Genomic DNA, 57671 nt, shown 5'->3' with positions numbered 1-57671 from the left:
GCTCGCGGCGGACATGCTGGCCGAGCTCGAACGTCTCGGCAGCCTGCCGGAGAGTTATTCCATCCTCGAGGTGAGTGCAGACTTGCGCGAGCGCCAGCAGGCCTTGCTGCGCGAACGCTTGCCGCACTTGTCCGGACGCGTGCGCTGGCTGGATGAACTGCCCGCGACCTTCAGCGGCGCGGTGGTCGCCAACGAAGTGCTGGACGCGCTGCCGGTGCATCTGGTGCACTGGCAGGACAGCGCCATCGCCGAACGCGGCGTCTCAGTGAGTGGAGAACAATTCGTCTGGCAGGAACGCCCCATCGGCGATGCCGCATTGCTGCAGGCGGCGCAGCAGATCGGGGTGCCGGACGATTATGTCAGCGAGGTCTGCCTCGCCGAGCGAGGCCTGATCAACAGCCTCGCGCAGCGCCTGCAGCGCGGCGCGCTGCTGTTCGTCGACTACGGTTTCGGCGCGCGCGAGTTCTACCACCCGCAACGCAGCAGCGGCACGCTGATGTGCCATTACCGCCACCATGCGCACGACGATCCGCTCTATCTGCCCGGCCTGCAGGACATCACCGCGCACGTGAATTTCACCGACGTCGCAGAATGCGGCATCGACGCGGGGCTGGAACTGCTGGGCTACACCTCGCAAGCCTTCTTCCTGATCAATTGCGGCATCGCCGAGCTGATGCAGGATGTCCCGCCGGAGAACCTGCGCGACTACCTGCCGCTGTCGGCGCAACTGCAGAAACTCACCAGCCCGGCGGAGATGGGCGAGCTGTTCAAGGTAATCGCGCTGGGCAAGGGCATCGATGCGCCGCTTTGCGGTTTCCTGCGCGGCGACCTGACGCGCTCGCTATAACAACTCGGAGACCTTCGCGCGCAATAGCGGCAGCACCTCTTCCGCGAACCACTGATTGCGCTTCAGCCATGCCTGATTGTGCCAGCTGGGGTGCGGCAGCGGCAGGAATTCCGGCAAGTAATCGCGGTAATGGCGCACGGTCTCGGTCAGCGTCTTCTGCGCGCGGTCGCCGAGGTAATACGCCTGCGCATAGTTGCCGACCAGCAGGGTCAGGCGGATGTTGGGCAGCGCCGCGCGCAGGCGCGGATGCCACAGCGGCGCGCATTCCGCGCATGGCGGCAGGTCGCCGCTCTTGCCGGTACCGGGATAGCACAGCCCAGTGGGAATGATGGCGATGCGCTTCTCGTCATAAAAGGTGTCGCGCGACACCTGCATCCAGTCGCGCAGGCGGTCGCCGGACGGGTCGTTCCACGGAATGCCGGTCTCGTGCACTCGCCGGCCCGGGGCCTGGCCGACGATCAGTATCTTCGCCGTGACGCTCGCGCGCAGGATGGGTTTGGGCGGGAACGGCAGGTGGTCGGCGCACACGTCGCAGGCCCGCACCTCGCGCAGCAGCGCCTCCAGCTTTTCAGCCTTGGATGGCATGCTCCACCGCCGCCACGCGCGCCAGCCGCACACGCTCGGGAATCTGGCTCTTGTCCGCGCACTGTTGCGCGATCCGGCCTGCATCCACCGACTGCGCCGCCTGCAAAGCACTTAACAGATACTCCGCCTGCGGGTAGGCGTCGTCCTCGTGGCCGACGCGCCCGCGCGCATCAGAGGCACAGGCCTGCAACAGCTGCGCGAAGCGTTCCGGCCTGCGCCAGGCATCCGCCGACTGGAACAGTTTGACAATGGTGTCGGCGCGCAGCTCTTTCGCGCGGTGCACATCGCCATGATAGCGCGCCGCCAGCAGCGCGAGGTCGCGGCAATCGGCGGGCACTCGCAAGCGTTCGCACATCGGTTGCAACAGCTCTACGCTGCGCGCCTCGTGGCCGATGTGGCGGGGAAGGATGTCTTTCGGCGTCGTTGCCTTGCCGAGGTCATGCATCAGCGCGGCGAAGCGCACTTCCAATGCATAACCGCTACGGGCCGCATCATCCACCACCATCAGCGTGTGGATGCCGCAATCGATTTCGGGATGATGTTTTTCCGGCTGCGGCACGCCAAACAGCGCATCCACCTCGGGCAATATCTTCGCCAGCGCCCCGCAGTCGCGCAGTGTCTCGAAGAAGCGAGACGGTGTTTTCTCCATCAGGCCGCGCGCCAGCTCCTGCCAGACGCGTTCGGGCACCAGCGCATCGACTTCGCCGTTGGCCACCATAGCTCGCATCAACGCCAGCGTCTCGGGCGCAATGGAGAAACCGAAGCGCGCCGCGAAGCGCGCGCCGCGCAGGATGCGCACCGGGTCCTCGCCGAATGCCGCGCTGACGTGGCGCAGCACGCCCGCCTTCAGGTCGGCCTGCCCTCCGTAGGGATCGACGAGGTTGCCGTCCGCATCCTGTGCGATGGCGTTGATGGTGAAATCGCGGCGCAGCAGGTCCTGCTCCAGCGTGACGTCCGGCGCGGCGTGGACGACAAAGCCCTTGTAGCCCGGCGCGGTCTTGCGCTCGGTGCGCGCCAGCGCGTATTCCTCATGGGTCCTGGGATGCAGAAACACGGGGAAGTCCTTGCCCACCGGCTGGAAGCCGCGCGCCATCATTGCTTCCGGCGTGCAGCCGACCACCACCCAGTCGTGGTCTTGTACCGGCAAACCGAGCAGGCGGTCGCGCACCGCGCCGCCTACGCAATAGATTTCTGGCTCATTTCTCATCGGGTATGGCTTGCTGGTTCTCCGTCGTCTTGCCCGCGACGATCCCCATGCGCTGCTTGAGCGAGCGTGGCGGCGCGCCGAACTGCCGGGCGTAATAAACGGTGTTGCTCATCACTTTTTTCACGTAATCGCGCGTCTCGTCGAAGGGAATGGTCTCGGCGTAGATCGCGCCTTCCAGCGGCACCTCGGCGCGCCACTGTCGCGCCCGCCCAGGTCCGGCATTGTAGGCCGCCGAGGCCAGCACCGGGCTGTCGTCGAACCAGGACAGCACGGTCTTCATGTAATAGGTGCCAAGCTTGAGATTGGTGTCGAGCTGGTGGATCAGCGACTGGCGGTAGTCCTTCAGCCCCAGCTTGTGCGCCACCCAGCGCGCCGTGCTGGGCATGATCTGCATCAGCCCGGCCGCGCCGACGTTCGATTTCGCTGCCGTGACGAAGCGGCTCTCCTGCCGCATCAGGCCGTACACCCAGGCCTCTTCCAGCCCGAATTCGCGGATGTGCGACTGCAAGGCATCGCGGTAAGGCGCGAGGTAGCGCAGGCTGAAGTCGTGCACGGCCACCGTCTTTTCCGCCGCGCCGATGGCGCGGTCGTACATCTCGTTGCGACGTGCGATCTCGGCCGCAGTGAGCAACTCCTGGTCATTGAAATTGCGCAGTGCCCAGCTCCACTCCTTCATCGCCTCGCCGCGCAACTCCATGCGGTACAGCGCCAGCGTACGCTGGATGCCGGGCAGCGCCAGCATCGCGTTGATGTCCTGATCGCTTGGCTTGTAGGCCGGCTTGTTCTCGCTGAGCAGCGGCGTTGCGGCCATCTCCTCTCCAGCCAGCTGTCCGTAAAAATGATATTCGCGGCTCAGCGGCGCGAGCAGATTCCTCCCGTCGGCAGGCTTGCCCAAAGCCATCAGCGCCCGCGCCTTCCAGTATTGCCAGGCTGCATCGCGCTGTTGCTGTTGGCTCATCGCGTTCACACCCGCCAGCACCTCGGCCCAGTCCTGTGCGCGCAACGCGGCGCGCACCCGCCATGCCGCCTGCTGCTCGCTGAGCGATATATTCGCCGCCAGCCTGAACCACTGCAGCGCGCGCGCGTCCTGCTTGCGCGCAGCCTCATACCCCAGCCAGCCGTAGAAATACTGCTGTTCCGCCAGAGGGAACGAGGCCGCAAGCTTTTCCCAGCGGGTGGCGGCGAGATCGGGCGATTGTTTCGCCAGGCGCTGCAGGGCGAACAGCGCGACGGCGCGCTGCCCTTCGCCCGCATTCGCCAGATTCACGTTCTCGAGATAGCGGTCCGCATCCCCCGCCGCACTGTCCAGCGCCGCAGGGGATATCGCATAGCTGCCGACCAGACGTGCGGCCAACAGCTTTGCAAGCGACACGTTGCCCGCCTCCAGCGTCAGGCGCAACCGCTGCCAGATGTCCTGCTCGCCGATGATGCCCGCAGCGATAGCCGCATCGAACAACGGTCCGCAGCTATCCGGCTGTCCCTTGCCGCTGAACCACAGACCGCGCGCCTCGCGCAGCGCGCCCTGCTCGTCGCTGCGGCGGCGCGATTGCAGGGCATAACAGGTCAGCTCGGCATCCTCGTTGAGCAGGCGCGGATATTCCGCATCGAACAGCGCCCATTGCTGCTTGTTACCCAGCGACTTGAGCCATTCGCCTCGCATGCGGTCGATCACCGGACTGTCTTCCGGGCGCGAGAGAAAGTCCTTTACCCGCTTCGGATCGGCATGTTCCAGATCGAGGCGCAACTGGTAATAGCCGGCATACACCTCCAGCGGCGTTTTATTCAGACGCTGCGCGAACCGCTCCAGCTTGGCCGCATCGCCCGCGCGGAATGCGTCGCGCGCGGCAAGAAAATCCGCGTCCTGATCGGCCCATGCGGGCAGGGCCACCAGCAGCAAAAGGGAAACAATGTACTTCATGGAATCATCAACGTAACAACTGCGCTGGAGCATAGCACACCGCCCCCACTCGCCTTCCGCCATAGCGGAAAATCATTGCAAAACGATGACAAAACCTTGCTTGTTGCGCAAACAACACGGTTTATGAATCTTTCGTTAAATCTGCAGCCCTCGCCTTGTTTCGCACTTTTCGTTCCGGATAATCCGCCTCCGAAGTTCTCCTCGTGAACTTTCCGCAGTCTGCAGCATGTGCTGAAGACGTACATAAACCCAAGGAGTTTTACATGCAAAAGAAAATCATCGCACTGGCAATCGCTGCTGCGGTTTCCGCACCGGCTTTCGCTGACAACAGCAATGTCACCATTTACGGCCAAGCTCGTGTCTCGTTCGACTTGGTCAATACCGGGGCAAATGCTGCCGGCACAGCTGGCGTCAGCGCGAACAAGGTGTCGAGCAATACCTCTCGCCTCGGCCTGAAGGGTTCCGAAGACCTGGGCGACGGCCTGGCCGCCATCTGGCAGATCGAACAACAGATCGATATCGACACCGGTGCGAACACCCTGGCTACTCGCAACACCTTCGCCGGCCTGAAGAATGAAAGCGCGGGCACCGTACTGATGGGCCGTCACGACACCCCCTACAAGCTGGCTACCCGCAAGTTGGATATGTTCGCAGACACGATCGCCGATAACCGTTCATTGATGGGGGGCGTTAGCGCGACCAATATTGCAGCCGCCACTCTTGCCGCCAATGGCAAGTCCGTCGGCTCATCCTTCGACGGGCGCCCGACCAACGTATTGGCCTACATCAGCCCGGCGATGAGCGGCTTTACCGCCGCCGCCGCTTATGTTGCCGGCGCGGAAACCGCCACTGCGGGTCAAATCAAGGGCAACGCATGGTCGGTAGCGGGCATGTATGACGCCGCCCCGTTCTACGGCTCCCTGGCCTACGAAAATCACAAGCTTGGCTCTGTGGGATCGGGCACTGTCGCCGCCCCCGGTGCTGCTCTGAATGTGGCCGGCTTGACGGAATCCGCATGGAAGATTGGCGCCGGCTATACGATCGATGCCTTTACCCTCGGCTTTGCTTATGAGCGCACAAACGACAACTTCGGTGCCGCAGGCGCCAACTTCCTCGGCCACAACGCATACTACCTGTCCGGGAAGTACAGCTTCGGCACCGACGCGGTGAAGCTGGCTTACACCAAGGTTGGCAAACTGGGCGCAGCGGTAAACACCGATGCCAAGCAATTCTCCTTGGGGTATGACCACAACCTGAGCAAGCGCACCACCCTGTTTGCCTTGTATACCAAGCTGTCCAACGGCACTGCCGTGAACTACGGCCTGTCCACCAACGGCACGGGGGGCAACAACACCCAGAATGGTGCGGGTGCATCCCCTTCTGCCTGGTCGTTCGGCATGAACCACACTTTCTAATCTGAGTAGGTCAGTTTGAAAGTAGCGGGCACCTTCGGGTGCCCTTTTTTATCTTAAATTCCCATAGACCAGCCAAACCTCACTCCTTAGCTACATTTATGGTGTGACCGCTCCCAATGCGGTCTTTTCGAATACAATCCGCGCCGACTTGTAAGCTCCCTGCAAGGAAACTGGTTGTTTGTTGCAAAAATACAACACTTTTGTAACGAAATTGTAACTGCCCTTGTATCCACATTATCGCGATGGATAATGCCCTCAGGTTCCTCAAGCTACCGAGAACCTCCAAGGGATCGGCAACATTCGCTGCCGATGTAACCGGAAAATCTAACGAGGAGTTTCAAATGCAAAAGAAAATTATCGCGTTGGCAATCGCTGCTGCGGTTTCCGCTCCGGCTTTCGCCGATACCAGCAACGTGACCGTGTACGGCGTGGCTAACGTGTCCTACGACATGACCCGCACCGGCAACAACACTGCTGGCGTTGCAGGCTTCAGCAACAACAAGGTTTCCAGCAACACCTCCCGTCTGGGCCTGAAGGGTTCCGAGGACCTGGGCGACGGTCTGTCCGCCATCTGGCAAATCGAGACCCTGATTCAAATTGACGGCGGCGCATGTACAGCCCCCGGCGTTTGCCCGGCTCAAACCCTGGCTAACCGCAACACCTTCGCCGGTCTGAGCAGCACCACTGCTGGTACCGTCCTGCTGGGCCGTCATGACACTCCGTACAAGATCGCGACTCGCGCCATGGACGTGTTCGGCGACCAAATCGCCGACAACCGCTCCATCATGGGTAGCGGCGGCGCTTCGTTTGACGGTCGTCAACCCGACGTCGTGGCCTACATCAGCCCGGCAATGAGCGGCTTCACCGGTGCGATCGCCTACGTGGCCGGCGCTGAAAGCCAAACTGCTACAACTCAAACCAAGGGCAGCGCATGGTCGCTGGCCGGCTTGTACGGCAATGGCCCGCTGAACATCAACGCTGGCTATGAAGTGCACAACATCGGCTCGGCTGCTGGCAGCATTGGCATTGTGGGCCTCACCAAGACCGTCAAGGAAACTGCTTGGAAGATTGGTGCAAGCTACACGATCGATGCCTTCACGATCAACGGCGTTTACGAAAAGACCAGCGATGACTTCGGCGGTCAAGTTGCTCTGGGTACCGCTCTGTTGCCAGCAGGCGTGGACGTACTGGGCCACAACGCTTACTACCTGTCCGGCAAGTACGCCTTCGGCAGCAATGCCGTCAAGCTGGCATACACCCATGCGGGCAACCTGAACATGGGCGGCACAGTTGCTAGCGCCAACACCGGAGCTAATCAGATTTCCGTGGGCTTCGACCACAATCTGAGCAAGCGCACCACCGTGTACGCCCTGTACACCCAGCTGAACAACAAGTCTGCTGGTGCATACACCTTGGGCAACGCCTCCATCGGCAATGGTGCTGTGTTCAACAACGGCGCAGGCTCCAAGCCTTCCGCTGTTTCCCTGGGCATGAAGCACACCTTCTAATCGATTGCATCCGCAAGGGTGCGATTGTTTAGAAAACGACGGGCACCTTCGGGTGCCCGTTTTTATTTCCGCCCATTCAGGATATTCTTCCCGCCTTATTCATCCGCCGCTCATTCCGATTGTAGAACATGAACGACCAACAACTGCTGCGCTATGGCCGCCACATCCTGCTGCCGGAGATCGGCATCGAGGGACAACAGAAACTGCTGGACGCGAAGGTGCTCATCATCGGGCTGGGAGGGCTGGGCTCGCCCGCCGCGCTATATCTCGCCGCCAGCGGAGTCGGCAAGCTGACCCTGTGCGACCACGACACAGTGGACTTCAGCAACCTGCAGCGCCAGATCATCCACCGCACCTCCACCGTCGGCGAGCCAAAGGTCGCGTCGGCGCAGGCCGTGCTGCGCGACATCAACCCCGAGGTCGAGTGCGTCGCCCTGCAACTTCGCGCCGACGAGGAACAATTGAATGAGCTGGCCGCGCAGGCCGACATAGTGCTGGATTGCAGCGACAACTTCGCCACGCGTTATGCGGTCAACCGAGCCTGCCTCGCACAGCGCAAGCCGCTGGTGTCGGGGGCGGCGATCCAGTTCGACGGGCAGGTCGCTGTATTCGATTACCGGAATGCGGAAGCACCCTGCTACAACTGCCTGTTCCCGGAGGACAGCCAGGCCACCGAGTTGCGCTGCGCGACCACGGGCGTGTTCGCGCCGCTGGTCGGCATCGTCGGTTCGATGCAGGCGGCGGAGGCGCTCAAACTGCTGGCGGGGATCGAGCGCGGGCTAAGCGGAAGGCTGCTGACCATCAACGCGCTGGACATGAACATCATGCGCAGCGCATTGAGCAAGGACCCCGCCTGCCGCGCCTGCGAGGGCTGACGGAAGGTTATTCCTCGACCAGCAGGTCGAGTTTCTTCGCCAGCCACTTGGTGGTGGTGGCCTGGATCAGGATGGTCATCAGGATGGCGATGAAGGTGACCGAGGCGATGATCTGCGCGCCCGGCGCTTTCATGCCGACCAGCATGCCGGCCAGTGCGCCGGGAATCACGCCGGTCTCGCGCGTCCAGCACATGAACAGCATCTCCTTGAAGCTCCACTTCGCGCGGCGATCCGGCAGCGCGCACAGGAACACGGTGACCGGGCGCGCCACCAGCATGAAGACAACCACGATACCCACGCCCGCCCACAGGTATTGGTTCATCAGGCCGAAGTCCACCTGGGTGCCGAGCAGGATGAAAATGAACATTCGCATGATGAATGCCGTGGTCATGACGTAGTCTTCCAGCTGATGGCTTTCATCTTCCGAGCGTTTGAAGCCGAGCGAGTCCACATTGCCCAGCATGATGCCGAATACGAACACCGCCATGAAGCCGCTGGCCTGCAGTCCATCCGCAGCCATATATGCCGCGATCACCGCCATCAGCGTGACCACGGGGGAGAATTCGGCGAGGAAGTTGTAGCGCTCGTGGGCGATCAGCAAGGCGGCCAGGTAGCCGAGCACGCCGCCGATCACGATACCGAACGATGCCTGCTTGAGCAGATCGATCAGCGCGTCGCCGGCGGAAAACTCGCCCGCCCCCATCGCCACGCCCAGCACGGCGAAAGTGACGATGGCACCCATCGCGTCGTTGAAGGCAGACTCGCTCATCACGGTCTGGGCGACGCGTTCCTTGATCTTGACCTGCTTGAATACCGGCACCAGCGTGGCCGGATCGGTGGAGGCCAGCGTCGCGCCCAGCAGCAGTGCGACGATGACGGGAACGCCGAGGAAGTAATAGGCCGCCGCGCCGGTGATGGCTGCGGTGATCAATACGCCGATGGTGGCGATCACCACGATGGTGATCCATACCTCCTTCAGCACCTTGAGCCGGATCGATGCGCCCCCGTCGAACAGGATGTAGCTCGATCCGAAGATCAGGATCAGCTGGTTGACGGTCGAATCCGCCTTGATGTCGACGAAGCCCAGCATGCCCGGACCGATCAACATGCCCACCAGCAGGAACACCACCACATCGGGCACGCGCGCCAGGCGCGCCAGCAAGCCGGAGAAGGTACCTATGCCGAGGATGATGCCGAAGATCAGTAGCGTGTGTTTGGCGAGTTCCAGCGAGGCGGAAGATTCCATGTTGTTCCTGGTTCTAGAGTTGAATGTTCGAAGTATTCCGAGCACGAGAATGTGCATGCATACAACCTTCGCACATCATGCGGTCGCGCATGCTAGCAAAGATCGCCGCCTGCCACATCCCAATCTGTCCGAGCCGTATTTTTTTAATAATGCCTATTAATCCTCGTTATCCTCGCCGGCCTGGACTCGACCGGGTGGCGTGAAGACTATGCCATCTGCGAGGCAGGCAGGCCGAGGTAGTAGCCCTGCGCGTAGTCCACCCCCATCGCCTGGATCGCTTCCATGATCTCCTTGGACTCGATGAATTCGGCGACCATCAGGATGCCCAGGTCCTGGCACAGCCGGCTCAGGTTACTGACCAGCGCGTAGTCGACCTTGGAGTTGAGCACGTTCCGGACGAATGCGCCGTCGAGCTTGACGAAATCGAAATGCAGTTCGCGCAGATAATGGAAAGAGTTGTAGCCGCTGCCGAAATCGTCCAGCGCGAAGGAGAAGCCCTTCTTGCGCAACTCGGTAAGGAATTTGCGCATATGCGTCATGTCGCCGATGGCGTCGCGTTCGAGGATCTCGAACACGATGTTCTTCGGCGGGATGCCGATCTCCTGGCAGAGCTGCTCCGCATAGCCGAGTACGCCGCGGCCCTGGATCTCCTGCGCCGACAGGTTGATGAACAGCTTGATGTCGGGATCGTCCCGCTCGATCTTCTCCTTCATCGCCCGCAGCGCCTTGCTGATGATGATGCGATCGAGCTCCCTGCCCAAACCGTATTTCTCGATGGTCTCGATGAACATGCCGGCGGAAACGGTGCGCCCGTCCGGCTCGCACAGCCGCGCCAGGCTTTCGTAGGCGAACACCTTGCCCGTCCTGCAATCGATAATGGGCTGGAAGAACGGCATGATGCGGTCTTCGCGCAGCGAGTCGCGCAACTTCTCCGCGTGGTCGCGGATCACGCGGCTCTCCTGGATCTGGGTCTCCATGTGGTCCACGGTACAGACGGTATCCTTCCCGAGTTTCTTGGCTCGGTACAGGCCGATGTCGACGCCGGCCATCAGGTCGGAGATGGTCTGCGCGTCCTGCGGATAGGAGACGATGCCGATCGAGGTGGTGATGTGGAAGCTCTTGCCGTCCGGCGCCTCGAACACCACGTCGCGCAATTCCGAACGCAGCTTCTCGGCGACCACCATGCCGCCCTCCTTGCCGGTCTCGGTCAGGATGATGGCGAACTCGTCGCCGCCGATGCGTGTGGCCAAGTCGCCCTTGCGCATCACCGAACGCAGCGAATCCGCCACCCCGATCAGGGTGGTGTCGCCGCAGGGATGGCCGTAGGTGTCGTTGATGTCCTTGAAGTCGTCGAGATCCAGCATCAGGATGGAAAACTCGTGGCCGTGCCGCTCCGAGCGCCCGGCCTCGTAGTCGAGCATCTCGTTGAAATAGCGGCGGTTGTGCAACCCGGTCAGCGGATCGTGGGTCGAGTAGTATTCCAGCTCAGTCATGGTGCGGCTCAGCGCCTTGCTCGAACCGACCACCATCACCATCACGGCGAGAATGGAACGGATCACGCTGGCTTCCTGCGCGCTCAGCTTGTGCAACGAGCCGTAGGCGACGCCGAGCAGGCCGGCGAGGTTGAGCATCTCGAGTTCCGGCACCGAGACCGCGATCATCTTAATGTCATCGATGGAATCGTACTTGCCTTCGGCGGGTATCTGGAACTCCTCGATATCCAGCGGCGCATCGTCAGGCAGCCTGAGCTTGGCCAGCATCTCGCGCGCCAGTTGCTCGCGCACCAGAGACTTGACCTCCTCGCTGTAGTCGCCAAGGAAGTACACGAACAGCGACAGGCCATGCTCCTCGGCGAAGGCGATGAAGAAGAAATTGAACGGGAAGATCGCGTGGAAGCCGGACAGGATCTCCTGCACGAACACCTTCCATTGCGCGACCTTCTCGTGGGACAGGATGATGTTCTGCAGCACGTTGCTCTGGCGCTCGAACAGGTCTTTCTCGATCAGGGTATTTGCAAGGCTGTCGACCGTGCCGCGGAAGTCGAGCATGATCTGTTGCAGGTTGCTTTCGCTCTCGCGCCATTGGCGGTCCCGCTCTTTCAGCAACAGCTCCATGGTCTGTCCAAGCCGGGACGAACGGGTGGAACCGCGCCGCAGCAGGTCGATCAGCCGCGCTTTCTCATCAGGACTGATACTGGTCTTTTCCAGATGGAGGATGCTGTCGCTGAGGTTGGACTCGATCTCGGAATTGACGCTCTGCACCAGGGCGCCGATGTTCTTCGCGAACAGCCGCGAACGGGTCTGGCTTTCCAGCAGTGCTGCAAAGCGCACCAGTCCCTGGTAGCGCAGGTCTTCCAAGCCCGACGGGATCACGGACAGCGGCAACGTCATTTACACCCCCGCCTGAAAACGCCCGCTTCCAATCATGAGATCGACCCCGCACTGCAGTTCCTTGAACCATGCCAGGAAATCTTTCACCGCCTGGCCTCGATACACTGGCCCGTGCTGCGGCGCAAGCATGGCGATGTCAAGTTTGGAAACCGCCTCGACCCATATGCGCGCGGCCTTGTTGGAACACATGTAGCGGCGGTGGAATTCCTCGATATAAGGCAGGTGTTCGCTGAAGTTGTCGACGTAGGCGAAGTCCTTGTCCATCGGCAGCATGGCTGCACCTATGTCGCCGGTGAAGAGAATTTTGGATATCGGATCGTAGACGTTGATCTGCCCTTCGGAATGCAGGAAATGTGCGGGCAGCAATTGCAGGTCGAACTCCGGGCAGACCGGGTAGGACATGCCCTCGTCCGGCACGCCGATGAAGCGGTGCATGCCGGTAATGCCGTAATGCGGGAGGAAGCGAGTCCAGATGCGCGACACGTAAACGCTTGCATCGGAGATCTCCAGCCAGGTCGAGATACCGCCGACGATATCCGGATCCTGGTGGGACAGAACGATACCCTTCAGCTTGTCCGGGGAGATATAGCGCAACATCTCGGCCAGCACGCGCGGCATCACGCCGAAGCCGCCGGGATCGAGCATCACACCGCAGTCGCGATGCACCACCAGATACTGGTTGGATCTGATCCCATCTTCTTCGCCCGGCTCACTCTCGTTCAATAGAACGAATTTGTGATCCTCGGCCCCATACAAGACGATGTTGCGCATGCCGCCTCCCACAAACTTATAATAATCGTGAATGGGTGGGATACTAGCATGGGCATATTTTTTTTTGCTTGGGATTTTGCGGCCGGAAATCGGTTAGACAAACCGGCCGCCGTTAGCACTGATTATTAGTAGTATCGCTGGTCATATTCCATCAGGGATGATCCCCGATGGCCGAACCCCCGGGACTGAACGGCGAAGGTGGAGCTGTCACATTCTTCCCTGCCCGAAACATCCATACCGGATCGAAAGCCGCCTTTGCCCCGGATGGCCGCGGTCAGGCTCAGGTATGCATCATCGGCCAGTTGCGATTGTTGTGGCAAAGAAGTAGCTGCGCTCATTTCCGTCTCCTATGATTTGGGATCCCAATCGAATGCCCTCTCCCCATCCGCGAAGAATGGTCGGGGCATGACTGGAATCGATTCACTTGTGGCCGGGCAGAACTGCCCGGGGAACGCCGCATCCCGGGATACGGCAACTGCTTGAGGCGCCACCTTAACGCCCGGATACCGCCTGAACAATACGACAAAATACCTAATCGAACGTACACAGTGGCAGCTTGGCAATAGTGCAACTACTCATTTCGGGTGATTGATTTCGGCGCCCTGGCCGTGCAGCATGAAGGCGTGAACACTGACACTCGTTGACACCCGTTTTACGCAGCAGCATCCTCGACTCCGGGAGGTTCCATGCGTATCACCACCCTCGGTTGCAATGCCAGCATCACCGGCGAGTTGCGCACCACCTGCTACCTGGTGGACGACGATATCCTGATCGACGCCGGCACCGGCGCGGGCGAGCTGAGCCTCGCGCAATCCATCGCCATCGACACGGTATTCCTCACCCACTCGCATCTCGACCACTGCGGCCTCCTGCCGATGCTCGCCGATGCCGCCGGCAGTTTCCGCGATGCGCCGCTGACCGTGTACGCCCTCCCGGAGACCATCGCCACACTCGAGGAGCACATGCTCAACAACAAACTGTGGCCGGATTACACCGTGCAGCCCATGCCGGAGCGGCCCTATATCCGCTTCCGCCCCATCCTGGCAGGAGAGACCGTGGAACTGGGCGGCAGGCGCATCACCGCGCTGCCTGCGCGGCACGCCGTGCCCTGTGTCGGCTATCGCATCGACAGCGGCAAGGCCAGTCTGGTGTACAGCGCGGACACCACGTTATGTGAAGATTTCTGGCTGGCGCTGAACCGCATCGACAACCTGAAACACCTGCTGATCGAGACCACCTTCCGCAACGACAACGCCGCAGGCGCGGCGCGTTCCGGACACACCACGGCGAACCTGCTGGCGCAGGGGCTGCGCCTGCTGGAACGCCCGGTCGAGTTGTTCATCGTGCACATGGAGGCGGGCTATGAGGAGGTCACCATGCGCGAAGTGTTACAAGCCGCAAGTGAATACCACCCGCAGGTGCTGCGCCGCGGCCACGTGTTCGAGCTCTAGCCCAAGAACCTAGGCTTCCTCGTCGATATGTTCGGTGATGTCTGTGCCGCGCAGATTGTGGCGGCGTCGGTCAGGTCCGGTGCGAAGATCGAGCAGCACCGGCTGATGGCTGACGCGACGGCAGAGCACGCGCCGCTCCTCCGGATGGATGGTCCTGTGCTCGACTGTGGACACCGGTGCCGCTGCGGGAAGCGGCTCATGCCTCTCGCCGAGGTCGACGACCACCTCCGGATGATCACGGATACGCACCGGGCGCACGGGGCGGGTGCGCATCGCCCCCCGCACCTCGCGGGTGCCGATGCCGGTGAGCGTCGGCGGCGGCTGACTGGGAACATAACGCATGGATCACCTCCAACAGCGTTCAGAACAGATAACTCTGTGCGCAGGAAAACGACGTTCGCATCCGGACCATCTGTTTACCTTGCGGCAACACGTACGCCCTCCCGCACCCGATCATCCGGATGGACGATCACTTGTTCACCCGCATTGACGCCGGAGATGACCTGCGCGTTAAGGCCGTTGCGTTGGCCGATCTCCATGCGGCGTTTGACGGCTTTGCCCTTTTCGAACACGAAGGCTGCCCAGCCGTTGCCGTCGCGGAACAAAGCGCTGGCGGGGATTTGCAGAACGTCGTTGGCCTCCCACAGGATGAAGCTGGCTTCGACGCGGTAGCCGTCGCCGAGGTGTTGCCATAGTGCGGGGGGCGAGGTGAAGGAAACGATAGCCCAGACGCGCTGTTCTTCCACGCCGAGGGCGGAAACTTTGGTAAAGCCGGCGGGCTCGACCACGCGCACCGCGCCCTCGAGTACGCCCGCACCGCCCCAGCGCTCGAATACGACACGGGTGCCGGGATGGATGCGCACGGCGTCGGCCGACAACACGTCCACCTCGACTTCCAGCGCACGTGGATCACCGATCTCGATCAGCGGCTGGCCGGCCGCGACCGCGCCTTCGCTCTTGTGCGGGATCCTGAGCACCCGCCCGGCCACGGGGGCGTGGATGGCTACCATTTCTGCGTTGCTGCCGCTTGCGGCATATCCCAGCGCTGCGCGGGCGGCCACGAGTTCGTGGCGTGCCGTGGAAACGGCGAATTGCGCCGAGCGCAGTTCCGCCGCACTGCGCTCGGCCTCGCTGACAGCCCGGTCCTCGGCCGATGCGGAAACGTACCCTGTCGCCCGCAGTGTGCTCACGCGCTGGAGCTCTTTTTGCGCCAGGCTGGAGCTGCTCGCGGCGGCGTTGGCTCGCTGCTCCGCGGCATTGACGACAGACTCGGCAGCAGCGATGCGGGCAGTGGCCTCGGCACGGCTGCGCATGTCCAGTACCTCGGCGCGAACGGGCTCGAGCTCGACAAGTGTGGTGTCACGTTCGACCGCATCGCCTACATCCAGCCGGACTCGCCGTGCATAGCCGCTCACCGGTGCGGTGACCACGTAGCGATCGACCACTCGCGTGCGGCCTTCCTGCTCGATGGTGACCCGCAACGGCGCGCGGTTAGCGACACCGAGGTCCACCTCGACGGGCTGCGGGCGGAATCCCCAGAACAGCCCCCCGGCGACGAGGACGACAATCAGGGCAAGGAAGATGCGGCGCCGCCATTGCACAATGTTCTTCATATCGTCACTCCGCCGTCTTCAGGACGGCTATCAGGTCAAGTTGATCCAGCCGGCGGCGCACCGCCAGACCCGACAGTATCGCGGAAACCAGCACCGCCACTGCGGCAAAGGCATAGGTTCGCGGCACCAGTATCACGGGAACACGGAACAGATCAGTCTGCATTCTATGCGCGATGTAATAACACATCCAATCGCCCATCCACAGGCCCAAAGGAATGGCCAACAGCGTCAGGATACCCAGTTCACCGAGCAGGATGTAGGCAATCTCCGCGCGGGTGAAGCCCAGCACCCGCAGGCTGGCGAGTTCACGGCCGCGTTCGGTGAGCGCGATGCGCGCGCTGTTGTATATCACGCCGAAGGCGATGATCACGGAGAACACGGTGGCCACGTAGGTGAAGAACAACATGGTGTCCCGCATCACGCGGTTAAAATTGCGTATCTCCTGCACACGCTCGGCGACGCCGGCGATGCGGGGCATACCTTTCAGTTGCGCATAAATCGACTGCAGTTGGCCGCTGTCCACGCTGAGATAGGCGCCGGAGATGGTAGGGCCTTCGAGCATGAAGCGATTCAGTGCGGCGAGATCCATATAGCCCGACACCCCCAGGTACTCTCGCACCACCCCGGCAATGGTGGCCTCGCGCACCGGCCGGTTGCCTTCCAGCACCTCCACCGTCACGCGGTCTCCGACGCGCACGTCCAGCAGCCTGGCGAGAAAGTCGGTAAGCAGGATGCCGTCGGCTGGCAACGCGACCAGCCTGAGGTCGGTGTCGAGCAGGCGCTGGATATCGCCACCCGGCTCGACACCCCGAATACCGGTGCGATAGCTGAGATGGCCGTGGCGCAGCCGCACCGGCACGTTCCGGAACACCTCCACGTGTTGCACGCCCGGCAATCCGAGAAGATCGAAGCGGGCGCGGTAGGCAGTGGGGTCGGTGAAGGTCACCGAGATATCCTCGCGCTGGGCCATGCCGAACTGGAGGTTCACCATGTAACTGACCGTGTCGCGCTGGAACAGGCCGGTGATGATGATGCCGCACGCCATCGCGATGCCCAGCAGGGTGAGCATGGATTTCAGCGCCCGGCGCTGGATGTGGCGGATGATCATGCGCGCGGGTTGCGACAGCCAGCGCTTGAGGCCCAGTTTCTCCACCCAGGTCTCGCGATAGCTGCCCGGCGGCTCGGGACGCATCGCCTGCGCCGGGCGCAAGGCCACAGCCCGCCATACCGCGAATACCGTCCCAGCCCCCGCCGCCAGCAGGCTGGCCACCGCGGCTTCCAGCACCGTGTCCGGCTGCAGGCTGAATTTCAGATAGGGGAAGTGATAGAACTCCATGTAGATGCCGGAGAGCACCTTGCCCAGCCACGCCCCCAGCGCGGTGCCGCTGACGATGCCCAGCCCGACGATCACCGAGACCATCTTGAGGTAATGCCACAGTACCGCAATATTGCTGTAGCCAAAGGCCTTGAGTGTGGCGATCTGCTCGCGCTGCATCGCCACCAGTCGCCCGATCACCACGTTGAGCAGGAAAGCGGCGATGCCCATGAACATGATGGGGAACAGGCTCGCAAGAACGCCGAGCTGATCGAGCTCCTGGCTCAGGAACCGGTGCGAGCGCTGATCCTTGCGCTCATAGGTGCCCAGCCCGCCGTACGGATTGACCAGCTCGTCGACGCGGTCGATGACGTGCTGGATATCGGCACCCGGGCGCAGGCTCAGGGCCAGATCGTTGAACGCACCGTCCATGTCGTAGGCCTGACCGAGGGCACGGCGTTCCATCCACATCACGCCATAGCGCTTGTAATCCGGGAATACTCCGCCGGGACGCAACTGCTGGACGAATTCAGGCGACAGTGCGGTGCCCACCATGGTCAGTGCCTGACGCCTCCCATTGAGGATGGCGTAAAAGCGGTCTCCCAGCTGCAGCGCATGCGCCTGGGCAAAGGGCGTGCTCACCACTACCTCGTCAGGCCGCCCCGGTGCCGGCAGGCGCCCCTCGCTCAGGTGCAGCGCATTCAGGCCCTGACGACCGCCAGAGGAGACCGACACCATCAACGCGGTCACCGGCTCGGCAAACGCCGGCATGTCGAGGCGCACCTGGGCCACCACCCTCGTCTCCACACGATCCACGCCGTCGATGTCCTGTACGCGCTGGCGCAGCGATTCGGGTGCGCGCTTCAGCGTGACGAATATCCCTGCGAAGCGGTATTCGCGGTAGTAGCTTTCCTGCGTCGCACGCAACGCCCCCAGCGTGGTGAGGAACATGATGTAGGTGCCGACGCCGCACATCACCACCAGGGCGATGGCCAGCGCCTGGCTCTTCATCTGCCACAGGTCACGCCAGAGTTTGCGGTCGAGCGCCTTCACCAGCGGAGTTCCGTGGCGAGTTTCTTGTATTCGTTGCGCTCGATGCGCGCCACCAGGCCGTCGCCGAGATACACCACGCGATCGGCCATCGCCGCGATCACCGCATTGTGCGTGATCACCACCGTGGTCGTTCCCAGATCCCGATTCACCCGCGCGATCACATCCAGCACCATCACCCCGGTCTGGGCATCGAGAGCGCCGGTCGGCTCGTCGCACAGCAGCACCTGGGGACGCTTGGCCACGGCGCGCGCGATCGCTACGCGCTGCTGCTCGCCGCCGGACATCTGGGTCGGGAAATGATCGACGCGCTGAGCCAGCCCCACCAACCCCAACGCCTCCTCAGGCGTCATCGGGTTTTCGGCGATCTCGGTGACGAGGGCGACGTTCTCTCGCGCGGTCAGGCTGGGAATGAGGTTGTAGAACTGAAACACGAAGCCGATATGCGAGCGGCGATAATGCGTCATCGCAGCATCGTCGTTCAGGGTGAGGTCGTGGTCGGCATACCTCACCGATCCTGTGGTCGGCGTATCGAGTCCGCCCAGGATATTGAGCAGGGTCGACTTGCCGCTCCCCGATGGCCCCAGCAACACGACGAACTCACCGGCGTACAGGTCAAGATCGATCCCGCGCAAGGCCTGCACCTGCACCTCGCCCATCTGGTAGACCTTGGTGAGGCCGCGCGCCTCGAAGATCGGGCGCGAGGCCGTTGCAGCGTTTTTGTCCGAATCAGTCATATGCGATCTACCTAACTCACAGGAATACTCTGACTATTTAAAAACCACTATATCGGACATGACATCTTCAGGGTGACCGGAACAAGGAGAACGAGCGCGACTTGCCACGAATACCATAGTGCAAACGGCGCCCTATAACGGTCTCATCGTTGTTGATGATTGAACTGCCAAGTCATAACCGCAATACCAAGATACCAGTATTTTCAGCGGGATTAACCGAATTTCGGCATCACCCGACTGAGGGCTGCGACATCTAGTTGCCGGTCAATCTGCGTCGCAGCCAGAAGCTGATTCCATCCACCGCGGCGATCATCAACAGCATCGCGAAGATCACACTGGCGGCCTGCTGCATCTGGAACAAGGAAAGGTGGTATTTCAGCATCTGCCCCAGCCCGCCGGCACCGACCACCCCCAGGATGGCCGCGGCGCGGATATTGTTCTCCCAGCGATACAGCGTGTAGGACATCAGTTGCGGCGAGACCTGCGGCAATGCCGCGTAAAAGAATGCGGCCATCGGTCTTGCGCCGTTGATGCGCAGGGTAGCTTCCGGCGCGGACGGCAGGTTCTCGAACGCGTCGGCGAACAGGCGGCCAAGCACGCCGGTGGTGTGCACGGCCAGTGCCAATGTGCCGGCGAATGGCCCTAGCCCGGCGGCAACCAGCAATATGACGGCCCAGACCAGCTCGGGAATCGATCGCAATATATTGAGTGCCAGGCGAATGAGCGGGCGGGCGACGGCGCCGAACCTTCCGCTGGCCGGCAATGCCAGTGCGATACCGAACACGAATGCGATGGCCGTTCCCAGTGCAGACATGGACAGGGTTTCCAGCATGCCCTCTGCGATCTTCACCAGGAAAGGCCCAGCCAATTCCGGCGGCGTGAAACCGCGCAGAAACTCCAGGCTTGAACGCACTGCATCGGCGGTGAAAAGCTCGCCCCATTTGATGCTCAGCGAGTAAAAGCTGGCGCAGACCAGCGCCAATATCCCGACCAGCAACACGACGGTGGCGGGCTCGACGACAGGCGGCGGAGACGGGCGGCGTTTATTCATATCAGCCCAGACGCTTGCGCAGGAAAGTGCTGACCAGATCGGCACAAGCCACCAGCAGCACGAAGACGATCAACATCGTGGAGACCTCATCGCCTGCCAGCATCTTCATCGACTCATCCATGCGCTGGCCGATCCCGCCGGCCCCGACGAATCCCATGACCACCGAACCGCGGATCGCGCACTCCCAGCGGAAAGTGGTGTAGGACACCAACTCGGAAGCAGATGCCGGCAAGGCACCATAAAACAATGCGGCCAGCCGGCCGCTGCCGTTCTTCAGCAGCGACTGTGTGGCATGGGATTCGGATGACTCAAGGATCTCCGCATAGACCTTGCCGAGCATGCCGCTGTAGGTCAGCGCGATGGCCAAGACGCCGGCCGTCGGTCCCAGGCCGACGATACGCACCAGAAGCAATGCCCAGACCAGTTCCGGCACACTGCGCAGCAGCACCAACAGCCAGCGGGCCGCCTGCCTGACTGCGGCGCTGGCGAGGCGCATGCGGCCGGATTCCAGGCGCGAGACCGACAACGATTCCGTCGCCAGCAACGTCAGCGGAACCGCGCCCAGCAGCGCCAGCGTCAAACCCGCCGTTGCGATGGCAACGGTTTGCCAGGTGGCCTCCAGGATCAGCGACAGAAATTCGCTCGAATGCGCGGGCGGGAAGAAGCCGGAAAGGAAGTTCCAGGTCGCCCCAAGGCTTTGCTCATCCAGCAATATCCACGGCTTGAACTCGCTGGCGACCAGCATGGGCCACAGCAATATCAGCGCGACAAGCGTAGCCGTGACACGACCTCGCCATGCAGGATCGGGATAGTGATGAGAGGCGTTGACGGACATGCCCATCTAGGATCAGCAGTGCGTGCAGACGCCTTCCGGCGATTGTTGGACAGCATGATCGCCATCTTCGTCGTGCCTCGCGTTGCGGTACAGCGCCGCGATCATCGCATCGGTCACCTCTGCACGAGGGGCATCGAAGACGATGCGGCCATCACGCAGGCCAACGATGCGCGGGAAATTTCCAAGCGCGAGCTCGACCTGATGAAGGCTGCAGACCAGTGTGGCGTTGCGAGCCGCAGCTTCCTGCTGCAAGGTGGTTAGCGTCTGCAGTGACAGCGCGGGGTCGAGCGCGGAAAGCGGCTCATCCACCAGAAATGCATCCGCCTTGGACACCAGCAGGCGCGCCAGCCCGCAACGTTGCCGCTCGCCGCCCGACAAGCGGTCCACCCGCGCATACAGTTTGTCCTGAAGGTTGAAGCGCGCCAGCGCATCGTATGCGGCCCCGGCATCGCTCGGCCTGATCAGGGATGCGATGGATCGCCAGAAACTCCACTGCGGCAAGCATCCGGCCAGCACGGCAGTCACCACGCGTTGCCGTGGCGGCAACGGGGGAGTCTGCGGAGCGAGAAACAGACGCGCACGCAGTGCATGACGCTCGGTATGCTTCATGGCCCACGGCTCCACACCGAAAGCGGAAAACTCACCGGATACAGGCGGATGCGCGCAGGCCAGGGTGTGCAGCAAGGTCGTCTTGCCCGCGCCCGATGGGCCGATCAGGGCGACCTGCTCGCCCTGATCGATCGACAGGCTGACATCGCTCAGGGCGTGAGAAGTATCCCTGCGCTCGGCCGACGCATGGCGCACGCTGACGCCACGTAAAACGAACGACATGCTTACTTCAGCAGGCCTGCGTTGCGCGCCGCGCTTTCGATCGCACCGTAATTCTCCGCCTTGGTCGGAATGAATCGCGATGCGCGTTGCAGATCGAGGATCTCCTTGTCGCCGGCATTGTTCTTGTCCAGCGCGAGGAAGGCGTTCATCAGTTTCTTGCGCAATGCCGGGTCCATGTCGGCACGCACCGTCCAGTTGTAGTCATAGTAGCCAGGGGTGGTGTAGAACACGCGAACGGCATTGGCGTCCACCTTGCCCTGCGACACCAGCTTCTCCCATACGGAGATATTCAGCGCTCCCGCATCCACCTTGCCGCCTGCCACGGCAGCGACCGTCGCATCATGTGCGCCGGAAAAGGCGATGCGCTTCATGTCGGTGTCCGGATTGATGTTGGCCGCCAGCAAAAAGGAACGGGGCATCAGATGACCCGAAGTGGAAGACTCGGAACCGAAAGTGAATGTCTTGCCTTTCAGGTCCTGCAGCGTCTTGATGTCGTTACGCGTGGTGATGAACACCGACTTGAATTTCTCGTCTTCCTCGCGCTGCACCAGCGGGATCACCTTGTTGTTGCTGCGCACCTTGGCCTGGACAAAGGTAAAACCGCCGAACCACACCAGGTCCAGCTTGTTGTTGATCAGACCTTCCACCGAAGCGGCGTAATCGGTAACGGGGGTGAACTCCACCTTCATGCCCAGTTTCTTTTCCAGATACTCGCCCATGGGCTTGAACTTGCGCTGCAACTCGGTAGGCGATTCGTCCGGGATCGCGGACACGCGCAAGACCGGTTCCGCCACAGACAGGCTGGCCGACAAGAGCGCTATGGACGCGAATACGGTTGCGAAGAGTGATCTGATGTTTTTTGAAGTCATAACTGCCCCTATATGAAAAGTGGGCGCAGCCAGGACCATGCGAGGAAAGGACAGAAATGAAGATACTCCCACGCATCGTTCATGCATGGAAAAAGCTCCCGCTCCTCACTGCTGAAGTAAGGCGAAGCTTCGCACCTCATAGGATCTGCTGACCTGCACAGTGGCAGCGCGTTGATACGGTACATACCATCGCCCCGGTTGGTGTCAGCCACTCGCAGGCCGTCTGACCCGATTCACTTAACAAATGAAACGGCGTTACGGCAAGCCAACACGAAACAGGTACGACAGCGGGGGCGGAGTTTATCAGAAGTGATCGCGCCGAATGCCACGTCTCGTGCCATTTTCGAAGGAACTTGGACACACGTTTGTGTTGACGATGGAAATAAAAAAGGCCTATTCCATTGAGAAATAAGCCTTTTGAATATGTGGCGCGCCCGACAGGAGTCGAACCTGTGACCCTTGGCTTCGGAAACCAATACTCTATCCAACTGAGCTACGGGCGCATTGCTTGAAGGCGCGCAGCATAGCGTTTTTTGGCGGTTCAGTCCAACGCAAATCCAGCCCGCGACACAGACAAACCGTTGCGCACGCTCGTAAATACGTGAGGAAATCCGGAACTGCAGAGACAAGGGAAAAAGCCCCCTCTCCCCAAAAAGGGAGAGTGGAACGGGAGAGGGGGAGAGGAAGTACTACCGGTGATTCCGGACGCATTGCGTGTCCGGCAGGGAGGTACGGCAGCCGGGATCACCACTCCCCGGCTGCCGTAGTCGCCAAGTTTTAAGGCTTGGGATTTCCTTTCTCGGCTAACCTGCGCCATGTCTCGATCACCGTGTCGGGATTGAGCGACATGGTCTGGATGCCGGCATCCATCAGCCACTGCGCGAAATCGAAGTGGTCAGATGGGCCTTGTCCGCAGATGCCGACGTATTTGTCCAGGCGGTTGCAGGTGGTGATCGCCATCTTCAGCAAGGCCTTCACCGCCGCATCGCGTTCGTCGAAACGGTCCGCCACCAGGCTGGAGTCGCGATCCAGACCGAGCGTGAGCTGGGTCAGATCGTTGGAGCCGATGGAGAAGCCGTCGAAGTGCTGCAGGAACTCTTCCGCCAGCAACGCGTTGGACGGGATCTCGCACATCATGATGAGACGCAGGCCGTTCTCGCCGCGCTTCAGGCCGTGTTTCGCCAGTGTGGCAACCACGTCTTTCGCTTCCTGCACCGTGCGCACGAACGGGATCATCAGTTCGACGTTGGTGTAGCCCAGCTTCTCGCGCACGCGCTTCATCGCACGGCATTCCAGTTCGAAGCAATCGCTGAAGTTCGCCGCGACGTAGCGGCCCGCGCCGCGGAAGCCGATCATCGGGTTCTCTTCCATCGGCTCGTAGATCTCGCCGCCGATCAGCTTGCGGTATTCGTTCGACTTGAAGTCGGACATGCGCACGATGACCTTCTTCGGCCAGAACGCCGCGGCCAGCGTGGCGACGCCCTCGGTGATCTTCTCGACGTAGAACTCTTCCGGGCTCGCATAGCCCGCGGCGCGCTGCAACACGGCGTCATGCAACTTGCCCGGCAGCTTGTCATGCTCCAGCACCGCCTTGGGGTGGATGCCGATCAGGTTGTTGATGATGAACTCGAGACGCGCCAGGCCTACGCCCGCGGACGGCAGTTGCGCGAACTCGAACGCCAGCGTGGGGTTGCCCACGTTGAGCATCAGCTTGACCGGAATGGCGGGCAGTTCGTCCTCGTTGTGCACGACCACCTCGAACGGCAGCTTGCCGTGATACACATAGCCGGTATCGCCCTCGGCACAGGAAGCCGTGACGGTCTCGCCGTCCTGCAACGCGGTGGTGGCGTGGCCGCAACCGACGATGGCCGGGATGCCCAGCTCGCGCGCGATGATCGCAGCATGGCAGGTGCGCCCGCCGCGGTTGGTGATGATGGCGGAGGCCTTCTTCATCACCGGCTCCCAGTTCGGGTCGGTCATGTCGGTGACCAGCACGTCGCCTGCCTGCACCTTGTCCATCTCGGCGGTGCTTTCGACGATGCGCACGCGGCCCGCGCCGATCTTCTGGCCGATGGCACGGCCCTCGACCAGCACGTCGCCGCGCTGTTGCAGACGGTACTTCTCCGTGCCGCCGTTGCCCGCATTCGACTTCACCGTCTCGGGGCGCGCCTGCAGGATGTACAGCTTGCCGTCCAGCCCGTCCTTGCCCCACTCGATGTCCATCGGACGGCCGTAATGCTGCTCGATGGATACAGCGTAGCGCGCCAGCTGCAGCACGTCTTCATCGTTCAGCGAGAACTTCGACTGATCGGCGGCCGGCACCGGCTCGATGCGGCAGGAACGTCCGGCGGAGCGTTGCTCGTCGAACACCATGCGCTGCTGCTTGGAGCCCAGCGCGCGGCGGATCACCGCCGGGAAACCTGCGGCCAGCTGCGGCTTGTGCACATAGAACTCGTCCGGATTCACCGCGCCTTGCACCACCATCTCGCCCAGGCCGTAGGACGAGGTGATGAACACCGCGTCGCGGAAGCCGGATTCGGTGTCCAGCGTGAACATCACGCCGGACGCGCCCAGGTCGGAGCGCACCATGCGCTGCACGCCCGCGGACAGCGCCACGTCGGCATGGGTGAAGTCCTTGTGCACGCGATAGGAGATCGCGCGGTCGTTGTACAGCGAGGCGAAGACTTCGCGGATCGCGTGCAGGATGTTGTCGATGCCGTGGATGTTGAGGAAGGTCTCCTGCTGGCCGGCGAACGATGCGTCCGGCAGGTCCTCCGCCGTGGCCGAGGAACGCACCGCGAAGCTGCCCTCGCCCTCGGCGGAGAGCTTCGCGTAGTGGCTGCGGATCTCCTCTTCCAGGCGCTGAGGCAGCGGTGCCTCCACGATCCAGCCGCGGATCTTGCGCCCCGCCTCGGCCAGCGCCGTGACGTCGTCCACGTTCAGGCTTTCCAGCGTCTGCTCGATACGCTTGTCCAGTCCGTCGTTCGCGAGGAAATCGCGATAGGCCTGCGCCGTGGTGGCGAAGCCTCCCGGCACCTGAACGCCTGACGAGCTCAGGTTGGAAATCAACTCGCCGAGTGAAGCGTTCTTTCCGCCCACCTCGGGAATGTCCGCTATTCCCAGAGACTGGAATGGAATGACGTAGGGTTGCATAGCCTTCTCCTGTTTATTGAACTACATTTCTTCAAACGCCGAATCTCTCGGCAAAATCCTTCAGTGCGCGGTCCGCTTGCACTGCGCTTCGCCGCAGCGGTGGTTGCCGCAGCCGCAGCCTTCGCCTTCCTCGCGCAGCGCGCCGAACTCGGGGTGACGCGCAGCAAAACGGCGTGCGAGGGCACGTACCACCAGCCATCCCGCGAACAGGCCGAACACGATCAATACGGTCTTGAGGTAGATCATTCTCCCGCTCCCAATCCGGCAAAGCCCATGAAGGTCAGCGACAACAAACCCGCGAGGATCAGCGACAGCGCCGTGCCCTGCACCAGTGTCGGCACGTTGGCGAGCTGTAGCCGCTCGCGCAGCGAGGCCATCAGCACCAGCGCCAGCGTGAAGCCCGCGCCGCCGGCGAACGAGAAGATCAGCGACTGCGAGAGGCTGTATTCGCGCGCGGTCTGGAACAGCGCCACACCCAGCACCGCGCAGTTGGTGGTGATCAGCGGCAGATAGATGCCCAGCGCGCGGAACAGCGCGGGGCTGTATTTCTTCATCACCATCTCCACCAGCTGAACCGACGAGGCGATCACCACGATGTAGGCGATGAGGCGCAGGAAGTCGAGGTGGAAATAGCTCAGCAGCAGGTTCAGCCCATAGGCGCACAGCGATGCCACCAGCATCACGAACGTCGTCGCTACGCCCATCGGGAAGGCCGTACCCAGGCGCCCCGACACGCCGAGGAACGGGCACAGTCCGAGGAAGGTCGCCAGCACGAAGTTGTTGGCGAGCAGCGTGCTGATGAAGATCAGGCTCAGGGAGTCGTTCATGCTTCAGCCCTCGCTTCCTTGCGGCTGCGCAGCAGGGAGAACAGCAGCAGCCAGCCGCCCAGCACGAAGAACCCGCCCGGCGGCAGCACCATCACCACCCAGGGCTGAAAGTGCTCGCCGAACAGGCTGATGCCGAACAGCTTACCCGCCCCCAGGATCTCGCGCGTTGCACCCAGCGCGAGCAAACCGATGGTGAAACCGACACCCATGCCCAGCGCATTGATCACCGATTTCAGCGGAGGATTCTTCGAGGCATGCGCCTCGGCGCGGCCGAGGATGATGCAGTTCACCACGATCAGCTGGATGAATGCGCCGAGCGCCTCGTACAGCTTCAGGCTCACCGCCTGGATCAGGTAATCCACCAGCGTCACGAAGGTGGCGATGATCACGATGTAGGTGGCGATGCGCACTTCCTTCGGCACCAGGTTGCGGATCATCGAAACCAGCAGGCAGGAGCTGACCAGTACGAAGGTGGTGGCGATACCCATCGACATGGCATTCTCCGCGGACACGGTGACGGCCAGGGTCGGGCACATGCCCAGCACCATCACGAACACAGGGTTCTGGCGCCACACGCCTTCCATGAAGGTGTCGAAGGTGATTCCTTCGTCGGCTTGTTTGGTCAGGCTCATGGTTTCAACTCCCCAATATGTGGGACCAGTTTTGGCAACAGTTTCTGCGCGCTCTCGTTGATGCCGCGCCCGACCGCCTTGGAAGTCACGGTGGCGCCCGCGATGGCATCGATCTGCCACGGACTGGTCTTAGTGCCGTGCTTGACGACCTTCACCGCGTTCGCCAGTGCCGTCATCTCGGTGTTGACGCGCACATCGAGCGCCTCGAAGTTCTTCAGGAAAGCCTGATCGGTGATGATCTTGTCGCCGATGCCCGGCGTCTCGCGCATGGACACCACGCCGATGCCGATGATGCATTGACACTTGGCGTCATAGCCGTACAGCACACGCACGGTGTCGGCATAACCCTTTCCTGCCGCCTCGGCCGCGATGCCCCTCAGCGCTCCGGCCTGGTCGTAAGCGGCATAGAACTTCACGCCGCCTTCGGGCACTGCACCCGAAAGCGGCTGGATGCCGGCCGTGGTCGCCACATATTCGCGCACGCTCGCCGCACCCGGCAGCACCTTGAAAACGGCGCGCTCCAGCGTGATGCGTTTGTTGTCGGCGATGGCATCCTGTGTGCTCTCGAACGCCCCGACGATGAGCACGCCGCAGATGCTGGCGACCAGCACCATGGTGGCGATCATCTTGTTGCCGGGCGTAACCTGGATCTGTGCCGGTTCGCTCATGATTTCCTCCGCTGACGGGTGCCGAACACGCGCGGCTGCGTATATCGGTCGATGAACGGTGTCAGCGCGTTGCCCAGCAGAATGGCGTACATCACGCCTTCGGTGAGGCCGCCGAAGTAGCGGATCATCACCGTCACCACGCCGATCACCGCGCCGTAGATCCACACGCCCACGGGCGTCACGGGCGAGGTCGCCATGTCGGTCGCCATGTACACCGCGCCCAGCATCAGGCCGCCGGACAGCAACACGAAGGTCGGCGCGGGATAGTGGGTCGGGTCGTACAACTGGAACATCCAGGCGGTGAACGCAGCCGAAGCCAGCACTGCGACGGGGATGCGCCAGTCCATGAACTTGCGCGCGGCAAGGTACAGGCCGCACAGCAGGATGAGGATGGCCGAAGTCTCGCCGGCGGAAGCGGTCACCACACCCGTCAGCAGGTCATGCGCCGAGGCGGTCACGTTCTCGAACTTCCAGCGCGCCAGCGGCGTCGCGCCGGTGAAGGCATCCACGCCTTGCTGCTTGACCCAGCCGACGATGTCGGGGGGCATCATCAATGGCGCGGTCAGTGTCGTCGGGACGAACTCGCTGAAGCGCTGCGCGGAGAATGCAGGCACCCAAGTGGTGATCGCGACGGGGAACGCGGCCTGCACAAAGGCACGGCCGATCAACGCCGGGTTGAACACGTTATTGCCCAGGCCGCCGAACAGCGCCTTGCCGATGGCCATTGCCACGAAGCCGGCCACCACGCCCATCCACAGCGGGAAAGCGGGCGGCAGCGTCAGCCCCAGCAGGATGCCGGTGATGGTGGCGCTCCAGTCGTTCAGCGTGCTCGCCTGACCGGATGCGCGGTTGAGCAGGCGCTCGGTGAGCAGACAGGTCGCGGTCACGACCAGCAGCAAGGCCAGCGCCGACAAACCGTATTGCCACACCGAGAAGGCGCAGATCGGCAACAGCGACAGCACCACGTGCTTCATGATGCGTTCGACGCTGCGGTCGCTGATCAGGTGCGGCGAAGTTCTCAGTTCCATACTCATGCTGCCGCCTTTTCTCTATTGACCGCTTTCGCGATGCGGAACTGCTGCACCAGCGGGATGTGCGAGGGGCAGACATAGCTGCAGCAGCCGCACTCGAAACAGCGGTCCAGATTGAACTGTTCGGCCATCAGCTCGTATTCGCGCTTCGCGGCAAGCAGCCCCAGTTGCGAGGGATTGAGGAATTTGGGGCACACGTTCACGCATTCGCCGCACTTGATGCAGGCATAGGTGCGTTGCGCCTCAACTGTCGATTCGGCGAAAGCGAGCACCCCGGATGTCCCTTTGGTGACGGGCACATCCAGCGATGAGACGGTCATGCCCATCATCGGGCCGCCGAGGATGATCTCCTTCGCGCTGCTGCGCGCACCGGCCTGTTCCAGCACGAAGCGCAGCGGCGTGCCGATGGGCACGATGTAGTTGCCGGGCTTTTTCACGGCTGGGCCCGCGACGGTCAGCACGCGCTCGACCATGCCCTCGCCCGCGGGCAGCAGGCGGCCGAGATAAGCCAGCGTCATCACGTTGTTCACCAGCACGCCGATGGAAGCGGGACGTTGCCCGGCGGGTATCTCGCGGCCGAGCAACGCATAGATGATGGTGTCTTCCGCACCCTGCGGATATTTGGTCTCCAGCGCCTGGACAGTGATGCTGCCGTCGGCGGGCAATGCGGCACGAATCGCTGCGATGGCGTCCGGCTTGTTGTCCTCGACGCCGATCACCGTGCGCGGCGCGCCGCTGACCTTCATCGCGATGCGGATGCCGCGGATCAGGTCCTGCGTGCGCTCGACCATCACGCGGTGGTCGCAGGTGAGGAATGGCTCGCACTCCGCGCCGTTCACCACCAGCGTGTCGATCACCGCGTCCGCAGGCGGATTGAGCTTGACGTGCGCGGGGAAGGTCGCGCCGCCCAGACCGGAGATGCCGGTCTGCTGGATCGCGGCCAGCAGTTCTTCCTTGTCCATGGCCTCGATGTCGCGAGGCGCACTCACCCTTACTTCCTGACCGTCCGCCTCGTACACGCGAATGGTGACCGACTCCACCATCTTGCCGTTGGCCGCAGGCATCAGACCGATCGCTTCCACCACGCCGGTGGCGGGCGCATGCACCGGCAGCGACATCGTGCCGTCCGCGGTGGCAATGACTTCGCCGCGCAGCACTTCCTGCCCGACGCTCACGCAACACAAGGCGGGTTTGCCGATGTGCTGCGACAGCGGCACGATCAGCTTAGGCGCGAAGGGGAACCTGCGGATGGGCAGCGCCCCGGTCTCCTTGTGGTAGACCGGATGGATGCCGTGCTCGAAGGTCGCTGCGCGATGGAAGAATGGCAGTCGCATGTCAGTTGAACTTGGCCGCGCGTTGTTTGAGCTTGTCCAGGTTCGGCTCGCTCAGGTTCCAGGGCGTGCCGGGGTGGATGACACCGGCAGTGCATTTTTCCGCCGCTTTAACGAGATCCAGGAAGCTGCCCGCCTTCGGGTTGAGGATGATGACTTTTTTCGTTTCATCGTAGCCAAACACTTTCGGGTTGATGTTGATACATTCGTCGCAAGCCGTGCATTCCGGCGTGTCGACCCATGCTGCCTCGTAACCTTCCGCAGATGCGGCGGGCGCGGCTGCAACCGGCTGGGGCGCATCGCTGGAGCTGATGCCGAGGCCTTCGGAGAGCTTCTGGATCAGTTCCTGGCGCACGCGGTTGGCGATGGCTGTCTCATCGGCTGCACCGGCAGCGCGGCCCAGGCCGGCCACGTCCTTGAGTTGCTGCCAGAACTGCATACGCTCTTCGCAGGAACGGACCATCTCGGCCGACACCAGCACGCGCATCAGACGGTTCTTCTTGTCCACGGACCAGATGAACGGGAACTTGCCGTCGCGCTCGTCTTCGGACAATTTCAGGAAATCGCCCAGCAGCACCTGCTCGTCGTTCCAGGTCTCCGGCGGCGCCTTCTTGAACTGCTTTGCGAAGCGGCCTTCGGACAGCGCGAAATCGGCGAACGTCATCGGCAGCGTCATCGACTTCTTCGCGCCGGTCTCGTCCACATACTCGAGGTTGTAGCTCACCCAATCGGAATCCAGCGACGGGTTGCCTTCCAACGTCGCGCACTCGGAGAAGGTCACGCCGAGATCCGGGTTGTAGCGGAACAGCGGGAAGGCGCGCGACTCGACCGCCATCTTGCTTTGCGCCACGGCGCTGTTGTCGCCCACGCCGTGTTCCGGCGGGCACACCGCGTAAACGTTGAACAGCGCCGGGCGGCGGCTGTTCAGGCCGTCGATGAAGCTTTCCAGCAGGTGCGTGACGTTCGACAGTGAGCCTTGCATCACGAACGAAGTGCGGTGAGCCATGCCGATGACGCTGATCTCCTTGCGCTTCTCGGTCTTGCCTTGCTTGCTCGCGCCGTAGGGCGACATGTCCGCCACTTGGCTGATGAAGCCGGAGGTGCAGGCCTGGCCGCCGGTATTGGAGTACACCTGCGTATCGACGATCAGGATCTTGACCGGCTTGCCGGACATCAAGGCACGCGACAGGTTCTGGAAGCCGATGTCGAACATCGCGCCGTCGCCGCCCATCGCCACCACGGGCGGGCACAGGTGCCATTCTTCATCGCTCAGCTGCTCCCAGTTGAAACGGGCGAAGAACTTGTCGTTCTCGCTCGGCTCGTATCCGCCCGCGAGTTCCATCTCGACCTGGCGCACGGTCTTGAAGCCTTCCACCATCTTGGCCATGTGACCCTCGAACACGCCCATCGCAACCGACGGCGAATCCTGGAACAGGTGCGAAGTCCACGGGAACGGATACGGGTTGAACGGGAAGGTCGACGCCCACACCGAGGTGCAACCGGTGGAGTTCACCACGCCCATCTCGGCGCGGCCCTTCTTGCTCGGGCCTTCCATGTAGCGCCAGCGCAGGTCTTTGAGTTTCTCCAGCATCTGCGTCACGCGGCGGAGCCATTGCGGGTCGATGGGCTGGCCAGCCTGTTTTTCCAGCAAGCTTTCCGACAGGTTCGCCAGCGTCAGGTCGTGCCCCTTGTTGGCCTGTATTGCCTGCATCAGTGCCTGTGTGTCGGTGAGATCGACAGTGCTGCTGAGTTTCAGACGGATGTGGTTCTCCAGCTCGCCGATCAGCTTGTCGAGCTTGGCGACGAACTTCTTCACGCGGGGCTGCATCAGCGCGGTGACGGTGCTGGTGAACAGGTGGATGGAACCCTTCTCGCCGCAGCCCAGGCACGCGCCGTCGCCGCTGACCATGGACATGTAGTTGTGCTTGTCCAGCAGCAGCGTCTCCAGCGCGCCGACCTTCTCGTCCAGGTCGTCGATGCGGCTGAACTGCTGCGGCGTGGTCGGCAGGTCGAGCCAGAAGCTCCAGTCGTCGCGCATCGCTTCCACACTCTCCGTGGTCTGCGTGACCATGGTCAAAGCGTTATCGGAACACACGTCCACGCACAGCGCGCAGCCCTTGCAGGTGTAGGGGTTGATGGTGATGGAGAACAGGCCACCGGCGCCCTTTTCCTTCTTCTCCTTCTGCGTCCAGTACGGCTTGGTGGTGGCGAACTTGAAGCCGCCGATGGTTTCGCGCAGCAGGTTCAGTTCGGCTTCCAGACGGCCGCGATCTTCTCCCTGCGTGGGATCTTCGGCAAAGGCTTCGGTGATGGCGTTGGAAAGCAGCGCGCGCACATCCAGCCCGTCCTTATCCAGTGCATTGCGCAGCTTCTTGTCGATGACGCGGCTGAACTTGCGCAGAAAACGCGTCGGACGTCCGCCGATCTCGATCTTCTGGATCGCGGTGTTGAGCACGTCGGTGGTGGTCGAGACCAAACCGGGGATCGCGCTGTCCGGGCACTGCGTGAAGCATTCGCCGCAGGCCGTGCAGTTTTCTGCATTCCATTCCGGATGCTCGAAGCGCACGCCCGTCATGTCGCGGTATACGCCGGTCACGGCTGGGATAACCGACAGGCCGATGAACGGATCGACCAGGTTGTCCGAGCCCTCGCCCTTCATGTAGAAGCTGCCGGTCTGCTCCCAGAAGCGATGGATGTCGGCAAGACCGCCGTCACCTTCGGGCATGGACTTCAGCATGACGGGCAGGCTGGGCGCAGGTTTGGCTGCCGCCTTTGCGCGCTGGCCGACTTTCATCTGTTCCGGTGCGATCTCGTGCAGCTCCTCGTAGCCGCGACGCACCACGCGCAGGTTGTCCTCGACGATGCGCTTGCCCTTCTTGCCGAACTTGGCTTCGAGCTGGTTCTCGATGGCGGTGAACAGGGTCTCCTCGCTCAGGCCGGCGCGATCCTTCACGTCGGATGCATGGAAGAACGCGCCCTGGAAGGCGTTGCCCTGCATGCGCAGCTGCAGGTCGGGATTGCTGGATTCTTCGCGCGCGATCTTGAACGCGTCGAGATAGAACACGCGGATCTTGTTGTCGACGATGTATTGCTGCGTGCGCATCGGGAAGGTCTCCCACAGCGCCTCGGCACTGTCCAGGTTGCTCTGGATGATGAACACGCCGCCCTGGCTCAGGCCTTCTACCGCGTTGGTGTGCCCGAACACCTGCGGGTCCGGCGACATCACCACGTCGACGTGGGTGTATTCGCAGTTGATGCGGATGGGCTCGGGTGCGGCCGACAGATAGTAGGTGGTCGGCTGGCCCTTCTTCTCCGAGCCGTATTTCGGATTGGCCTTGATGTCCCAGCCTAGCAGTTCGAACAGCGTCATCGCCAGGTTCTTGCCGGTGGTCACCGCGCCCCAGCCGCCGATCGAGTGCATGCGCACGGCGATAGCGCCCTTGGGCAGCAGGTTGGGATTCTCGGAGCCGCGCAGGGCGAGGTCCTTGATGCCGGGATAGGCGGTCTGCAGTTCCTGCTGGCGTATCTCCTGCTTGGGATTGGCCGACTCGTCGCGCACGAAATCCACGGACAGGTAATAGAACTTGCGGTGCGCAGCGCCGGGCAGCATGTTCTCCACGGCGGCGATCAGGCCTTCCGGTTGCAGGTCGCGCGAACCCAGGCCGTAACAGCCGGAGTACAGCGACGGCATGTCCTTGGCACTTTCGTAGGCGGCATAACCGTCATGAGAAATCTCTCTGCCGTTCTCGACGCATTTGGAAATGGTGGAACGCACTTCGCGCATCAGCGGCAGGTCTTCCGACAGCGGCTGGTCGGTGCGTTCCAGCACGGCTACGCCCTTCTTGCCTTTCAGCACCTGGCCCAGCAGGTCGCCGGGGAAGGGGCGGAACATGGTGATGTTGATCACGCCCACCTTGATCTTGCGATGCTCGCGCAGCCAGTCGGCGACGGCAGCGGCCTGCACCGTCATGCTGCCCTGGCCGAGCAGGATGTAGTCGGCATCGTCGCAACGATAAGCATCGACGCGCTTGTAACTGCGGCCGGTCAGCGCCTGGAATTCTTCGGCGTTCTTGTCGAACAGCGCGGGGATATGGTCGAAGAAGTACGGACGCTGTGCGGCCACGGCCTGCATGTAGGCGTCCTGGTTCTGCACCACGCCGGTCTGCATCGGATTGTCCACATCCCAGTTGGAGGGCACGCGGCGGCGCTTCGGGCCGTACAGCATCTGCTGCGCGGGCGTCGGCGTATCGATGATGTCGTCGGCATCGCCCAGATATTCGGCGATCAGTTCCTTCTCCGGCACTAGCATGGGCTCGATCAGGTGCGTGGTGAGGAAGCCGTCCTGCGCCACGATGGCCGGGGTCAGCGCGAACTCGGCGGTCTTGCGCGCGATCATGTTGAGGTCGGCAGCTTCCTGCGCGTTCTTCGCCATCACTTGGATGAAGCCGGTGTCGTCGGCACAGTGATAGTCGTCGTGTGCGCAGTGCACGTTCAGCGATGCCTTGGTGATGGCACGGCAACCGAGGTTCAGCACATAGGGCAGGCGCTTGCCGACGGCGGAATACAGCGACTCGTGCATGAAGGCCAGGCCTTGGGACGAGGTGAAGTTCACCGCGCGCAGACCGGTCATCGACAGGCCGGCGGTGACGCCCGCAGCGGCATGTTCCGATTCCGGCTCGACGAAGATCAGCGGTTTGCCTGCCGCGTTGAGGTGGCCCTTGGCGACCTCTTCCGCCCAGTACTCGCCCATCTGTGTGGATGGCGTGATGGGATAAGCGCCCGCGCCCTGCGAAGCCTCGCGCTCCACCAGGATCACGGCTGTGTTGCCGTCGATGGCGTCGCGCGTGCCGGGATACTTGACCTTGGTGCGAGCGCCGTCGGCGCCTGCGCCGGCCTCGGTCGATTTGAACAGTTTGAGTTTGTTGAACATGGTGTCTCCTAGGCTTCTGCTGCGACAGGTAATGGTTCGATACGGATGATCTTTTTGGCGGACTTGCCTTTGACGATGCGGTCGCCCTCGAGCCAGACGATGGCTCCGGTAGGGCAGCGGTCGATGGCCGCCTTGCTGGCGGTTTCGTTTCTGGCGTAGTCGATCACGGCGATGTTGCGTTCGAGGTGGATCAGCCCATCGGCGGCGTCCATCACGCAGCGCCCGCAGGCGGTGCAAGCCACTTCACACGCGGCTTCGGCGGTATCGGGATCGGATTCGTTGCGGCAGGCCATCCACAGCTTGTGCGACACACCCTGGATGGAGAACAGGTTCTTCGGGCAGATGTCGACGCAGTCGCCGCAGGCCGTGCATTTGTTCACGTCGACCACCGGCAGTCCGTGGCTGTCCATGGTGATGGCGTCGAAGTCGCACACGTCGGCGCAGTCGCCCATCCCAAGGCAGCCCCAGGCGCAGCTCTTGCCGCCACCGCCCGCCACGGAAGCGGCGCGACAGGATGAGAGTCCTGCATAATTTGCGCGCATCTTCGCGACATGCTTGCCGCCCGCGCAGGCGAGACGCGCCACCCGCTTCTCGATATCGCCCAGGGCGACACCCAGCAATGAGGCAATCTTATGATTCTGGTCGGGAGTATTAACCGTGCAGCGACCGGGCTCGATCTTGCCGTCCACGGCCTGTTCGGCGAAGTTGCGGCAGCCTGCCGTACCGCAGGCGCCGCAATTGGAGTGGGGAAGCAGCTCTTCGACCTGGTCGATGCGCGGGTCTTCGAACACGTACAGCTTTTTGCTGGCAATAGCCAGCAAAAGCGCCAGCAGGCCGCCCAAGCCGGCCATGAACGCTCCCGTGACTGCCACGCTGTATGCTGCTTCCAATCCACTCTCCCCACTTCAATAAATTCGTTCAAAGGGCCTAAAATATGGCTCTCTGACGCTTCACTCATGAACGCCCTGCCGGGCGTTCGGGTGATTAACAACACCCTTTGGTGAATAATGTCTTTGCGGAGCGCAGACTAAATCAAGATACAATTCCTGAGCGAATCAATAGTTTCAATTTTAAGTATTAAGAAAAGATTGCTTCAATCTTGAGTATTAATAAATGCAATAATTGAAATCCAATACGGAGGCGCGAAGATGAATTCGGACAAACAGAGCTATTACAAACACAATCGCCTCAAGCAGATGCGTGCGTTCTGCGAGGTCGTCCGCTCGGGCAGCGTCACTTTGGCCGCACAGAAACTGTTCCTGAGCCAGCCCTCGGTGACTTTGCAGATCCAGGCGCTGGAGCGCGAGTTGGGCGTGACGGTATTCGAACGGCGCGGCCCGGTGCTCAAACTGACACCGGACGGCGAGACCCTTTACGAACTGGCGAAGCCGCTGGTGGAAGGCGTAGACAGCCTGGAGGAGAACTTCGCCGCGCTGCACGGCAAGCTGGAATCCGGCGAACTCAACATCGGCGCCGGCGAATCCACCATCCTGTACGTCCTGCCGGAGGCGGTAAAACGCTTCGTCACCGCGCATCCGGGCATCCATACCAAGATGCACAACGTGACCGGCCGCGACGGACTGAAGATGCTGCGCGCCGACGAGGTCGACCTGGTGGTCGGCTCCATGCTCGACGTGCCCGATGACATCACCTACCAGCCCGTCGCATTCTTCGACCCGGTGCTGATCGTGCCGCTGGGACACCCGCTGGCGGGGAAGACCGAAGTCACGCTGGAAGAGATCAGCCTCTACGGCCTGATCCTGCCGCCGCGCCACCTCTCCACCTGGAACATCGTCAAATACGTGTTCCAGCAACACCACCTGAACTTCACCGTGACGCTGGAAGCGGGCGGCTGGGAAGTCATCAAGAAATACGTCGAGCTCGGCATGGGCATCTCCATCGTCACCGACATCTGCCTCACCGGAACCGAGAAGCTGGTGCGCATCCCGCTCAAGCAATACTTCCCGCAGCGCGGCTACGGCCTGGTGCTGCGCAAGGGCAAGTTCCTGTCACCGCAGGCGCGGCGCTTCGTGGAGATATTGCACGAGGTGTATGGGACGAGGCCGATGCAGTAGAAGCATCTGTAGCATCCGTAGGATGGGTTGAGCGTAGCGATACCCATCGCTGGCGACCGATGGAATTGGTGATGGGTATCGCTGTGCTCAACCCATCCTACGTGGTTGGCTTACGCTCACCGCACTCCCAATCTACTCCCGCATCACCCGCCCAATCCATCGGCAAAATGCCCGTTCGCACGAATCGATGAAACGACGAATGCGGCCAATCGGCCACCCGTGGCACCAAACCATGCTTAACGGGATTGATGTGGATGTAATCGACATGCCGCGAGAAATCGTTCTCGTCGCGGATTAGATGCTCCCAATATCGCCGCTGCCATACACCTCGCTCACCCCTGCTTTGCCGGCTTTCCGAACGGTATTCGCCATGCGCCAAACCGCGTGAAAATACCGTCTTGATCAACCGCCAGCGCAACGCGAAATCGTTATCGCCTTCTGGCAACGTCCAGATTGCGTGAAGGTGATCCGGCAAATCACGACAGCATCGATGGAGAATGGATGACGCTCACGGGTGTATTCGAATGCGCTGCGCAACAGCGCGATGTTGTCGGTCAACAGGGATTGCGACCGGTCTGCAAGATTCACCGTGAAGAAGTAACTCGCTCCGGCGATGTCGCTGCAGCGGTAGTTGGTCATGCGGCATGATAACGATGGGTATCGTTATGTTCAACGGCGCTCTGTTGGAGCAGAACGCATGATGGGTATCGCTGCGCTCAACCCATCCTACAAACCGCCATCGATCCATTTGTCATCAGCATCGCCTGTAGGATGGGTTGAGCCCTGCATAGCCAATCGACTAGGCTGACAAACGACATCAGCCAAGTCGCTGGTTAGCGCAGCGATACCCATCATCCAACTCCCGCTCACCGCTCGTGATTGAGCTCCTGCATCAGCTGCACGGCCAGTTCCTCGATCGACTTCGACGTGGTGTCGAACCACTTGATGCCTTCGCGGCGCATCATGCGCTCTGCCGCGGCGACCTCGTAGCGGCAGTTTTCCAGCGATGAATACTTGCTGTTCGGACGGCGTTCGTGGCGGATACGGTGCAGCTGTTCAGGCTCGATGGTCAGGCCGAACAATTTGCCGCGGTAGGGCTGCAATCTCGACGGCAACTGGTCGCGCTCGAAGTCTTCCGGGATCAGCGGGTAGTTGGCGGCCTTCAGCGAGAACTGCAGGGAAAGGTAGAGGCTGGTCGGCGTCTTGCCGCTGCGCGACACGCCTACCAGGATGATGTCGGCATTCTTCAGGTCGGCATCCGACACTCCATCGTCATGCGCCAGTGCGAAATTCATCGCCGCGATGCGCGTGTTGTAATCCGGATTGGCATGTCCGTGCGAACGCCCGACGGCGCGCGTGTATTTGCAATCGAGCTCCTGTTCCAGCGGAGCGATGAAGGTATCGAACAGGTCGATGAAGAATGCGTCGGCCTTGTGCAGGATCGCGCTGAGATCGGGGTTGGTCTGCGTCATGATGACGATGGGACGAACGCCTTCGCGCTGCCCCACTTCGTTGATGCGCGCGAGGCAATCCCTGGCCTTTTCCTCGTTGTCGAGGAAGGGGAAGCGCAGGGGCCGGAACTCGACTCCCTGGAACTGGGCGAGCAGGCCGTGCCCCAATGTCTCTGCGGTGATGCCCGTGCCGTCCGACACGTAGATGATGGTGCGTTTTGAAATCGTCATGGTCGTTGCTTCGAATGATCCCTATTGTGCAGTTCCAGTCTTGCCATCGCTTTCCAGGTTGGGATAGCGCACGTGGTCGATCAGCTCCCGAACCTCCCGGGGCGGAGCGGCGGTCAGCAGGCTGCCGATGATAATGCCGGCGAAGCCGACCGGCATGCCGAAGATGCCGGCCGCGACCGGGTTGATGTCCCACCACAGCGGCGCGTTCACCCCGAAGAACGGGTAGGTGATGTACATGTAGGTCATGCACGTGACCAGACCGCCGACCATGCCGAGGATCGCCCCTGTCTTGTTCGCGCGCTTCCAGAACACGCCCAGCACCAATGCGGGGAAGAACGAGGAAGCGGCGAGCGAGAACGCGGCGCCGACCAGGAACAGGATGTCGCCCGGCTTGAGCGAGGTGATGTAGGCCGCGAACGCCGCGACCACCAACAACAGCCCCTTGGAGATGAACAAGCGGCGCTTCGTCGGCGCCTTCGGATCGATCATCTTGAAGTACACGTCATGCGACAACGAATTGGCGATGGTCAGCATCAGACCGTCCGCGGTGGACAGCGCCGCGGCGAGACCGCCCGCCGCCACCAGCGCGGTGACCACGTAAGGCAGGCCCGCGATCTCGGGCGTGGCGAGCACGATGAGGTCGCCGCCAATGGTGATCTCGGCCAGCTGCACGATGCCGTCCTTGTTGATGTCGGTCACGCTCATCAGCGACTTGTCCACCGAGGCCCAGGCCGACACCCAGCTCGGCAGCTCGGAGAAACTCGATCCCACCAGCAGGGTATACACGTCGTACTTCGCGAGCACGGCCAGCGCGGGTGCGGTGATGTACAGCAGGGTGATGAAGAGCAGCGCCCAGAACACCGAGTGCCGCGCTTCCCTCACCGTCGGCGTGGTGTAGAAGCGCATCAGGATATGCGGCAATGCGGCGGTGCCGACCATCAGGCACAGCACCAGCGCGATGAAGTTCTTGCGCTTCTTGTCGCTGGTCTCCTCGTCGCCCGCGAACGGCTCGGCATGGGCGGCGATCGGCCCCGCCTTGGCCTTGGCCGATTCGGCCTCCGCTCGCCACAGGCTGCGTGCGGCAGCGACACCCGCCGGGAACTCCGCCACGGCCTTGTCGGCCACCGCTATCGCCTTGGGATCTGCATCGTGATGTGCCTTCAGTTCAGCCGCCGCCTTGACCAGCTTCGCCTTCTCTTCGGCCAGCCATGCAGCGCCGCCGCTCTCCAGCGCCTTCAGCCTGGCCTCGGCCGTTTCCTGTTTCTGCTTGTAGATGGCACGCACCTGCGCCTCGCGCGCGCCGTCCTGCGTGGCCGGATCGTTCAGCACCTTTTCGCGCGCCGTGACCTGCTCCAGCACGTAACCGTAAGCCGCCTGCGGCACAGGGTTGCCGGTGTGCTTCACCGACAGCCAGATCACGGGGATCAGGAAAGCCACGATCACGATGACGTACTGCGCCACCTGCGTCCAGGTCACGGCGCGCATCCCGCCGAGGAAGGAACACAGCAGGACGCTGCCCAGACCGACGAACACGCCGACGCCGAAATCCAGACCGGTGAAACGGCTGACGATCAGGCCCACGCCGTAGATCTGCGCGATGACATAGGTGAACGAGCACAGGATGGCCGCGAACACGCCGACCGTGCGGGGGAGGTTGCCGCCGTAGCGCGCGCCGAGGAAGTCGGGGATGGTGTACTGCCCGAACTTGCGCAGGTACGGGGCCAGCAACAACGCCACCAGGACGAAGCCGCCGGTCCAGCCCATCACGAAGGCCAGTCCGTCGTAACCGGAGAGATACAACGTGCCCGCGAGGCCGATGAAACTCGCGGCCGACATCCAGTCCGCCGCGGTCGCCATGCCATTGAAGAACGCCGGGACGCGCCGCCCCGCCACGTAGTATTCCGAGACATCGGATGTCCTGGACAGGATGCCGATGCCCGCATACAGCAGCACCGTCGCACCGAGGAGGAAGTAACCCAGCACCACGTTGGGCACCCCCATCTGCTCGAGGATGGCCAGCATGACGACGAAACCGATGAAGCCCCCCGCGTAGAGGGAGTAGTAGCGCTTGAGTTGCGAGAAGAACGGCCCGGCCATCACTAGCCCTCTTCCTGCACGCCGCACTCGCGATCCAGCCTGTCCATGCGCCAGGCGTAGTACCCGACCAGCATCACATAGATCAGCAACGCCCCCTGCGCCCCCATGTAGAACGAGAACGGGAATCCCAGAAAAGTGATGGACTGCAAATCCCTGGCGAACCAGACAACCACAAAGGTCGCGACGAACCAGATCGCCAGCAGCACCGCCGTCAGCCGGAGATTCCTGTGCCAGTACTGTCGGTGCTTCTCGGTGAGCTGCATGCGTCCCCCTGTTTTATCGCGTATCAAGACGGTTGCCGATTCTACTCCGCAGGCAGCCATCCAATGCACCCTTACGCAAATTGCCGCACGCTTTTGACATTTCCACCCCGCCAATTACAATGGCTCGGACACAAGGCAGACAGCCTGTCCTGCCGCCACTCCCTGAGGAACCCCTGAGTCCCGCAAGATGCGCATCCTGATCGCCGAAGACGATGAAGTACTGGCCGATGGCCTGACTCGCGCCATGCAGCAGGCCGGCTATGCCGTCGACCGGGTGGCGGACGGGTCGGAGGCAGACACCATCCTGAAAGGGGGACAGCCGTTCGACCTGATCGTCCTCGACATCCAGCTGCCGAAGCTCGATGGCTTCACCGTCCTGCGCAACCTGCGCGAGCGCAACAACCACGTGCCCGTCATCATCCTCACGGCGAGGGACAGCGTGGAAGACCGCGTGAAGGGACTCGACCTCGGCGCCGACGACTACCTGTCCAAGCCGTTCAACCTGCAGGAACTGGAGGCGCGCACCCGCGCCCTGCTCCGGCGCGGCCAATGCGGCACCAACCCCCTGCTGACTTGCGGCTCGCTCACGTTCGACAGCATAGAACGGCGTGCCGCTATCGACGGAAAACCACTGGACCTCACCACGCGCGAACTCGGCGTGCTGGAAGCGCTGATGCTGCGCGCCGGGCGCGTCATCAGCAAGGAGCAGCTGCTGGAGCGCATCTACAGTTATTCGGAAGAGGCCAGCAGCAACGCCATCGAGGTCTACATCCATCGCCTGCGGAAAAAGATCGCGCCCGCCGGCGTGACGATCCGCACCATCCGCGGCCTGGGTTACGTCATCGACAGTCTGCCCTGACCGCCATTTTCCCCACATTCCCAAACGTGCAAGCACCGGCATGAGCGCCATGGAAACCAAGATCCTTTCCCTGCGCAGCTACCTCATGCAGCGGCTGATGATCTCGCTCTACCTGCTGTGGCTGGTCAGCACCGTCGTCGGCTATTTCGCCACCATCAACTATGCCAACCAGCCCTACGACCTAGTGCTGCTGCAACGCGCTTATGCGATCGCGGACGACCTGAAGCTCGGCAGCGGCAACGAACAGCTGGACGTGATACCCGACCTCCCCGACGGCTCGGACCCCGGCATGCCGGACAAGGTGGTCTATACCGTCACCGACAGCGAAGGACGCAAGCTCGCGGGCAACGGCAACACCCTGCGCCCGCTCTCGTACCGGCGCGACCGGACCGGCCCGCTGTTCAGCAACGGCGAACGCGAAGGACAGAAGACGCGCATGGTCAGCCTGGTCTACAAGTCCAACGGCGGGGTGCTGCAGCTGCACGTCGCCGAGACCACGCAGCAACGCCAGGCGCTCATCCGCGGCATCCTTTCCAACATCGTCATCCCGCAACTGCTGCTGACCCTGATCGCCCTTGCCGTCGTGTGGTACGGATTGAAGCAGGGCCTGCGTCCGCTCGAACGTCTGCGGAACGAAGTGCTGAACCGCAAGCGAGACGACCTGAGCCAGCTCGACGGCAGCCAGGCGCCCGCCGAAGTGCGGCCGCTGATCGATGCGGTGAACGACCTGCTCGAACGGCTGAAGCAAGTCATGCAGGCCCAGCAGCGCTTCGTCGCCGACGCGGCACACCAGTTGCGCACACCGTTCGCCGGGCTGAAGACCCAATCCGAACTGGCATTGCGCACGAACGACCCGGAACAGAAACAGCACGCGCTCGAACACATCCTCACCAGCACCCAGCACGGCATCCGCCTGGTCAACCAGCTGCTCGCGCTGGCCCGCAACGAGCCGGGCGGACAAGGCACCGAAAGCTTCACCACGCTGAGCCTCAACCACCTGGCGCAGGAATGCACCGTCAACTGGGTGCAGATGGCCCTGGAAAAGAACATCGACCTCGGCTACGAAAGCACATCCGCAACGGTGGAAATACAAGGCGATGCGGCCAGCCTCACGGAGATGCTCAACAACCTGATCGACAACGCCATCCGCTACACCCCCGAAGGCGGACACATCACCGTCGGCGTCGGCACCACCGCAGACGGCGCGGAGCTATACGTGGAAGACAACGGCCCCGGCATCGCGCCGGAACACCGCGAACGCGTGTTCGAACGCTTCTACCGCATCCTCGGCAGCGGCCAGAGCGGCAGCGACCTCGGCCTCGCCATCGTGGCCGAGGTCGCCAAGCGGCACGGTGCGGAGATCAGGCTGGATGCGGGGAGCGGTGGGATTGGGACGAGGATCGGAGTGTGCTTTTGCGCATCAAATGAAATGCGAAGGCGCCCCTCTTAATTCACAGAAATACAGCCGAATGCGTCGTTCGTGAAGTTCGGCAAGCACCCCTAAGAACTTCCGCTTCTCGGGTAGCGGCCTTACTGGCTAATTAGTTTTACATCTGGTGGCTGCCCAAAGCTGACGCTTAACGTTCAAGCTAAAGGATGCTGCGCGGCTTTACCCCGCGCCCCTTGGGGCGCAGTGTTAAGGCGCGGCTGATGAGAAGCCTAGCCGCACCAAGTGAGAATTTAGTTCCCGGCATAACAAACAGTACTCATAAAAAGACTTAGCCCACGCTGTTAGATCAGGGTTGTTGACGTTGACATTGAGTAGAAAGCTTAGGCGAGCAAAGTGCGGACAGTCATCGATTGCAGTGAGGCTGCTCACGTGGGTTGCATCCAAGAACGGTAGCTGATCAAGGAGTTTACGGATGCTCCCTTTGCTGCGGCTCTCATAATGAATGAAATACTGGAACCAGTTTGCGTATTGGTTCGACTGGGCCGATATGAGTAGTGGAGCCTGAGAATATGGTGCGATCTTGGAGAAGGCAGAGCACACTTCCGCTTCCGAGAGTGTATTGAAGTCAAGCGTCACGGCCGATGCTTTTGATATTTCGTTGATCTGCGAGATGCAGTCACCAATGACTCGCTTGGTGTGTTTCTCGACATAAGGTCGAAGTACCTCGCGGTCTGATTGCTCCTTGACATGCACGACCAAGAGGTAAAAGACGTAGCTTGCAACCACTGAGGCCAAAACGGCTTCAACAATCACGCCAAGGTCGTACGCCCCAACAAATAGGCTAGGGAAGCGATTAAGGAAAAGAATCTTTACGAGCAATAGGGCTGCGGCACCAGCGGCGAGCGCGTTTGCTTCACGGGAAGCTGTCCTGATGAGTTTGAATAGCTGCACTTGAGCGCCCTAATGTAGAATTAATCGGACTGCCCGGTTGATTGCAGGGTTAGGAAACATAGATGCTCCACGCCGCCAGTACTGCTGAGGCGGACACGCAATAGATGCCCGCACGAACCCAAGAATTTGATATGCGACTTGCTGTCTTTAGTCTCTCATCAAGCCCACGAAAAACGTAAACATCACCTTTGCCAACCACGGTCTCAATGGACGAGGCAAGCGTATCAATTGCGAAACGTACTTCGAAGAGCACGCGATTAAGACTGACAGCGAGAAGTACACTTCCGACAAGCCCAAGAATTGCAAGTAGTTGAATTGTTTTTCCGTCCATACAAACTCCTATGCCTAACGTTTAACGTTTGAATTCACCGGACTGCGCGGTTTTTTGCGCCGGTGGGTGGAATGATGGGTTAGCCACGTTTCTTGTTTAACTTCATAATTATGAACCCGACAACCAACGAGGCGACTGCGACAGTGAGTAGAAAGCGCCAGAATACTTGTTGGTCAATAAACCAAAATGCGACTGCTAAGGCCAGGCAGTAGAGAATGCCGGCAACGACAGAAGTTTTTTCTTCTTTCTTGGTTAAGTCAAATAGAGACCGTTTCATCCAAGTTAGCGGGTACAGGAGAGCAAGCACGAAGGCTGACATTGCGAACAACAGCTTTACGAGTTTTTGAACCTCCACATCTGTGCCAGCCCACGGCAATAAGCCAATTGCCAAACCAAACATCATTCCCATCACTATGGCACCCGTGGATAACCCGGCATTCGAAATTGGTACCCAGAACTTTGTTACCCAACCAGAGGAATGCATCGCCTCGGCAGACTTCGCCGTTGTTACATTGATTACTCCAAGCCCTAGAAGCCCAGCAAGTGACAGAATTGAAAATGAATAGAACGAAAGAGGCTCTGTCATTAACGTCTCGACCTTTGCAAGATCAAAGTTCAGAGTCTCCATGCCACCAATAACGAGCCCAAGACATAAGCCATATAACGCAAAGACCCAACTATTCTCCCAAAGGCTTCTAACGGAAATTGGATTGGCGCGAGGAATATTCATATGCAGCAACTCAAAGTGGCTAGCGCCGCGCTCTGCGCCAAATTTGGAGCGCAGCGGAAAATTTGTCCGACAGCAGTCGCCTTGTTAAATTTTATTTTTTGTTTGCTAATGCGGAGAAGAACAGTAAAAACCATAGGATTAGTGAAAGCTTGATTGAATCAAACCAACCCGCATCAGCGTTTAAAACCCAGGAAACATTGCCTGCAATAAAGAATGCCCAAAAGACCATTGCAAGCACTGTGAATGCCAGATATTTGACTTCATTTACAAACGTAAATCGAACGACAATAGCGCTTATGAAACTTGCTATAAGCTGCGACAGCTTCCAGAAAGGGCCATAGGCTAGAACACCAAATATGGCGCAAATTGTAGATAGATTGCCTTCATTGATGACGTAGTCTATCGCCAACTTTGAATCTATGAGATTTACTGTAGGATTAATAAGCCCTCCATTTAAAGAAAGAGGGATAAAGAATGCCATGTACATGGCGAAGTAGGAGAAACCATAAAAATATACCTTGCCAACAACAGCTTCCAGCTTAGCGCGATTTTGGGCTCTCCATTCTTCTACATTCGAGGGCTCGGGTTCCGGTATTTGTTGCTCTGGTATATCCGGAACTGTAACAGGTTTAATTTTAAAGAAGTCTTGGAAAAGCGGGGTAAGCACATTGGCTATCATGCTCAAGATAATTGCTACGATGCCTCCAAGTATTGCTTCTATCATTTGGCACATTCTCCTTTCGTGCTTGAAATTTTAACGTCTGAATCAGGATCGCGACGCGGCTTTATCGCGGCGCGTCCCTTGGAATTATGGGTTAGCCCTCTACTTGACCGAGACTGCCCAGAGTGAAACCTGCGACTTCTGAAATGCGGCCTCGCCACCAAACCCCTTTGTTTCCGGGGATTGGGTTGCCGGACGTATTGAAGAAGCGAGCGTTCTTAAGATGTATGTATTGCGGTAGAGGGGGCGCATCGTCACCTTCCTTTTTGTATATCTCACCGTACTTTGCAAAGGAACCCCTCACAGATTCGGCCGCCTCCGGATCGTTAAGGCCGCTGGAGAAGTCTTCCGCAAAACCTTCAAAGTAAGATTTTCCGCCCGCGAGGACACCGGAGACAAGGAGCCCGCTGACCTGCAATGTAACTCCGATTTCAATGCCGTCGTTTGCCATATTTACCAATGACTGGAGGAACCAGTCGTGCGGAACGGCGAACGGAGTGAGCTCTGCGCTTGTTGTTTCTTCTGTCATGTGGAACTCCTTTTGAAAAGAGGGCTAAAACATGCAGAGCCAATCACCTTCAGCTCTTCATGGATAACTAAAAAACCGCCTCGCAATCTACCACCCCTCCCCCAACTTATCCACGCCCAAACATATCTGTACATTTTTTCACCTCAAAACAAAAACAGCCAACCCTTTCCCAAGGGTTGGCTGTTTCTCTTTTCAAGTCCCCGATCGAGTGAACCCCGCCTAAGGCTTCAGCGCAACCACGAACGCCTTCCCCTTCATCGGCAGCATCTTGCCCATCCGGGCGCGTTTGCCGAAATGGCCTTGCAGGTCTTTGTCCGAAAGCTGCATGACCTGCTCGCGGGCGCCACCGTGCGCGATCACCGTCACCCTGGGATCGTTGATCACGGCGACCGCAGCCAGCTCGTCGTCCTCCGCGATGCCCATCACCACGACGCCTTTGCCGCCGCCTGAAAGCTGCTTCATCTCGGCCAGCAGGAAGGCCAGCAGGCGGCCGGAACGGCAGGCGGCCACGACCAGCGATTTCTCCGACGGTGTGAAGAATGCGGGCGACAGGATCTGCTCGCCTTCCACGCTGATGAACTGCTTGCCCGCCTTGTTGCGGCCGACCATGTTGCCTATGGTGCAGGTGAAGCCGTAACCGGCGGCGGTGGCCAGCATCACGTGCTGCTCGGCGTTGCCGCAGATCACGTGGACGATCTTCGCGCCCGTCGCCACGTCGATCAACGTGGACAGCGGCACGCCGTCGCCGCGGCCGCCGGGTAGCTGGTGCACGGGGATGCTGCACACGCGGCCGTTGCTGCAGATCACGATGCAGTGGTCGGTGGTGCGGCACTCGAACGCGGCCAGCAGGCCGTCGCCTTCCTTGAACGAGATGCCGGAGAGGTCGAGGCCGTGGCCTTGCCTGGTGCGTCCCCAATGTTTTTTGGAAACAACCACCGTGACCGGCTCGTCCACGACCTGCGCGGTCAGCACGACGCGCTCGGCCTGCTCGATCAGCGTGCGGCGGTCGTCGCCGAAGGTCTTGATGTCGTCGTCGATCTCCTTCGCCACGCGGCGGCGCATCGCGGAATCCGAGCCGAGCAGCTTGTTCAGCTCTGCACCTTCGTCCTTCAGCTGTTGCAGCTCGCGCTCGATCTTGATGCCTTCCATCTTCGCCAGCTGGCGCAAGCGAATTTCAAGGATGTCTTCGGCCTGCCGGTCGGACAGCTCGAAGCGCGCGATCAGCGCGGCCTTGGGCTCGTCGGATTCGCGGATCAGCGCGATCACTTCGTCCAGGTTGAGGTAGACGATCATGCGGCCGTCGAGGATGTGGATGCGGTCGTTGACCTGCGCGAGGCGATGCTCGCAGCGGCGACGCACGGTGTCGAGGCGGAAGCGCGCCCACTCGCGCAGGATCTCGGCCATGGGCTTCTGCTTCGGCCTTCCGTCGAGGCCGATCATCACCATGTTGAGCTGCAGCGAACTTTCCAGGCTGGTGTGCGCGAGCAGGATGGTCATCAGCTCGTCGGCGGACTGGCGGCTCGACTTCGGCTCGAACACCAGGCGCACCGCATGGTCCTTGTCCGATTCGTCGGAGACCTTGTCCAGCACGGACAACAGCAGTTGCTTGCTCTGTACCTGCTCCTGCGACAGGGCTTTCTTGTTGGCCTTGACCTTGGGATTGGTCAGCTCCTCGATCTCCTCCATGACCTTCTTCGCGGAGGTGCCGTGCGGCAGTTCGTACACCGCCACGCGCCACTGGCCGCGCGCCATCTCCTCGATCTTCCAGCGCGCGCGCATCTTCAGCGAGCCGCGCCCGGTGCGGTAGCACTCGCGTATCTCGTGCGGCGACGAGATGATCTGCCCGCCGCTGGGCAGGTCGGGACCGGCGATGGAAGACAGCAGCTCATCGTTCGAGCAGTCCGGATTGCGCACGCAGAGCGCGGCAGCAGCGCCGATCTCGCGCAGGTTGTGCGACGGGATCTCGGTCGCCATGCCCACCGCGATGCCGGATGCGCCGTTGAGCAGCACCATCGGCAGGCGCGCGGGCAGCATCGCCGGCTCCTCGAAGTGGCCGTCGTAGTTCGGCTTCATGTCCACCGTGCCCATGCTCAGCTCGGACAGCAGCAGGTCGGCCATCGGTGTCAGGCGCGCCTCGGTGTAACGCATCGCCGCCGGGTTGTCGCCGTCGCGCGAACCGAAGTTGCCCTGGCCGTCGACCAGCGGATAGCGCATCGAGAAGCCCTGCGCCAGACGCACCATCGCCTCGTAAGCCGACGAGTCGCCGTGCGGGTGGAACTTGCCCAGCACTTCGCCGACGACGCGCGCCGATTTCACATGCTTGCTGTTGTGCGCCAGCCCCATCTCGCGCATTGCGTAGAGGATGCGGCGCTGCACCGGCTTCTGTCCGTCGCAAACGTCCGGCAGCGCGCGGCCCTTGACGACCGACACGGCGTATTCAAGATAGGCGCGCTCGGCGTACTGCGCGAGCGGCACGGAGTCGCCGTCGGGCGGCGGCGGCAGCGGCGAGAACTGGCGGACATTTCCTCGACCGCCGCCGGATGCTGCGGGTTCGTCCATTGCTTGTTCGTTCTGGGTATCGACAGGCTCTTCGCTTTCGATACCTTCGAACAGATCGTTTTGCGGCAGGTTAGACATCGCCTGTTACCTCGTTTCCGTGATATTCGAGCCAGGCGCGTCTCGAGCCCGACTCCTGTTTTGCCATCAGCATGGTCATGGTGTTTTCTGTCGCTTCGACAGAGCCCGCATCCAGCGCTACGCACAGCGCGCGCCGCGTGTCGGGATTCATGGTCGTATCCCACAGCTGCTCCGGGTTCATCTCGCCCAGGCCCTTGAAGCGCGAGACGGACCAGCTGCCCTCGCGCACCTTGTCCTTGCGCAAACGGTCTTCTGTCGCCGCCAGTTCGTCCTCGTTCAGCGCGTAGATCTTGCGTATCGGCTTCTTGCCCTGTGCCGGAACATCGACGCGGAACAGCGGCGGCTGCGCGAGGAAGATGTGGCCGTTGGCGACCAGTTGCGGGAAGTGGCGGAAGAACAGCGTCAGCAGCAGCGTGGAGATATGCGAGCCGTCCACGTCCGCGTCGGCCATGATGTAGATGCCCTTGTAGCGCAGGCCGGAGAGGTCGGCCTGCTCGTCCGGGCCGTGCGGATCGACCCCGATCGCCACGGCGATGTCGTGCACTTCCGCGTTGGCGAACAGCCGGTTGCGGTCGACCTCGAAGGTGTTGAGCACCTTGCCGCGCAACGGCAGGATGGCCTGGAACTCCTTGTTACGGCCCTGCTTGGCGGAGCCGCCGGCGGAGTCGCCCTCGACCAGGAACAGCTCGTTGCGGTCCGGATTGAAATCCGCCGCATCGGTCAGCTTGCCGGGCAGCACGGCGACGGAAGAGCCCTTCTTCTTCTCGACCTTCTGCGCCGACTTCATGCGGCTCTGCGCCTGCTTGATGACAATCTCGGCGATGCGCTTGCCGTAGTCGATGTGTTCGTTCAGCCACAGCAGCAGCGGATCGCTGACCATGGAGGAGACCAGCTTCAGCGCGGTGCGCGAAACCAGCCGATCCTTGGTCTGCCCCTGGAACGAGGGGTCGAGCACCTTCGCGGAGAGCACGAAGCTGGCGCGGTTCGAGACGTCGTCCGAGGTCAGCTTCACACCCTTGGGCATCATGCCGTGCAGCTCGATGAAGCTCTTCACCGCGTTGAACATCGCGTCGCGCAGACCGGAATCGTGCGTGCCGCCCGACCAGGTGGGGATCAGGTTCACATAGGACTCGCGGGTGATCGCGCCTTCCTCGGTCCAGGCCAGCGCCCATGCCGCGCCCTCGCCCTCGGCGTAGTTGTCGTCGCCCTTGGGGATGTAGCGCTCGCCCGAGAAGATCGGCGCGACCAGCATGCCGCCCTCCTCCTGCGCATTCAGCGCCTCGGCGAGGTAGCCGCGCAATCCCTCGGGGTAGTTCCACGCCCTGGTCTCGCCGGTCTTCTCGATATGCAGCGTGACCGTCACGCCGGGCAGCAACACCGCCTTGGAGCGCAGCATGCGCTCCAGCTGCGACAAGTTGACGGCGGGCGCGTCGAAATACTTGCCGTCCGGCCACGCCCGCACGGTGGTGCCGGTCTTGCGCTTGGGGCATTCCCTCAGTTTCGCCAACGGACTCTTCGCGACGCCGTTGTCGAAGCGCAGATGATGCTCGCCGCCGTCGCGGTACACCGTGATCTCGACGGCGGTGGACAGCGCATTGGTGACGGCCACGCCGACGCCGTGCAGGCCGCCCGCAAACTTGTATGCGCCGCCCGCCTCCTTGTCGAACTTGCCGCCTGAGTGCAGCACGGTGAACGCGACCTCGACGACGGACACGCCCTCCTCCGGATGGATGCCGACCGGGATGCCGCGGCCGTCATCCTGCACGGAGACGGAACCGTCGGTGTACGCGGTGACGACGATGTTCTTGGCGAACCCGGCCAGCGCCTCGTCGCAGGCGTTGTCGACTACTTCGGTGATGATGTGGTTGGGATTGTCCAGCGTCGTGTACATGCCGGGACGCTGGCGCACGGGCTCCAGCCCGCGGAGCACCTTGAATGACGACTCATCGTAATTAACGCTCAACTGCTACTCCTGTGGTTAAGTGATGTACAGCGCAAAACATCATGGGGCCATGCTACCCGACCCGCAAAGGTCGCAATTGTACAGCGGCTCTCCGGGCTTCCCGCGTTTAAGCGCGCATCTCATGTGAACCAATTGTAGGAGCGTGCCCTGCACGGGAAGACTCCCGTTTCCCCTCGCCCAATAAAAAGCCCCGCCGGGGAACCGGCGGGGCAAGGGGAGGAACAACTTATGAGCTGCTTAGTGTGCTGTCGCAGCCTCTGCGTTGATGCCGGTGTTCTGGCGCACGTAGAGCTCGTCCCACATCTCTTCAGCACGCTTGTCGCGCGTGAACAGCGAGAACAGGATCACCATCAGGAAGCCCAGCGGGATGGAGATCAAGCCTGGGTTCTTCAGCAGGAAGAAGGGCTTCTCCAGACCCATGATGCTGGTGGTCTGACCTTCGAACTTCGCGAGGTCGGCTTCCGCCTTGGCTTTGGCCTTCTCAGTCGCGGCGATGTCCTTCTTCACCTTGGCGAGATCAGCCTCGGCTGTGGCCTTGGCCACCACATCGGCGATGGTCGGCAACGATGTCTCCAGCGCGGTTGCCTTCTCGTTCAGCTTGGCGAGCTTCTCGGCAGCGCCCGGCTTCGCAGCCTTCTCAGGGGTCGCAGGCTGTGCCGGTTTGGCGGTGACGCAACCTTCCAGCGCGAACAGTTCGCACATGAAGCTCGAACGCTCGACGGCAGGTTGTGCTTCCTTCGCAGGCACTGCGGGCTCGCCGTTCAACACCTTATTGGCCGAAGCGATGACAGCCTTCGGATAAGTCATGTTGGGGGAGACCATCACCAGACCGATCGCGGTCAGCGTGCCGACCACCATGCCGGCGATGATGCCGTTGGTGTTGCACTTCTTCCAGTACAGGGTGAGGAACACGGCAGGCAGGTTGGAAGAGGCCGCAACCGCGAAGGCCAGCGCCACCAGGTGCGCGACGTTCTGGCCCTTGGCCATGATGCCCACGATGATCGCGATCACGCCGACGATGACGGAAGCGACACGCGCTGCAACCACTTGCTCCTTCGGAGTGGCATGGTCGCCGCGGATCACACCGACGTAGATGTCGTGCGCCATCGCGGAAGCGGATGCCAGCACCAGGCCGGCCACCACTGCCACGATGGTGGCGAACGCCACCGCTGCCACGAAGGCCAGCATGAAGTTGCCCAGGTACGATTGCTCACCTCCGCCCAGAAACTGCGCCAGCAACGGGCCGGCCATGTTGCCGCCTGCGTCGATGGAAGCGATCTTGTCCGGACCGACCAGCATCGCAGCGCCGGTGCCCAGGAACAGGGTCAGCACATAGAAGCCGCCGATGATGCCCATCGCCCAGATGACGGAAGTGCGTGCTGCCTGTGCCGTCGGCACGGTGAAGAAACGCATCAGGATGTGAGGCATACCTGCGGTACCCAGCACCAGCGCCAGGCCCAGGGAGATCTGGTCGATCGGGTTCTTCAGGAACAGGCCCGGCTCGAGGAAGCGCTGGCCCAGCTCTTCCGGAGTCATGTTGGCAGCCTTGTCGCCCAGCAGCTTCGCGACTTGCTTCTGAACATCGCTATCGCCGACCACCGCTTGCAGGTAGCCAGGCAGGCTGAAGCCATACGGCGCCCAAACCATTGCAACCAGGATGATGGAAGCTGTCACCAGCAACACCGCCTTGGTGATCTGCACCCAGGTGGTCGCCTTCATGCCGCCGAACACCACATAAGCCAGCATCAGGATGCCCACGCCGATCACGGAGATCTCGTAGTCGATACCGATCAGCGTCTTGATCAGCACGCCGCCGCCGACCATCTGAGCGGTCAGGTAGAAGGTGGACACGGTAATGGTGGACAGCGCCGCCACGGTCTTGGTCTTCTTCGGATCGTTACGGAAGGCGAGGATGTCGCCCATGGTGTACTTGCCGATGTTGCGGCAGGGCTCGGCGATCACCAGCAACACGGTGATGTAAGCAACCAGCCAGCCCACGGAGTACATGAAGCCGTCATAGCCGTACAGCGAGATCAGACCGGCGATACCCAGGAAGGACGCTGCGGACAGGTAGTCGCCCGCGATCGCCCAGCCGTTCTGGATGCCGCTGACCGAACGGCCCGCCGCATAGAACTCGGAAGTCGTATGCGTGGAACGCGCCGCCCAGAAGGTGATGGCCATCGTGATCGCGATGATCACGCCGAACACGGCGAAGGTCATCCACTTGAACTCGTCCGCCACCGCACCACCGGCCGCATAAGCGGCCGTGCAACCCAGCAGCGCGATCGCGGCCAGGAAGAAATTGATATGGTTCTTGCTCATTTGATTCTCCCGCTGTTCACATCATTGATGATCTCTTGCGCCATCGCATCGAACTGGGCATTGGCCTTCTTCGAATAGACGAAAGCGATCGCCCATGCGACCACGAACTCGGACAAGGCGAACAGCAGGCCGAAGTTGACCACGCCCCACACCTTGGTATTGAACAGTTCCTTGTAGTACGCAGCACCGATCGGCAACAGGAAGTAATAGATGATGGAGAAAACCATCAGCCCCCACAGGAAAAACGTCTTCTTGCGATGCAGAGCCTGGAACTTGGGATTGGCATCGATCGCCGCCCAATTGACATTTGAATTAGACATACTCGCCTCCACAGACAACCAACATGTCAGGGGCAAACAGACCGCCCCCCCTCATAAAACCACATGCAGATTACGTGATATAGCTTACAGCCGGCTTACAGTGCTTATCCAGCGCTGCGCCTGTTCCAGGTCACGCAGGCCGGCGTAGTCGGCAATGTCCTTTTTGCCCGCCTGCGCAAGGGCGACCTGGAACAGTTGCGCGGTGGCCAGAGCGTCCGCCAGCGCGTTGTGGCGGACATCGATGCGGATGCCGAAATGTCCGATCCAGTCGTCCAGCGCGCGATATCTCTTCGCCAGCGGTGGATTCAGGCCGGGCATCACATAGGCCAGATCCACCCACGGATGCCTGAAGGAAAGACCGAGGTACTCGCGCAATGCGCGGCGGATCATCGTTTCGTCGAAGGTCACATGGAACGCGACGAGCGGCGATTTGCCGAGATAGTCGAGAAAAGCCAGCAAGGCGTCCGCCGGCAGCGCGCCTTCGAGTTGCACCGAAGTGCTGATGCCGTGCAGCAGGATGTTCTTCTTTTCGCTGGCCGCCTGCTGCTGCAACACCACATAGAAACTGTCGCCGAAATCGATCTTGCCGTTCACCACGGCCACGGCCCCGATGGAGATGAGACGGTCCTGCATCAGGTTGAGCCCAGTGGTCTCCACATCCACCACCACACAGCGCGTCTCGCCGAACGGCACATCCAGGTCGGCTTGGGGCAGTGCCTCCCAAGCGTCCAATCGATGTTGCTGCTCCGGGCTCAGCTGCGGCCCGCGGCCAAACCAGCGCGCCAGCCTCGAAATCACAGGTGGTACTCCAGCGACAGCCGCGCCTGCAGTTTGCGTGCCTGGCGGAAGGCTTCCTTCAGGATGCGTCGGTCCAGCTCGTTCAATTTTTCCGGATCGATTTTGTTGTCCAGCGCGGCATCGCCGGCTCCCTCTGCGCTCGACTCGTCGTGATGGCGCAAGCGCAACACCTGGATGAACAGCAAGGCATCGATCCAGGCATCGATCTCCGACTCGTGCAGGTTCATCTTGGCCGCACTCAGGCGCAGGCGCTGGATAGTGTTCGTCTGCGTCACTCCGGCCGCCAGGCTGAAGATGCGCGCCGCATCCACGAACGGCGTGATGCCGTTCACCTTCAGGTCCAGCTTGTTCTCCTTGCCCACCACGAAGTCGCGCACCACGCCCAGCGGCGGACGATTGTTCAGTGCGTTCTCCGCCATCAGGTGCAGAAAGCGGCTGTTGTCGCTGGCGACCCGTGCCAGCCAGCCCCGCAGGTCCTCGGCCAGGTGATGCGCACCATACAGCGAGCGGAAGTCGAAGAAGATGGTCGCGTGCAGCAGCGCTTCCGGCGAGCCGCCGCTGAGCCAGCCGGAGAAGGTGCGCTTCCACTCCTCCAGCGACAGGCACCACTTGGGATTGCCCGCCATGATCTCGCCCTTGCACAGGGGGAAGCCGCACAACGCCAGCGTCTCGTTGATGCGCTTCGCCACCGGCAACAGTTTCTCGCGCACCTCGTCCGCGTCCATGCCTTGCGGCACGTCGAAGATGATCGCGTTGTCCTGGTCGGTGTTCAGCGTCTGCTCGACGCGCCCTTCCGACCCCAAGGCCATCCAGCACAGACCCTCGTGCAAAGGCGTGCCAAGCAAGCCGCTGGCCTTGCACTCCAGCTCCACCACGCGGGCGGTGAGCAGGTCGTTGAAGGTCGAGATGAACTGGGTCAGCTGCTCCGGCGCCACACCCTGCGCCATCATGTTGTGCGCCATGTGCCGGATGTCGGCGGCGGCCTGTTGCAACACTTCGGGAGTCTCTGCGTGGCGTATGGTCGAACCGATCTCGCGCAGGCCGACGCGCTGCAAGGCAAACAGGTCCTTTTCCGAGATCAAGCCAATCAGCCGCTCGTTCTCGACCACCAGCACATGCCGGAAGCCGTGCTTCGCCATCATCAGCGCTGCCTCATGCGCCTGCGCCTGCGGCGGCATGCTCGACAGGTGTGCGCTCATCACTTGGATAACCGGCTGATCGAGATCGATCTGCGGGAGCGCGATGCGGTCCAGCACGTCGTGCAGCGTCAGGATACCCAGCGGCCGCGCCTCTTCGTCGGTTGCGACCATGGAGCCGATGCGCTGTTCGTGCATGACTTCCAGCACCCGCCGCACGGAAGTGTCGGGCGCACAGGTCACCGGCGCGCGCCGGATGATCGCCGACAGCGGACTGGCCAGCGATTGCTGTTCGACGCTGGAATGGCTGTACTGCGCCTGGATGACCTGCTTGGAATGTTCCAGCAGGTTGGCGATGCGCCGCGTGCAGAAATCGCGGAACGCGGCGCTCATCTCGTTCAACTGCCGGAAATCTGCGGCAGGAAGCTCGTAGCAGAACGTGTCGCTGCCGGCCCTGTAAACACTCGCGACCGGACGATCGGCCAGCAGCGCGCCCAGCGGGAAGCACTCCCCCTCCGCCAGCTCCAGCCAGGTATCCGCTTCGGATGCGTGGGCGACGTTCTGCTCGCCGTGCACCATGCCCTGCTTGATGACCAGGAAGCGGTCCACCGCCCCCTGCTCCGGAGACACGATCACCTCGCCCGCGGCGTAGTAGCCGAGACGCATGCGTTCCAGCATCCACAGGAGGTGTCCGGGCTCCATGTGATCGAAAGGCGCATGTCTGGCAAGAAAGTTCAACTGGGACGGATGGATCGCACTCAAGGCGGCACCTCTTCGTATCGGGCAATAGTTTATTATGGCTGCCATTGCGCCGCATCAACAACCCGGATCGACCATGAATTTCACCAACCCCACTCTCGACGAGATACGCCAGCTGCTGCAAACCGTGCACAGCATCGCCGTAGTCGGCCTGTCGCCGAACGAATCGCGCCCCAGCTTCGGCGTGGCGCGCGGGCTGCAGGGCAAGGGCTACCGCATCATTCCCGTCAGGCCGCTGGTCGACGAGGTGCTGGGCGAAAAGGCTTATCCCGACCTGGAGAGCCTGCCCGAACTGCCGGACATCGTGGACGTGTTCCGCGCCCCCGAACATGTGCCGGAGATCGTGGACAGCTGCATCAAGCTCGGCATCAAGCGCATCTGGCTGCAGGACGGCGTGATCAACGAGGAAGCCGCGCTGCGCGCGCAGCAGGCGGGCATCACCGTGGTGATGGACCGCTGCATGTGGCGCGACTGCGTGCACCTGTGCGGAACGGATGCATGACGAGTAAGAGCCGCTGCGCCTGGGCCGGGAACGATCCGCTGTACCGCGCCTACCACGACAGCGAATGGGGCGTTCCATTGCACGATGACCGTGCGCTGTTCGAGTTCCTGATCCTGGAAGGCGCGCAGGCAGGCCTGAGCTGGATCACCATCCTGCGCAAGCGCGACAACTACCGCGCCGCGTTCGAAGGTTTCGATGCGGCGCGCATTGCCCGATACGACGCGAATAAAATAGAATCGCTGCTGCAGGATCCGGGCATCGTGCGCAACCGCCTGAAGCTGGAATCCGCGGTGGTCAACGCGCAGAAGTTTCTCGATGTGCAGGACGAGTTCGGCAGTTTCGATGCATTCATCTGGCAGTTCGCCGGAGGCAAGCCGAAACAGAATTCCTGGCGCAGCCTCGCCGACGTGCCCGCCAGCACGCCCGGGTCGGACGCGATGAGCAAGGAACTGAAACGGCGCGGCTTCAAGTTCGTCGGCACGACGATCTGCTACGCCTTCATGCAGGCGACCGGCATGGT

General features: G+C 61.6%; 50 protein-coding genes and 1 tRNA gene (2 of these 51 running past the window's edge). 10 read left to right on the top strand and 41 right to left on the bottom strand.

Going from position 1 to position 57671, the window contains the following annotated elements; translation table 11 throughout:
- Positions 1 to 847, top strand: partial view of a class I SAM-dependent methyltransferase gene (locus tag FGKAn22_RS01005; protein WP_212786143.1) — the 3' portion only. Its footprint begins 308 nt before the window's first position; 847 of the gene's 1155 nt are visible here — the last part of the coding sequence; its start codon lies off the left edge, out of view; the stop codon is at positions 845 to 847.
- On the opposite strand, the gene FGKAn22_RS01000 is transcribed toward FGKAn22_RS01005, so the two are convergent.
- Genes FGKAn22_RS01000 through FGKAn22_RS00990 form a run of 3 tightly spaced genes read right to left on the bottom strand, consistent with a single transcriptional unit; the run spans position 842 to position 4557 of the window.
- The gene (locus FGKAn22_RS01000; RefSeq protein WP_212786142.1) at positions 842 to 1432 is read right to left on the bottom strand and encodes a uracil-DNA glycosylase family protein; all 591 of its coding nucleotides are present in this window, start codon (positions 1430 to 1432) and stop codon (positions 842 to 844) included. The two genes, FGKAn22_RS01005 and FGKAn22_RS01000, sit on opposite strands and share 6 nt — an antisense overlap.
- The gene (locus tag FGKAn22_RS00995) at positions 1416 to 2639 is read right to left on the bottom strand and encodes a multifunctional CCA addition/repair protein (protein WP_212786141.1); all 1224 of its coding nucleotides are present in this window, start codon (positions 2637 to 2639) and stop codon (positions 1416 to 1418) included. The genes FGKAn22_RS01000 and FGKAn22_RS00995 overlap by 17 nt, the downstream gene beginning before the upstream one ends.
- The gene (locus FGKAn22_RS00990) at positions 2629 to 4557 is read right to left on the bottom strand and encodes a lytic transglycosylase domain-containing protein (protein WP_212786140.1); all 1929 of its coding nucleotides are present in this window, start codon (positions 4555 to 4557) and stop codon (positions 2629 to 2631) included. The genes FGKAn22_RS00995 and FGKAn22_RS00990 overlap by 11 nt, the downstream gene beginning before the upstream one ends.
- 263 nt (positions 4558 to 4820) lie before the next feature.
- Between FGKAn22_RS00990 and FGKAn22_RS00985 the strand changes: the two genes are divergently transcribed.
- The 3 genes from FGKAn22_RS00985 (at position 4821) to FGKAn22_RS00975 (ending at position 8355) form a co-directional block, all read left to right on the top strand.
- A complete protein-coding gene (locus FGKAn22_RS00985; RefSeq protein ID WP_212786139.1) occupies positions 4821 to 5972 on the top strand; it encodes a porin in 1152 nt (383 codons plus the stop codon).
- Between the two features lie 341 nt (positions 5973 to 6313).
- Positions 6314 to 7480 (top strand): porin, encoded by a 1167-nt coding sequence (locus FGKAn22_RS00980; protein WP_212786138.1) that lies wholly within the window; start codon positions 6314 to 6316, stop codon positions 7478 to 7480.
- Positions 7481 to 7608: 128 nt separating this feature from the next.
- Positions 7609 to 8355 carry a HesA/MoeB/ThiF family protein gene (locus FGKAn22_RS00975; RefSeq protein WP_212786137.1) on the top strand — a complete coding sequence of 249 codons (747 nt, stop codon included), beginning with the start codon at positions 7609 to 7611 and terminating at the stop codon, positions 8353 to 8355.
- Between the two features lie 7 nt (positions 8356 to 8362).
- On the opposite strand, the gene FGKAn22_RS00970 is transcribed toward FGKAn22_RS00975, so the two are convergent.
- The 4 genes from FGKAn22_RS00970 to FGKAn22_RS00955 form a co-directional block, all read right to left on the bottom strand.
- Positions 8363 to 9601 (bottom strand): cation:proton antiporter, encoded by a 1239-nt coding sequence (locus FGKAn22_RS00970; RefSeq protein WP_212786136.1) that lies wholly within the window; start codon positions 9599 to 9601, stop codon positions 8363 to 8365.
- Positions 9602 to 9807: 206 nt separating this feature from the next.
- A complete protein-coding gene (locus FGKAn22_RS00965) occupies positions 9808 to 11991 on the bottom strand; it encodes a putative bifunctional diguanylate cyclase/phosphodiesterase (protein ID WP_212786135.1) in 2184 nt (727 codons plus the stop codon).
- A complete protein-coding gene (locus FGKAn22_RS00960; protein WP_212786134.1) occupies positions 11992 to 12762 on the bottom strand; it encodes an oxygen-binding di-iron domain-containing protein in 771 nt (256 codons plus the stop codon).
- A gap of 125 nt (positions 12763 to 12887) precedes the next feature.
- Positions 12888 to 13100, bottom strand: a complete 213-nt coding sequence (locus FGKAn22_RS00955; RefSeq protein ID WP_212786133.1) for a hypothetical protein — start codon at positions 13098 to 13100, stop codon at positions 12888 to 12890.
- A gap of 348 nt (positions 13101 to 13448) precedes the next feature.
- On the opposite strand from FGKAn22_RS00955, the gene FGKAn22_RS00950 reads away from it, so the two are divergent.
- Positions 13449 to 14213: a 3',5'-cyclic-nucleotide phosphodiesterase gene (locus tag FGKAn22_RS00950; protein ID WP_212786132.1), complete on the top strand. Its 765-nt coding sequence runs from the start codon at positions 13449 to 13451 to the stop codon at positions 14211 to 14213.
- Positions 14214 to 14222: 9 nt separating this feature from the next.
- Here FGKAn22_RS00950 and FGKAn22_RS00945 read toward each other — a convergent pair whose 3' ends face one another.
- The 18 genes from FGKAn22_RS00945 to FGKAn22_RS00860 form a co-directional block, all read right to left on the bottom strand.
- Positions 14223 to 14555 carry a hypothetical protein gene (locus FGKAn22_RS00945; RefSeq protein WP_212786131.1) on the bottom strand — a complete coding sequence of 111 codons (333 nt, stop codon included), beginning with the start codon at positions 14553 to 14555 and terminating at the stop codon, positions 14223 to 14225.
- A gap of 74 nt (positions 14556 to 14629) precedes the next feature.
- Entirely contained in the window at positions 14630 to 15826 is a 1197-nt protein-coding gene (locus FGKAn22_RS00940; protein WP_246487423.1) for an efflux RND transporter periplasmic adaptor subunit, read from the bottom strand.
- Positions 15827 to 15830: 4 nt separating this feature from the next.
- Positions 15831 to 18194, bottom strand: a complete 2364-nt coding sequence (locus tag FGKAn22_RS00935; RefSeq protein ID WP_212786130.1) for an ABC transporter permease — start codon at positions 18192 to 18194, stop codon at positions 15831 to 15833.
- Positions 18191 to 18928, bottom strand: a complete 738-nt coding sequence (locus FGKAn22_RS00930) for an ABC transporter ATP-binding protein (RefSeq protein WP_212786129.1) — start codon at positions 18926 to 18928, stop codon at positions 18191 to 18193. Before FGKAn22_RS00930 ends, FGKAn22_RS00935 begins: the two co-directional genes overlap by 4 nt.
- Before the next feature lie 253 nt (positions 18929 to 19181).
- A complete protein-coding gene (gene phnE / locus FGKAn22_RS00925) occupies positions 19182 to 19979 on the bottom strand; it encodes a phosphonate ABC transporter, permease protein PhnE (protein ID WP_212786128.1) in 798 nt (265 codons plus the stop codon).
- A gap of 1 nt (position 19980) precedes the next feature.
- Positions 19981 to 20814, bottom strand: a complete 834-nt coding sequence (locus FGKAn22_RS00920; RefSeq protein ID WP_246487422.1) for a PhnE/PtxC family ABC transporter permease — start codon at positions 20812 to 20814, stop codon at positions 19981 to 19983.
- 12 nt (positions 20815 to 20826) lie between these two features.
- Entirely contained in the window at positions 20827 to 21645 is an 819-nt protein-coding gene (locus FGKAn22_RS00915; protein WP_212786126.1) for a phosphonate ABC transporter ATP-binding protein, read from the bottom strand.
- A gap of 2 nt (positions 21646 to 21647) precedes the next feature.
- Entirely contained in the window at positions 21648 to 22514 is an 867-nt protein-coding gene (locus FGKAn22_RS00910) for a putative selenate ABC transporter substrate-binding protein (RefSeq protein ID WP_246487421.1), read from the bottom strand.
- Positions 22515 to 22940: 426 nt separating this feature from the next.
- Positions 22941 to 23017 (bottom strand) — tRNA-Arg (locus tag FGKAn22_RS00905).
- 274 nt (positions 23018 to 23291) lie between these two features.
- Positions 23292 to 25667, bottom strand: coding sequence for a phosphoenolpyruvate synthase (gene ppsA / locus FGKAn22_RS00900; protein WP_212786125.1), 2376 nt, complete (start codon positions 25665 to 25667; stop codon positions 23292 to 23294).
- Positions 25668 to 25727: 60 nt separating this feature from the next.
- Positions 25728 to 25913: a chemotaxis protein gene (locus FGKAn22_RS00895; RefSeq protein ID WP_212786124.1), complete on the bottom strand. Its 186-nt coding sequence runs from the start codon at positions 25911 to 25913 to the stop codon at positions 25728 to 25730.
- Positions 25910 to 26494 carry an electron transport complex protein RnfA gene (locus tag FGKAn22_RS00890; RefSeq protein ID WP_212786123.1) on the bottom strand — a complete coding sequence of 195 codons (585 nt, stop codon included), beginning with the start codon at positions 26492 to 26494 and terminating at the stop codon, positions 25910 to 25912. Before FGKAn22_RS00890 ends, FGKAn22_RS00895 begins: the two co-directional genes overlap by 4 nt.
- Entirely contained in the window at positions 26491 to 27126 is a 636-nt protein-coding gene (rsxE, locus tag FGKAn22_RS00885; protein WP_212786122.1) for an electron transport complex subunit RsxE, read from the bottom strand. The genes FGKAn22_RS00890 and rsxE overlap by 4 nt, the downstream gene beginning before the upstream one ends.
- Entirely contained in the window at positions 27123 to 27794 is a 672-nt protein-coding gene (locus FGKAn22_RS00880) for an RnfABCDGE type electron transport complex subunit G (protein WP_212786121.1), read from the bottom strand. Before FGKAn22_RS00880 ends, rsxE begins: the two co-directional genes overlap by 4 nt.
- A complete protein-coding gene (locus FGKAn22_RS00875; protein ID WP_212786120.1) occupies positions 27791 to 28828 on the bottom strand; it encodes an RnfABCDGE type electron transport complex subunit D in 1038 nt (345 codons plus the stop codon). Before FGKAn22_RS00875 ends, FGKAn22_RS00880 begins: the two co-directional genes overlap by 4 nt.
- A complete protein-coding gene (rsxC, locus tag FGKAn22_RS00870; RefSeq protein ID WP_212786119.1) occupies positions 28825 to 30159 on the bottom strand; it encodes an electron transport complex subunit RsxC in 1335 nt (444 codons plus the stop codon). The genes FGKAn22_RS00875 and rsxC overlap by 4 nt, the downstream gene beginning before the upstream one ends.
- Before the next feature lies 1 nt (position 30160).
- Positions 30161 to 35086: a 2-oxoacid:acceptor oxidoreductase family protein gene (locus FGKAn22_RS00865; RefSeq protein ID WP_212786118.1), complete on the bottom strand. Its 4926-nt coding sequence runs from the start codon at positions 35084 to 35086 to the stop codon at positions 30161 to 30163.
- A gap of 8 nt (positions 35087 to 35094) precedes the next feature.
- Entirely contained in the window at positions 35095 to 35976 is an 882-nt protein-coding gene (locus tag FGKAn22_RS00860) for an RnfABCDGE type electron transport complex subunit B (RefSeq protein WP_212786117.1), read from the bottom strand.
- Between the two features lie 258 nt (positions 35977 to 36234).
- Between FGKAn22_RS00860 and FGKAn22_RS00855 the strand changes: the two genes are divergently transcribed.
- Positions 36235 to 37161: a LysR family transcriptional regulator gene (locus FGKAn22_RS00855; protein WP_212786116.1), complete on the top strand. Its 927-nt coding sequence runs from the start codon at positions 36235 to 36237 to the stop codon at positions 37159 to 37161.
- Between the two features lie 97 nt (positions 37162 to 37258).
- On the opposite strand, the gene FGKAn22_RS12610 is transcribed toward FGKAn22_RS00855, so the two are convergent.
- From FGKAn22_RS12610 to FGKAn22_RS00835, 5 genes are all read right to left on the bottom strand, one after another.
- Positions 37259 to 37579, bottom strand: coding sequence for an REP-associated tyrosine transposase (locus tag FGKAn22_RS12610; RefSeq protein WP_425513847.1), 321 nt, complete (start codon positions 37577 to 37579; stop codon positions 37259 to 37261).
- A complete protein-coding gene (locus tag FGKAn22_RS12485) occupies positions 37564 to 37800 on the bottom strand; it encodes a hypothetical protein (RefSeq protein WP_246487420.1) in 237 nt (78 codons plus the stop codon). Before FGKAn22_RS12485 ends, FGKAn22_RS12610 begins: the two co-directional genes overlap by 16 nt.
- Before the next feature lie 227 nt (positions 37801 to 38027).
- Positions 38028 to 38843: a posphoenolpyruvate synthetase regulatory kinase/phosphorylase PpsR gene (ppsR, locus tag FGKAn22_RS00845; RefSeq protein WP_212786115.1), complete on the bottom strand. Its 816-nt coding sequence runs from the start codon at positions 38841 to 38843 to the stop codon at positions 38028 to 38030.
- 21 nt (positions 38844 to 38864) lie between these two features.
- Complete coding sequence (locus FGKAn22_RS00840) at positions 38865 to 40940, bottom strand: VC_2705 family sodium/solute symporter (RefSeq protein ID WP_212786114.1); 2076 nt, start codon at positions 40938 to 40940, stop codon at positions 38865 to 38867.
- Between the two features lie 2 nt (positions 40941 to 40942).
- Positions 40943 to 41203 (bottom strand): DUF4212 domain-containing protein, encoded by a 261-nt coding sequence (locus tag FGKAn22_RS00835; RefSeq protein ID WP_212786113.1) that lies wholly within the window; start codon positions 41201 to 41203, stop codon positions 40943 to 40945.
- A gap of 187 nt (positions 41204 to 41390) precedes the next feature.
- On the opposite strand from FGKAn22_RS00835, the gene FGKAn22_RS00830 reads away from it, so the two are divergent.
- Both FGKAn22_RS00830 and FGKAn22_RS00825 read left to right on the top strand, forming a co-directional pair.
- The gene (locus tag FGKAn22_RS00830) at positions 41391 to 42062 is read left to right on the top strand and encodes a response regulator (protein WP_212786112.1); all 672 of its coding nucleotides are present in this window, start codon (positions 41391 to 41393) and stop codon (positions 42060 to 42062) included.
- A 40-nt stretch (positions 42063 to 42102) separates the two neighbouring features.
- Positions 42103 to 43512, top strand: coding sequence for a sensor histidine kinase N-terminal domain-containing protein (locus FGKAn22_RS00825; RefSeq protein WP_212786111.1), 1410 nt, complete (start codon positions 42103 to 42105; stop codon positions 43510 to 43512).
- A gap of 186 nt (positions 43513 to 43698) precedes the next feature.
- On the opposite strand, the gene FGKAn22_RS00820 is transcribed toward FGKAn22_RS00825, so the two are convergent.
- The 11 genes from FGKAn22_RS00820 to FGKAn22_RS00770 form a co-directional block, all read right to left on the bottom strand.
- Positions 43699 to 44403 carry a hypothetical protein gene (locus FGKAn22_RS00820; RefSeq protein ID WP_212786110.1) on the bottom strand — a complete coding sequence of 235 codons (705 nt, stop codon included), beginning with the start codon at positions 44401 to 44403 and terminating at the stop codon, positions 43699 to 43701.
- 49 nt (positions 44404 to 44452) lie between these two features.
- Entirely contained in the window at positions 44453 to 44734 is a 282-nt protein-coding gene (locus FGKAn22_RS00815) for a hypothetical protein (RefSeq protein WP_212786109.1), read from the bottom strand.
- Positions 44735 to 44813: 79 nt separating this feature from the next.
- Positions 44814 to 45464 carry a hypothetical protein gene (locus tag FGKAn22_RS00810; RefSeq protein ID WP_212786108.1) on the bottom strand — a complete coding sequence of 217 codons (651 nt, stop codon included), beginning with the start codon at positions 45462 to 45464 and terminating at the stop codon, positions 44814 to 44816.
- A gap of 91 nt (positions 45465 to 45555) precedes the next feature.
- Positions 45556 to 46188, bottom strand: coding sequence for a hypothetical protein (locus tag FGKAn22_RS00805; protein WP_212786107.1), 633 nt, complete (start codon positions 46186 to 46188; stop codon positions 45556 to 45558).
- Positions 46189 to 46279: 91 nt separating this feature from the next.
- On the bottom strand, positions 46280 to 46714 hold the full coding sequence (gvpU, locus tag FGKAn22_RS00800) for a gas vesicle accessory protein GvpU (protein WP_212786106.1): 435 nt from the start codon (positions 46712 to 46714) through the stop codon (positions 46280 to 46282).
- Positions 46715 to 46933: 219 nt separating this feature from the next.
- Positions 46934 to 49351, bottom strand: coding sequence for a DNA topoisomerase IV subunit A (parC, locus tag FGKAn22_RS00795; RefSeq protein ID WP_246487419.1), 2418 nt, complete (start codon positions 49349 to 49351; stop codon positions 46934 to 46936).
- Entirely contained in the window at positions 49344 to 51314 is a 1971-nt protein-coding gene (locus FGKAn22_RS00790; protein WP_212786105.1) for a DNA topoisomerase IV subunit B, read from the bottom strand. Before FGKAn22_RS00790 ends, parC begins: the two co-directional genes overlap by 8 nt.
- 237 nt (positions 51315 to 51551) lie before the next feature.
- Entirely contained in the window at positions 51552 to 53636 is a 2085-nt protein-coding gene (locus tag FGKAn22_RS00785) for a solute symporter family protein (RefSeq protein WP_212786104.1), read from the bottom strand.
- Entirely contained in the window at positions 53633 to 53956 is a 324-nt protein-coding gene (locus tag FGKAn22_RS00780) for a DUF485 domain-containing protein (RefSeq protein WP_212786103.1), read from the bottom strand. The genes FGKAn22_RS00785 and FGKAn22_RS00780 overlap by 4 nt, the downstream gene beginning before the upstream one ends.
- Before the next feature lie 84 nt (positions 53957 to 54040).
- The gene (locus tag FGKAn22_RS00775) at positions 54041 to 54754 is read right to left on the bottom strand and encodes a 3'-5' exonuclease (RefSeq protein WP_212786102.1); all 714 of its coding nucleotides are present in this window, start codon (positions 54752 to 54754) and stop codon (positions 54041 to 54043) included.
- The gene (locus FGKAn22_RS00770) at positions 54751 to 56652 is read right to left on the bottom strand and encodes a DUF294 nucleotidyltransferase-like domain-containing protein (RefSeq protein WP_212786101.1); all 1902 of its coding nucleotides are present in this window, start codon (positions 56650 to 56652) and stop codon (positions 54751 to 54753) included. The genes FGKAn22_RS00775 and FGKAn22_RS00770 overlap by 4 nt, the downstream gene beginning before the upstream one ends.
- 73 nt (positions 56653 to 56725) lie before the next feature.
- Here FGKAn22_RS00770 and FGKAn22_RS00765 point away from each other — a divergent pair, with 73 nt between their 5' ends.
- Together FGKAn22_RS00765 and FGKAn22_RS00760 are read left to right on the top strand one after the other, a co-directional pair.
- Complete coding sequence (locus tag FGKAn22_RS00765) at positions 56726 to 57151, top strand: CoA-binding protein (RefSeq protein ID WP_212786100.1); 426 nt, start codon at positions 56726 to 56728, stop codon at positions 57149 to 57151.
- A protein-coding gene (locus FGKAn22_RS00760; RefSeq protein WP_212786099.1) for a DNA-3-methyladenine glycosylase I crosses the window boundary here: on the top strand, positions 57148 to 57671 show its 5' portion. It continues 58 nt past the right edge of the window; only the first 524 of its 582 coding nucleotides appear in the window; its start codon is at positions 57148 to 57150; its stop codon lies off the right edge, out of view. The genes FGKAn22_RS00765 and FGKAn22_RS00760 overlap by 4 nt, the downstream gene beginning before the upstream one ends.

The sequence above is a fragment of the Ferrigenium kumadai genome (genome assembly GCF_018324385.1).
Lineage (GTDB): Bacteria > Pseudomonadota > Gammaproteobacteria > Burkholderiales > Gallionellaceae > Gallionella > Gallionella kumadai.
Note: the sequence above shows the minus strand (reverse complement) of the source record. Positions and strands in the feature narration are given on the sequence as shown.

Excerpts from the sequence above, each read along its gene's own strand:
- FGKAn22_RS00975 (WP_212786137.1), top strand. The coding sequence starts at position 7,609 with ATGAACGACCAACAACTGCTGCGCTATGGCCGCCACATCCTGCTGCCG.
- rsxE (WP_212786122.1), bottom strand. The coding sequence starts at position 27,126 with ATGAGCCTGACCAAACAAGCCGACGAAGGAATCACCTTCGACACCTTC.
- gvpU (WP_212786106.1), bottom strand. The coding sequence starts at position 46,714 with ATGACAGAAGAAACAACAAGCGCAGAGCTCACTCCGTTCGCCGTTCCG.
- FGKAn22_RS00980 (WP_212786138.1), top strand. The coding sequence starts at position 6,314 with ATGCAAAAGAAAATTATCGCGTTGGCAATCGCTGCTGCGGTTTCCGCT.
- FGKAn22_RS00805 (WP_212786107.1), bottom strand. The coding sequence starts at position 46,188 with ATGATAGAAGCAATACTTGGAGGCATCGTAGCAATTATCTTGAGCATG.
- FGKAn22_RS00945 (WP_212786131.1), bottom strand. The coding sequence starts at position 14,555 with ATGCGTTATGTTCCCAGTCAGCCGCCGCCGACGCTCACCGGCATCGGC.
- FGKAn22_RS00855 (WP_212786116.1), top strand. The coding sequence starts at position 36,235 with ATGAATTCGGACAAACAGAGCTATTACAAACACAATCGCCTCAAGCAG.
- ppsR (WP_212786115.1), bottom strand. The coding sequence starts at position 38,843 with ATGACGATTTCAAAACGCACCATCATCTACGTGTCGGACGGCACGGGC.
- FGKAn22_RS00830 (WP_212786112.1), top strand. The coding sequence starts at position 41,391 with ATGCGCATCCTGATCGCCGAAGACGATGAAGTACTGGCCGATGGCCTG.
- FGKAn22_RS00930 (WP_212786129.1), bottom strand. The coding sequence starts at position 18,928 with ATGACTGATTCGGACAAAAACGCTGCAACGGCCTCGCGCCCGATCTTC.
- FGKAn22_RS00765 (WP_212786100.1), top strand. The coding sequence starts at position 56,726 with ATGAATTTCACCAACCCCACTCTCGACGAGATACGCCAGCTGCTGCAA.
- FGKAn22_RS00880 (WP_212786121.1), bottom strand. The coding sequence starts at position 27,794 with ATGAGCGAACCGGCACAGATCCAGGTTACGCCCGGCAACAAGATGATC.
- FGKAn22_RS00890 (WP_212786123.1), bottom strand. The coding sequence starts at position 26,494 with ATGAACGACTCCCTGAGCCTGATCTTCATCAGCACGCTGCTCGCCAAC.
- FGKAn22_RS00915 (WP_212786126.1), bottom strand. The coding sequence starts at position 21,645 with ATGTCGTTCGTTTTACGTGGCGTCAGCGTGCGCCATGCGTCGGCCGAG.
- FGKAn22_RS00990 (WP_212786140.1), bottom strand. The coding sequence starts at position 4,557 with ATGAAGTACATTGTTTCCCTTTTGCTGCTGGTGGCCCTGCCCGCATGG.
- FGKAn22_RS00780 (WP_212786103.1), bottom strand. The coding sequence starts at position 53,956 with ATGTCTAATTCAAATGTCAATTGGGCGGCGATCGATGCCAATCCCAAG.
- FGKAn22_RS00840 (WP_212786114.1), bottom strand. The coding sequence starts at position 40,940 with ATGGCCGGGCCGTTCTTCTCGCAACTCAAGCGCTACTACTCCCTCTAC.
- FGKAn22_RS00825 (WP_212786111.1), top strand. The coding sequence starts at position 42,103 with ATGAGCGCCATGGAAACCAAGATCCTTTCCCTGCGCAGCTACCTCATG.
- FGKAn22_RS00970 (WP_212786136.1), bottom strand. The coding sequence starts at position 9,601 with ATGGAATCTTCCGCCTCGCTGGAACTCGCCAAACACACGCTACTGATC.
- FGKAn22_RS00895 (WP_212786124.1), bottom strand. The coding sequence starts at position 25,913 with ATGATCTACCTCAAGACCGTATTGATCGTGTTCGGCCTGTTCGCGGGA.
- FGKAn22_RS00995 (WP_212786141.1), bottom strand. The coding sequence starts at position 2,639 with ATGAGAAATGAGCCAGAAATCTATTGCGTAGGCGGCGCGGTGCGCGAC.
- rsxC (WP_212786119.1), bottom strand. The coding sequence starts at position 30,159 with ATGCGACTGCCATTCTTCCATCGCGCAGCGACCTTCGAGCACGGCATC.
- FGKAn22_RS00810 (WP_212786108.1), bottom strand. The coding sequence starts at position 45,464 with ATGAATATTCCTCGCGCCAATCCAATTTCCGTTAGAAGCCTTTGGGAG.
- FGKAn22_RS00965 (WP_212786135.1), bottom strand. The coding sequence starts at position 11,991 with ATGACGTTGCCGCTGTCCGTGATCCCGTCGGGCTTGGAAGACCTGCGC.
- FGKAn22_RS01000 (WP_212786142.1), bottom strand. The coding sequence starts at position 1,432 with ATGCCATCCAAGGCTGAAAAGCTGGAGGCGCTGCTGCGCGAGGTGCGG.
- phnE (WP_212786128.1), bottom strand. The coding sequence starts at position 19,979 with ATGAATAAACGCCGCCCGTCTCCGCCGCCTGTCGTCGAGCCCGCCACC.
- FGKAn22_RS00815 (WP_212786109.1), bottom strand. The coding sequence starts at position 44,734 with ATGGACGGAAAAACAATTCAACTACTTGCAATTCTTGGGCTTGTCGGA.
- FGKAn22_RS00865 (WP_212786118.1), bottom strand. The coding sequence starts at position 35,086 with ATGTTCAACAAACTCAAACTGTTCAAATCGACCGAGGCCGGCGCAGGC.
- FGKAn22_RS00940 (WP_246487423.1), bottom strand. The coding sequence starts at position 15,826 with ATGAAGAACATTGTGCAATGGCGGCGCCGCATCTTCCTTGCCCTGATT.
- FGKAn22_RS12485 (WP_246487420.1), bottom strand. The coding sequence starts at position 37,800 with ATGACCAACTACCGCTGCAGCGACATCGCCGGAGCGAGTTACTTCTTC.
- parC (WP_246487419.1), bottom strand. The coding sequence starts at position 49,351 with ATGTCTAACCTGCCGCAAAACGATCTGTTCGAAGGTATCGAAAGCGAA.
- FGKAn22_RS00875 (WP_212786120.1), bottom strand. The coding sequence starts at position 28,828 with ATGAGTATGGAACTGAGAACTTCGCCGCACCTGATCAGCGACCGCAGC.
- FGKAn22_RS00785 (WP_212786104.1), bottom strand. The coding sequence starts at position 53,636 with ATGAGCAAGAACCATATCAATTTCTTCCTGGCCGCGATCGCGCTGCTG.
- FGKAn22_RS00835 (WP_212786113.1), bottom strand. The coding sequence starts at position 41,203 with ATGCAGCTCACCGAGAAGCACCGACAGTACTGGCACAGGAATCTCCGG.
- FGKAn22_RS00950 (WP_212786132.1), top strand. The coding sequence starts at position 13,449 with ATGCGTATCACCACCCTCGGTTGCAATGCCAGCATCACCGGCGAGTTG.
- FGKAn22_RS00910 (WP_246487421.1), bottom strand. The coding sequence starts at position 22,514 with ATGACTTCAAAAAACATCAGATCACTCTTCGCAACCGTATTCGCGTCC.
- ppsA (WP_212786125.1), bottom strand. The coding sequence starts at position 25,667 with ATGCAACCCTACGTCATTCCATTCCAGTCTCTGGGAATAGCGGACATT.
- FGKAn22_RS00955 (WP_212786133.1), bottom strand. The coding sequence starts at position 13,100 with ATGAGCGCAGCTACTTCTTTGCCACAACAATCGCAACTGGCCGATGAT.
- FGKAn22_RS00920 (WP_246487422.1), bottom strand. The coding sequence starts at position 20,814 with ATGTCCGTCAACGCCTCTCATCACTATCCCGATCCTGCATGGCGAGGT.
- FGKAn22_RS00985 (WP_212786139.1), top strand. The coding sequence starts at position 4,821 with ATGCAAAAGAAAATCATCGCACTGGCAATCGCTGCTGCGGTTTCCGCA.
- FGKAn22_RS00960 (WP_212786134.1), bottom strand. The coding sequence starts at position 12,762 with ATGCGCAACATCGTCTTGTATGGGGCCGAGGATCACAAATTCGTTCTA.